The organism is Microbacterium sp. SORGH_AS_1204 (assembly GCF_030818935.1).
Classification (GTDB): Bacteria; Actinomycetota; Actinomycetes; order Actinomycetales; family Microbacteriaceae; genus Microbacterium.
The window spans coordinates 171629-227937 of record NZ_JAUTBD010000001.1; the positions used below are offsets into that span (position 1 = coordinate 171629).

At 71.0% G+C, this 56309-nt stretch carries 58 protein-coding genes (2 of these 58 running past the window's edge); 23 read left to right on the plus strand and 35 right to left on the minus strand.

All coding sequences use genetic code 11. From position 1 onward, the window contains the following. Together QE410_RS00715 and QE410_RS00720 are read right to left on the minus strand one after the other, a co-directional pair. Positions 1-184, minus strand: partial view of a response regulator transcription factor gene (locus tag QE410_RS00715; RefSeq protein WP_307326710.1) — the beginning only. The gene continues 482 nt to the left of window position 1, outside the view; the window shows 184 of its 666 coding nt (coding positions 1-184); its start codon is at positions 182-184; its stop codon lies beyond the left edge, outside the window. Next, on the minus strand, positions 177-1436 hold the full coding sequence (locus tag QE410_RS00720; protein WP_307326712.1) for a sensor histidine kinase: 1260 nt from the start codon (positions 1434-1436) through the stop codon (positions 177-179). The genes QE410_RS00715 and QE410_RS00720 overlap by 8 nt, the downstream gene beginning before the upstream one ends. A gap of 144 nt (positions 1437-1580) precedes the next feature. Between QE410_RS00720 and QE410_RS00725 the strand changes: the two genes are divergently transcribed. Beyond that, the gene (locus QE410_RS00725; protein WP_307326714.1) at positions 1581-2153 is read left to right on the plus strand and encodes an NADPH-dependent FMN reductase; all 573 of its coding nucleotides are present in this window, start codon (positions 1581-1583) and stop codon (positions 2151-2153) included. A 284-nt stretch (positions 2154-2437) separates the two neighbouring features. Here QE410_RS00725 and QE410_RS00730 read toward each other — a convergent pair whose 3' ends face one another. The 4 genes from QE410_RS00730 to QE410_RS00745 all read right to left on the minus strand — a co-directional run bounded on the left by QE410_RS00730 (position 2438) and on the right by QE410_RS00745 (position 6806). Then, positions 2438-3673 (minus strand): RNA polymerase sigma factor, encoded by a 1236-nt coding sequence (locus QE410_RS00730; RefSeq protein WP_307334281.1) that lies wholly within the window; start codon positions 3671-3673, stop codon positions 2438-2440. Positions 3674-3678: 5 nt separating this feature from the next. Further along, positions 3679-4104 carry a YciI family protein gene (locus QE410_RS00735; RefSeq protein ID WP_307326716.1) on the minus strand — a complete coding sequence of 142 codons (426 nt, stop codon included), beginning with the start codon at positions 4102-4104 and terminating at the stop codon, positions 3679-3681. A gap of 594 nt (positions 4105-4698) precedes the next feature. Then, positions 4699-5544, minus strand: coding sequence for an exodeoxyribonuclease III (locus QE410_RS00740; protein ID WP_307334284.1), 846 nt, complete (start codon positions 5542-5544; stop codon positions 4699-4701). A gap of 53 nt (positions 5545-5597) precedes the next feature. Then, positions 5598-6806 (minus strand): hypothetical protein, encoded by a 1209-nt coding sequence (locus QE410_RS00745; protein ID WP_307326719.1) that lies wholly within the window; start codon positions 6804-6806, stop codon positions 5598-5600. Between the two features lie 56 nt (positions 6807-6862). Here QE410_RS00745 and pyrE point away from each other — a divergent pair, with 56 nt between their 5' ends. Then, a complete protein-coding gene (gene pyrE, locus QE410_RS00750; protein WP_058231736.1) occupies positions 6863-7441 on the plus strand; it encodes an orotate phosphoribosyltransferase in 579 nt (192 codons plus the stop codon). A gap of 352 nt (positions 7442-7793) precedes the next feature. On the opposite strand, the gene QE410_RS00755 is transcribed toward pyrE, so the two are convergent. The 3 genes from QE410_RS00755 to QE410_RS00765 form a co-directional block, all read right to left on the minus strand. Further along, positions 7794-7943, minus strand: coding sequence for a hypothetical protein (locus QE410_RS00755; RefSeq protein WP_307326722.1), 150 nt, complete (start codon positions 7941-7943; stop codon positions 7794-7796). Between the two features lie 21 nt (positions 7944-7964). After that, complete coding sequence (locus QE410_RS00760) at positions 7965-8795, minus strand: HAD-IIA family hydrolase (protein ID WP_058231735.1); 831 nt, start codon at positions 8793-8795, stop codon at positions 7965-7967. 107 nt (positions 8796-8902) lie between these two features. Continuing rightward, positions 8903-9073, minus strand: a complete 171-nt coding sequence (locus QE410_RS00765) for a CsbD family protein (RefSeq protein ID WP_307326725.1) — start codon at positions 9071-9073, stop codon at positions 8903-8905. A 191-nt stretch (positions 9074-9264) separates the two neighbouring features. Here QE410_RS00765 and QE410_RS00770 point away from each other — a divergent pair, with 191 nt between their 5' ends. Then, positions 9265-10212 carry an SDR family NAD(P)-dependent oxidoreductase gene (locus QE410_RS00770; RefSeq protein ID WP_307326727.1) on the plus strand — a complete coding sequence of 316 codons (948 nt, stop codon included), beginning with the start codon at positions 9265-9267 and terminating at the stop codon, positions 10210-10212. A gap of 119 nt (positions 10213-10331) precedes the next feature. Here QE410_RS00770 and QE410_RS00775 read toward each other — a convergent pair whose 3' ends face one another. Next, positions 10332-10967, minus strand: a complete 636-nt coding sequence (locus QE410_RS00775) for a metal-dependent transcriptional regulator (protein ID WP_307326729.1) — start codon at positions 10965-10967, stop codon at positions 10332-10334. A 9-nt stretch (positions 10968-10976) separates the two neighbouring features. After that, the gene (locus tag QE410_RS00780; RefSeq protein WP_307326731.1) at positions 10977-12308 is read right to left on the minus strand and encodes an Nramp family divalent metal transporter; all 1332 of its coding nucleotides are present in this window, start codon (positions 12306-12308) and stop codon (positions 10977-10979) included. A gap of 186 nt (positions 12309-12494) precedes the next feature. On the opposite strand from QE410_RS00780, the gene QE410_RS00785 reads away from it, so the two are divergent. Beyond that, a complete protein-coding gene (locus QE410_RS00785) occupies positions 12495-13148 on the plus strand; it encodes a TrmH family RNA methyltransferase (protein WP_373459311.1) in 654 nt (217 codons plus the stop codon). 24 nt (positions 13149-13172) lie between these two features. On the opposite strand, the gene QE410_RS00790 is transcribed toward QE410_RS00785, so the two are convergent. After that, the gene (locus QE410_RS00790) at positions 13173-14501 is read right to left on the minus strand and encodes an MATE family efflux transporter (RefSeq protein WP_307326733.1); all 1329 of its coding nucleotides are present in this window, start codon (positions 14499-14501) and stop codon (positions 13173-13175) included. 93 nt (positions 14502-14594) lie between these two features. On the opposite strand from QE410_RS00790, the gene QE410_RS00795 reads away from it, so the two are divergent. From QE410_RS00795 to QE410_RS00810, 4 genes are all read left to right on the plus strand, one after another. Continuing rightward, positions 14595-16577 (plus strand): M13 family metallopeptidase, encoded by a 1983-nt coding sequence (locus QE410_RS00795; protein ID WP_307326736.1) that lies wholly within the window; start codon positions 14595-14597, stop codon positions 16575-16577. A gap of 48 nt (positions 16578-16625) precedes the next feature. Beyond that, complete coding sequence (locus tag QE410_RS00800; protein ID WP_307326738.1) at positions 16626-17588, plus strand: serine hydrolase; 963 nt, start codon at positions 16626-16628, stop codon at positions 17586-17588. 223 nt (positions 17589-17811) lie between these two features. Next, a complete protein-coding gene (locus QE410_RS00805) occupies positions 17812-18087 on the plus strand; it encodes a hypothetical protein (RefSeq protein WP_307326741.1) in 276 nt (91 codons plus the stop codon). 14 nt (positions 18088-18101) lie between these two features. Then, positions 18102-18995 carry an FHA domain-containing protein gene (locus QE410_RS00810; protein WP_307326742.1) on the plus strand — a complete coding sequence of 298 codons (894 nt, stop codon included), beginning with the start codon at positions 18102-18104 and terminating at the stop codon, positions 18993-18995. 267 nt (positions 18996-19262) lie between these two features. Here QE410_RS00810 and purU read toward each other — a convergent pair whose 3' ends face one another. Together purU and QE410_RS00820 are read right to left on the minus strand one after the other, a co-directional pair. Continuing rightward, a complete protein-coding gene (gene purU / locus QE410_RS00815) occupies positions 19263-20144 on the minus strand; it encodes a formyltetrahydrofolate deformylase (RefSeq protein ID WP_307326744.1) in 882 nt (293 codons plus the stop codon). A gap of 188 nt (positions 20145-20332) precedes the next feature. Further along, positions 20333-21487, minus strand: a complete 1155-nt coding sequence (locus QE410_RS00820; protein WP_307326746.1) for a zinc-binding alcohol dehydrogenase family protein — start codon at positions 21485-21487, stop codon at positions 20333-20335. 81 nt (positions 21488-21568) lie between these two features. Here QE410_RS00820 and QE410_RS00825 point away from each other — a divergent pair, with 81 nt between their 5' ends. Both QE410_RS00825 and QE410_RS00830 read left to right on the plus strand, forming a co-directional pair. Further along, positions 21569-22144, plus strand: a complete 576-nt coding sequence (locus QE410_RS00825; protein ID WP_307326748.1) for a TetR/AcrR family transcriptional regulator — start codon at positions 21569-21571, stop codon at positions 22142-22144. A gap of 271 nt (positions 22145-22415) precedes the next feature. Beyond that, positions 22416-23753 carry a nitrate/nitrite transporter gene (locus QE410_RS00830; protein ID WP_307326750.1) on the plus strand — a complete coding sequence of 446 codons (1338 nt, stop codon included), beginning with the start codon at positions 22416-22418 and terminating at the stop codon, positions 23751-23753. On the opposite strand, the gene QE410_RS00835 is transcribed toward QE410_RS00830, so the two are convergent. Further along, positions 23742-24518, minus strand: a complete 777-nt coding sequence (locus QE410_RS00835; RefSeq protein WP_307326751.1) for a GntR family transcriptional regulator — start codon at positions 24516-24518, stop codon at positions 23742-23744. The genes QE410_RS00830 and QE410_RS00835 overlap by 12 nt on opposite strands. A gap of 83 nt (positions 24519-24601) precedes the next feature. On the opposite strand from QE410_RS00835, the gene QE410_RS00840 reads away from it, so the two are divergent. The 5 genes from QE410_RS00840 to QE410_RS00860 all read left to right on the plus strand — a co-directional run bounded on the left by QE410_RS00840 (position 24602) and on the right by QE410_RS00860 (position 29284). Then, positions 24602-25561, plus strand: a complete 960-nt coding sequence (locus QE410_RS00840) for an ABC transporter substrate-binding protein (RefSeq protein ID WP_307326756.1) — start codon at positions 24602-24604, stop codon at positions 25559-25561. A gap of 64 nt (positions 25562-25625) precedes the next feature. Then, the gene (locus QE410_RS00845) at positions 25626-26594 is read left to right on the plus strand and encodes an iron ABC transporter permease (RefSeq protein ID WP_307326758.1); all 969 of its coding nucleotides are present in this window, start codon (positions 25626-25628) and stop codon (positions 26592-26594) included. Next, the gene (locus QE410_RS00850; RefSeq protein ID WP_307326760.1) at positions 26591-27649 is read left to right on the plus strand and encodes an iron chelate uptake ABC transporter family permease subunit; all 1059 of its coding nucleotides are present in this window, start codon (positions 26591-26593) and stop codon (positions 27647-27649) included. The genes QE410_RS00845 and QE410_RS00850 overlap by 4 nt, the downstream gene beginning before the upstream one ends. Beyond that, complete coding sequence (locus QE410_RS00855) at positions 27646-28428, plus strand: ABC transporter ATP-binding protein (protein ID WP_307326762.1); 783 nt, start codon at positions 27646-27648, stop codon at positions 28426-28428. Before QE410_RS00850 ends, QE410_RS00855 begins: the two co-directional genes overlap by 4 nt. Positions 28429-28597: 169 nt before the next feature. Next, entirely contained in the window at positions 28598-29284 is a 687-nt protein-coding gene (locus QE410_RS00860) for a GNAT family N-acetyltransferase (RefSeq protein WP_307326764.1), read from the plus strand. Positions 29285-29291: 7 nt separating this feature from the next. Here QE410_RS00860 and QE410_RS00865 read toward each other — a convergent pair whose 3' ends face one another. After that, entirely contained in the window at positions 29292-29501 is a 210-nt protein-coding gene (locus tag QE410_RS00865) for a multidrug transporter (RefSeq protein ID WP_307326766.1), read from the minus strand. 5 nt (positions 29502-29506) lie between these two features. Further along, entirely contained in the window at positions 29507-30319 is an 813-nt protein-coding gene (locus tag QE410_RS00870; RefSeq protein WP_307326768.1) for an SDR family oxidoreductase, read from the minus strand. Positions 30320-30605: 286 nt separating this feature from the next. On the opposite strand from QE410_RS00870, the gene QE410_RS00875 reads away from it, so the two are divergent. From QE410_RS00875 to QE410_RS00885, 3 genes are all read left to right on the plus strand, one after another. Further along, complete coding sequence (locus tag QE410_RS00875; protein ID WP_307326770.1) at positions 30606-30806, plus strand: hypothetical protein; 201 nt, start codon at positions 30606-30608, stop codon at positions 30804-30806. 128 nt (positions 30807-30934) lie between these two features. Further along, positions 30935-32068, plus strand: coding sequence for an o-succinylbenzoate synthase (gene menC, locus QE410_RS00880; protein WP_307326772.1), 1134 nt, complete (start codon positions 30935-30937; stop codon positions 32066-32068). A gap of 77 nt (positions 32069-32145) precedes the next feature. After that, positions 32146-33531 (plus strand): glycine--tRNA ligase, encoded by a 1386-nt coding sequence (locus QE410_RS00885; protein WP_307326774.1) that lies wholly within the window; start codon positions 32146-32148, stop codon positions 33529-33531. Positions 33532-33601: 70 nt separating this feature from the next. On the opposite strand, the gene QE410_RS00890 is transcribed toward QE410_RS00885, so the two are convergent. Beyond that, on the minus strand, positions 33602-34600 hold the full coding sequence (locus QE410_RS00890) for a LacI family DNA-binding transcriptional regulator (protein WP_307326776.1): 999 nt from the start codon (positions 34598-34600) through the stop codon (positions 33602-33604). Between the two features lie 106 nt (positions 34601-34706). Here QE410_RS00890 and QE410_RS00895 point away from each other — a divergent pair, with 106 nt between their 5' ends. Next, complete coding sequence (locus QE410_RS00895; RefSeq protein WP_307326778.1) at positions 34707-35741, plus strand: agmatine/peptidylarginine deiminase; 1035 nt, start codon at positions 34707-34709, stop codon at positions 35739-35741. Then, positions 35738-37438: an amidase gene (locus tag QE410_RS00900; RefSeq protein WP_307326780.1), complete on the plus strand. Its 1701-nt coding sequence runs from the start codon at positions 35738-35740 to the stop codon at positions 37436-37438. Before QE410_RS00895 ends, QE410_RS00900 begins: the two co-directional genes overlap by 4 nt. A gap of 152 nt (positions 37439-37590) precedes the next feature. Here the strand turns inward: QE410_RS00900 and QE410_RS00905 are convergent, their stop codons facing one another. The 8 genes from QE410_RS00905 to QE410_RS00940 form a co-directional block, all read right to left on the minus strand. Then, positions 37591-37953 carry a hypothetical protein gene (locus tag QE410_RS00905; protein ID WP_307326782.1) on the minus strand — a complete coding sequence of 121 codons (363 nt, stop codon included), beginning with the start codon at positions 37951-37953 and terminating at the stop codon, positions 37591-37593. Then, complete coding sequence (gene eccCa, locus QE410_RS00910; RefSeq protein ID WP_307326784.1) at positions 37940-42073, minus strand: type VII secretion protein EccCa; 4134 nt, start codon at positions 42071-42073, stop codon at positions 37940-37942. Before eccCa ends, QE410_RS00905 begins: the two co-directional genes overlap by 14 nt. Then, on the minus strand, positions 42070-42864 hold the full coding sequence (locus tag QE410_RS00915; RefSeq protein ID WP_307326786.1) for a hypothetical protein: 795 nt from the start codon (positions 42862-42864) through the stop codon (positions 42070-42072). The genes eccCa and QE410_RS00915 overlap by 4 nt, the downstream gene beginning before the upstream one ends. Then, positions 42861-44210, minus strand: coding sequence for an EsaB/YukD family protein (locus tag QE410_RS00920; protein WP_307326788.1), 1350 nt, complete (start codon positions 44208-44210; stop codon positions 42861-42863). The genes QE410_RS00915 and QE410_RS00920 overlap by 4 nt, the downstream gene beginning before the upstream one ends. Next, the gene (locus tag QE410_RS00925) at positions 44207-44464 is read right to left on the minus strand and encodes a hypothetical protein (RefSeq protein WP_307326790.1); all 258 of its coding nucleotides are present in this window, start codon (positions 44462-44464) and stop codon (positions 44207-44209) included. The genes QE410_RS00920 and QE410_RS00925 overlap by 4 nt, the downstream gene beginning before the upstream one ends. A gap of 55 nt (positions 44465-44519) precedes the next feature. Beyond that, the gene (locus QE410_RS00930; protein WP_307326792.1) at positions 44520-45593 is read right to left on the minus strand and encodes a DUF6177 family protein; all 1074 of its coding nucleotides are present in this window, start codon (positions 45591-45593) and stop codon (positions 44520-44522) included. Next, positions 45590-46366, minus strand: coding sequence for an FHA domain-containing protein (locus QE410_RS00935; protein ID WP_307326794.1), 777 nt, complete (start codon positions 46364-46366; stop codon positions 45590-45592). Before QE410_RS00935 ends, QE410_RS00930 begins: the two co-directional genes overlap by 4 nt. A gap of 103 nt (positions 46367-46469) precedes the next feature. Beyond that, the gene (locus QE410_RS00940; RefSeq protein ID WP_307326796.1) at positions 46470-46934 is read right to left on the minus strand and encodes a hypothetical protein; all 465 of its coding nucleotides are present in this window, start codon (positions 46932-46934) and stop codon (positions 46470-46472) included. A 107-nt stretch (positions 46935-47041) separates the two neighbouring features. Between QE410_RS00940 and QE410_RS00945 the strand changes: the two genes are divergently transcribed. Next, entirely contained in the window at positions 47042-47476 is a 435-nt protein-coding gene (locus tag QE410_RS00945) for a hypothetical protein (RefSeq protein ID WP_307326798.1), read from the plus strand. Here the strand turns inward: QE410_RS00945 and QE410_RS00950 are convergent. Continuing rightward, positions 47473-47754, minus strand: a complete 282-nt coding sequence (locus QE410_RS00950; protein ID WP_307326800.1) for a YrhB domain-containing protein — start codon at positions 47752-47754, stop codon at positions 47473-47475. The genes QE410_RS00945 and QE410_RS00950 overlap by 4 nt on opposite strands. 35 nt (positions 47755-47789) lie before the next feature. On the opposite strand from QE410_RS00950, the gene QE410_RS00955 reads away from it, so the two are divergent. After that, positions 47790-48041: a hypothetical protein gene (locus tag QE410_RS00955; RefSeq protein ID WP_307326802.1), complete on the plus strand. Its 252-nt coding sequence runs from the start codon at positions 47790-47792 to the stop codon at positions 48039-48041. A 33-nt stretch (positions 48042-48074) separates the two neighbouring features. On the opposite strand, the gene QE410_RS00960 is transcribed toward QE410_RS00955, so the two are convergent. The 8 genes from QE410_RS00960 to QE410_RS00995 form a co-directional block, all read right to left on the minus strand. Next, on the minus strand, positions 48075-48689 hold the full coding sequence (locus QE410_RS00960; protein WP_307326804.1) for a hypothetical protein: 615 nt from the start codon (positions 48687-48689) through the stop codon (positions 48075-48077). Continuing rightward, positions 48673-51954 (minus strand): hypothetical protein, encoded by a 3282-nt coding sequence (locus QE410_RS00965; RefSeq protein ID WP_307326806.1) that lies wholly within the window; start codon positions 51952-51954, stop codon positions 48673-48675. Before QE410_RS00965 ends, QE410_RS00960 begins: the two co-directional genes overlap by 17 nt. Continuing rightward, complete coding sequence (locus QE410_RS00970) at positions 51954-52298, minus strand: DUF6507 family protein (protein ID WP_307326808.1); 345 nt, start codon at positions 52296-52298, stop codon at positions 51954-51956. The genes QE410_RS00965 and QE410_RS00970 overlap by 1 nt, the downstream gene beginning before the upstream one ends. A gap of 104 nt (positions 52299-52402) precedes the next feature. After that, the gene (locus QE410_RS00975; RefSeq protein WP_058231677.1) at positions 52403-52714 is read right to left on the minus strand and encodes a pore-forming ESAT-6 family protein; all 312 of its coding nucleotides are present in this window, start codon (positions 52712-52714) and stop codon (positions 52403-52405) included. A gap of 14 nt (positions 52715-52728) precedes the next feature. Further along, the gene (locus tag QE410_RS00980; RefSeq protein WP_307326811.1) at positions 52729-53049 is read right to left on the minus strand and encodes a hypothetical protein; all 321 of its coding nucleotides are present in this window, start codon (positions 53047-53049) and stop codon (positions 52729-52731) included. A gap of 132 nt (positions 53050-53181) precedes the next feature. Further along, positions 53182-53754 carry an HhH-GPD-type base excision DNA repair protein gene (locus QE410_RS00985; RefSeq protein ID WP_307326814.1) on the minus strand — a complete coding sequence of 191 codons (573 nt, stop codon included), beginning with the start codon at positions 53752-53754 and terminating at the stop codon, positions 53182-53184. Positions 53755-53870: 116 nt separating this feature from the next. Further along, complete coding sequence (locus tag QE410_RS00990) at positions 53871-54152, minus strand: hypothetical protein (RefSeq protein ID WP_307326816.1); 282 nt, start codon at positions 54150-54152, stop codon at positions 53871-53873. Between the two features lie 548 nt (positions 54153-54700). After that, positions 54701-56038: a glutamyl-tRNA reductase gene (locus QE410_RS00995; RefSeq protein WP_307326818.1), complete on the minus strand. Its 1338-nt coding sequence runs from the start codon at positions 56036-56038 to the stop codon at positions 54701-54703. A gap of 100 nt (positions 56039-56138) precedes the next feature. Between QE410_RS00995 and hemE the strand changes: the two genes are divergently transcribed. Continuing rightward, positions 56139-56309 carry the beginning of a uroporphyrinogen decarboxylase gene (gene hemE / locus QE410_RS01000; protein ID WP_307326820.1) on the plus strand. The gene runs 930 nt beyond the window's last position, so the window shows 171 of its 1101 coding nt (coding positions 1-171); it begins with the start codon at positions 56139-56141; its stop codon lies off the right edge, out of view.

Below are 56309 nucleotides of genomic sequence, written 5' to 3' on the forward strand. Positions count from 1 at the left end.
TGTCGGGCATCTGCACGTCCATGCAGATGACGTCGGGTCGCAGCTCGACGGCGGCGGCGAGCGCCTGCGTGCCGGAGGCCGCCTCGCCGACCACGGTGATGTCGTCTTCGAGCGACAAGATCGTGCGGAACCCCGCCCGCATCATGGCGTGATCGTCGACCAGCAGCACGCGCAGCTCAGACACGGGTGACCTCCGCGGTGGTGACGGGCACGCGCACGCGCACCAGGAAACCGCCGCGGGCACGCGGCCCGATCTCGATCGTGCCGCCCGACACCGCGGCGCGCTCGCGCATGCCCAGCTGCCCGAGCCCCGGCGTCGACGAGCCACGACGGCCGGTGTTGGAGACCTCGAGCTCGACGGCATCCGGACCGAATCGCAGACGCACGTCGGCGGTCGCGTCGGGCCCGGCGTGGCGGCGGGCGTTGGTGAGGGCCTCCTGCGCGATGCGGTACAGGTTGACCTGCACGAGCGGTGGCGGGTCTCGGTCGGGTTCGCCGACGACGGTGAAAGTGGTGGGTAGGCCCGCAGCGGTCGCCTCGTCGCAGAGGGCGCGGATCGAGGTGAGCCCGTGCGTCGTCGGGGCGGTGTCGGGATCGCTGTCGGAGCCGGGCGACCGCAGCGTCTCGAGCAGGTGGCGGAGCTCGTTCAACGAGGTGCGGGCAGAGCCCTCGATACCGGTGAGCGTTTCGCGGGCCGCCGTGGGGTCGCGTTCGAGAAGCGACCGCGCCACACCGGCCTGCACGCCCATCAATGACACGTGGTGGGCGACCACGTCGTGGAGCTCGCGCGCGATCCGGACCCGGTCGAGGGCGACGGCTTGCGCCGCTGTCACCTCGCGCTCGGCCTCGAGCTCGGCGGTGCGCTCTTCGAGGGCCGCGCGCTCGCGCATCTGCTGGTGCGAGCGGTCGCCGAAGTAGTAGGCGCCACCGAAGAACAACGCGTTCACGCCGATCATCAGCAGCTGGTAGGCGACGAACGGCGAGAACGCGCCGGCACGTGAGAACGCGCCCTCGACCGCGGCGTCGACGGGCTGCGTGGCGTCTTGGAACATCACCACGAACAGCCACGCGAACATGCCGACGATGATCGCGATGCGCACGATCGTTGCGCGCCGACGGTTCTGCTCCCACGCGCCCACCGTGTACAGCGCGATGAACATCGCGATGTTGCCGGCGTAGAGCTCGGGGATGCGGAAGGTCACAGCGAGGAAGTACGCCACCGACACGATCACGGCCGTCACCGACGGCCATAGACGGCGGAACGCGATGGGCACGGCGAGGATCGCGACGTAGACGAGCGCGACGGCGAGGGAGCCCTGCTCGTCGCCGTACAGGCCCGAGATCGACGACAGCACGGCGCTCAGCATCCCGCCGAGGAACAGCACGAGCGCGAGCACCACGTCGCCGCGCTGCGGGGTGCGGGTGAGGCGTGGCATCCCTCCACGCTAGAGCGCACCTCCGACATCAGCATCCCCCGCAGGGCGGAGTCAAGAGGGGCCGGAATACAGGTTCGCCCCCCGATGCTTGCACCTGAATGAACCCGGGCGCTGTGCGCCCCCGTCGTCCCAGAGAGGATCATCGTGACCGAGTACACGATCGGCTACATCGTCGGAAGCATCTCCAGCACCTCGATCAACCGCCGCCTGGCGAAGGCGCTCGAGAAGGTCGCCCCCGAAGGCGTCACCCTGAAGGAGGTCCCCATCAAGGACCTCCCCTTCTACTCTCCCGACCACGACGGGAACTTCCCCCAGGTCGCCCAAGATTTCAAGAAGGCGATCGAGGATGCCGACGGCATGATCATCGTCACCCCCGAGTACAGCCGCTCCATTCCCGGTGTGCTGAAGAACGCCCTCGACTGGTCGGCCCGCCCCTACGGCGAGGCGTCGTTCAACGACAAGCCCACCGCCGTCGTCGGCACCTCGCAGGGCGGCATCGCCACCGCCGCCGGTCAGCAGCACCTGCGCTCGGTGCTGCTGCACTACAACGCCCTCGTCCTCGGCCAGCCCGAGGGCTACATCCAGTCGACCCCCGGCCTCTTCGAGGAGGACGGCACCGTGACCGACGAGGGCACGGCGGCGTTCCTGCGCTCGATCATCGAGGCGCTCGTGACGCTCATCGCGCGCACCGCGCCGGCGGAGGTTCCCGCGGCCTGAACGCCGCGTGCGGCGGGGCCGGGGTGCGCTTCGGCCCCGCCGCCGTGCCCGGCGCAGGTTTCCGGCCCGTCGAAGGGCTCGGGGAGCGTGACATCGACGGGTGCGGTCGCCCCCCGCGGTCCCTGAGCCCGTCGAAGGGACCGGGGGAGCCCGGGGCCGGTGGCTTCGACGGGCTCAGCCACCTGGGTTTCGCCGCTTTTTCGGCGGAGGTCCCTGAGCCTGTCGAAGGGACCGGGGGAGCCCGGGGCCGGTGGCTTCGACGGGTTCAGCCACCTGGGTTGCGGTCAGAGCTGCAGCGCCTCGGCCTTGCGCCGCAGCAACGCCGCTTCCCGCTCGTTGCGGGTCAGCTCCGCCGCGGCGAGCAGTTCGGAGCGCGCCTCTCGCGTGCGCCCGAGCCGCGACAGCAGCTCCCCGCGTACCGAGGGGATGAGGTGCGACCCCTTCAACACTCCTGCGTCCGCGAGCTGATCGACGATCGCGAGACCTTTCAGGGCACCGGATGCCATCGACACGGCGACCGCGCGATTGATCTCGACCACCGGGCTGGGGGCGACGCGCCCGAGCATCTCGTACAGCAGCACGATGCGGTCCCAGTCGGTGGCATCCACGCTCATCGCCTTCGCGTGACAGAGGGCGATCGCCGCCTGCAGCTGATAAGGGCCGCGTCCCCGGCCGAGCGCGTCCGCCCGATCGAGCAGCGCCGCACCGCGGGCGATCGTCGAGCGGTCCCACCGCCGACGGTCCTGGTCGGCGAGCAGGACGGCATCCCCGTTCGCGTCCACCCGGGCGGCGAAGCGCGACGCCTGCAGCTCCGTCAGGGCGGAGAGTCCGAGCGCCTCGGGCTCTCGAGGAAGCAGCCGGTGGAGGACGCGGCCGAGACGCACCGCCTCGCGCGCGAGCTCGGTGCGCAGCACCTCGACGCCGGTGCTCGCTGCGTACCCCTCGGTGAAGATGAGATAGATGACGCTCAGCACCGCGCTGAGGCGAGCGGGCCACTCCGACGGGTCGGGCACCGCGAAGGGCACGCGCGCCGCCGACAGCGCCTTCTTCGCACGCACGATCCGCTGCTGCATCGTCGGCACCGGCACGAGGAACAGGCGGGCGATCGCGTCGGTGTCGAGGCCGCCGACCACTTTCAGCGTCAACGCCACCTGCGCTTCGCGAGCGAGTAGGGGATGGCAGGCGGCGAACACCAGGCGCAGCACATCGTCGTCGATGGGTTGCCACTCGGCATCCGTGATGTCGTCCAGGCCTGCGCCGATCAGCCGGTACTTCTCGCTCAGGTTCTGCGAGCGGCGCCAGCCGTCGATCGCGCGGCGCTTCGCGACGGCCGTCAGCCAGGCTCCGGGATTGCTCGGGATGCCGTCGCCCGGCCACTGCGCCAACGCCTCGGCCACGGCATCCTGAGCCAGATCTTCCGCCGTCGCGAGATCGCCGACCACGCGCGCGAGCGTCGCGACGATCCGTGCGCCCTCGATGCGCCAGATCGCCGCGACGCGCCGCGCGACGTCGGTGGTCACGTGGGTCAACGGGAGGCCTGCTCCTCGCGCCAGCCCTCCTCCTTCTGGATGTACTCGTTATCGGCGAAGTCGGCGAAGTCGGTCTCGTCCGTCACGCGGCGCACCTCGAGCTTGTTGCCGGCGATCAGCGGCGCACGCCGTGCCCACTCGATGGCTTCTTCCTTCGTCGACACCTCGATGATCCAGAAGCCGTTGAACAGCTCGTGCGTCTCGCCGTAGGGACCGTCGGTGACGACCGGCGCTTCGCCGCCGAACTCGACGACGAAGTTCTTGCTCGTGTCTTCGGCCAGCCCCTCGCCGGCGACGAGAACGCCGGCGGTCATCATCGACTCGTTGTAGGCGCCCATCTCGTTGATGACCTGCTCGAACGGGATCTGCTTGTACGCCGCGTACACCTCGTCGGTGCCGCGCATGATCAGCATGAACTTCATCGTGGACTCTTCTCGTGTGTGCTCATCGGAGCGGTCGGAGGGGAGCGAATGCTTCCCCTTACTATCGCGTCGAACGGGCGGTGGCGGAATCGACAGGGCCCGGAAATTTTCTTGGGTGCCCCTGGGGTCGCGGATCCGGACATCGGCACCGGATTCACCCACTGGGGTGCCAGATTCGGGGGTCGGCGTCGGACGCAGCCCGCTGGGGTGCAGATCCGCAGGACTGGTGCCGGACGCAGCCCGCCGGGGTGCCGGATCCGGGGGTTGGTGCCGGACTCAGCTCGCCGGGGTGACAGATCCGAAGGTTGGTGCCGGACTCAGCCCGCCAGGGTGACAGATCCGGAGATGAACACCGGATCCGGACGGATGGGCGCATTCCGTCCGGATCCGCGACCCCGTTCCGGATCCGCGACCCCGTTCCGGACCCGCGACCCCGTTCCGGATCCGCGACGCCACTCCGGACGTTCGCACCGGATGCCGCTGGGCAGCGCTCACCCCGGTGGGATGCCCCGCGCGAGCACCGGATGCCAGGGGCGGTCAGCGCTCAGCTCGGCTGCGCGGGCGGTGCGACGAGCGGATGCCGTCTGGCGGCGCTCAGCCGAAGATCATCGGCAGGTCGTCGTCGTCATCCGCGCCCGACAGATCGAGGTCGGCCACGACCGGGACGTGGTCGCTGGGGACCTCGCCCTTGCGCTCGTTGCGGTGGATCTCTGCGCCGTGCACCGCGTCGGCGAACGCGCGGGACCCGAGGATGAAGTCGATGCGCAGCCCCTCGTTGCGCGGGAAGCGCAGCTGCTTGTAGTCCCAATACGTGTAGCCGGTGGGAATCAGCGGACGCACGACGTCGGTGAGTCCGGCCGACTCGAAGGCCGCGAAGGCGGCGCGCTCGGGCGGCGAGACGTGGGTGGTCGCACCCTCGACGACGGTGGGGTCGCCGTTGTCGTCGTCCGTCGGGGCGATGTTGAAGTCTCCGGTCAGCGCGAGGGGCAGGTCGGGGTTCTGCGCGAGCGTGTCGGCGGTGTACTGCCGGAGCCGGTCGAGCCAGTCGAGCTTGTAGACGTAGTGCGGGTCGTCGAGTCCGCGCCCGTTGGGCACGTACAGGCTCCACACGCGCACACCGTTCACCGTCGCGCCGATCGCGCGGGCCTCTTGCGGCAGATCGGGGCCTTCTTTGCCCTTCTCGAACCCGGGCATGCCGGGGAAGCCGATCTCGACGTCTTCGAGCGGCTCGCGGCTGGCGATCGCGACGCCGTTCCATTGATTCAGACCGTGCGCGGCGACGTGGTAGCCCGCTTCCTCGAAGGCGGCGTACGGGAACTGCTCCGTCTTGCACTTGATCTCCTGCATCGCCAGCACGTCGATGTGCTCACGCACGCAGAACTCGACGGTGCGGGTGACGCGGGCACGGATGGAGTTGACGTTCCAGGTGGCCAGGCGCATGGCATCCAGCCTACTTTCGTGCTCCGACATCGCCGTGCCCGTCGGGGCTTCCGTCACCATGCGGCGATGGCGAAGCCCACGGCGGTCGCGGCCAGCGCGGCGGACGCCGCAGCGTAGTCGATTCGGTTCCGGTGCGGTCTCAGGGGCGAAGCTGCAGCGACGAGGCACAGACCGGCCCATGACGCTGCCATCAATGCCACGGTGATCGCGGCGATGACGTGCGCGTGGTCGGGGAGCAGTAGGCAACCGACAGCACCGAGCGGTACGCCCACCAGCGGTGCGAACCACCAGCGCAGAGCAGGACCCGGATACTCGACGTCCGCAAACGGGCGCGGAGCCGTGGCGCCCACGCGCCGGAGCACGTCCGGGATGTCGCCGCGTATCGGCCGGCCCGACCAGGCGGCCGACAGAGTGAGGAGGCGTTCGACCGGGTCCTTGGCCGGCTTCCGCATGACGAGGGACGCGAAAGCATCGCGCTCCTCGGGAGTTGTGAGCCCGGGTTCGGGACAGCCCCATCGTCCGGCGTCGGTCGGACTCCTCCGCCGGCGTGCATCATCGACAAGAGCGCCGCGCACCGTCGGGGAGTCCGCGGTCTTCGCCAGGCTCTGGAGCATCGCACGTCCTTCTGCGGGACGTTGCTCGAGAAGTTGAAGTGCTCGTGAGACAGCGAATTCCGCATCCGCTGCCTTCTCGGCTTCCGAGGGAATCCTGCTGGCAACGGCCACGAGCAGTGCCCCGAAGCCTGCCACTGTGCCGGTGATGACGAACTCCACGGCCTCGTGCTCCGTAGGTTGACCGATCAGCGCCAGCCAAAGCACGTTCGCTCCGGTTGTCAACGACAGCACGACCATCGTCAACGCGATGAGCCCTCCCCCGCAGCCCGTGAGGAACAACGCCCCGTCACCTCGAGGAGCTCTCTCGACGAACGACGGCGCGACCAGGTCGAGAACCTCGGGCGGGAGGGGGGTCGCCTTCCACAGGGCCAGGTATCTCCGGACGAAGTCGCCCCCGTCCGCATGTTGGAGGAGAAAGAGCCGAAGCCGGGCGATCTCATGCGGCCGAGACCATCCAGGGAAGACGACGCCCCAGCGACCCGCCTGCGCGGGGTCTCCGAGCCGGCGATAGTGCTCGGCGAGCGCCAGGCGAAGTTCGGGATGTGCGTGGGCGCGCGCTTTTGCTTTCTCCCGCGCTGCGCGCACCTCGTCGGTGCGTTCATCGCCGGCGAGCTGCTGGACCAGCACATCGAGCTCTCGCTTCTTCATGTGGTGAGTATCCCGTGCAACCGTGCCCCACCAAGCCGCCCTCTAGACTCGACGCCGTGACCACCGCCTCCACTCCCGAGCTCGAAGCCGACCGTCAGGCCCTCATCGGCCTCATCAATGAGGAGGCGGTGTTCCACGGCGACTTCACCCTCTCGAGCGGCAAAAAGGCGACGTACTACGTCGACATGCGCAAGCTGACGCTCGATCACCGAGCCGCCCCCGCGATCGGCCGGCTCGTGCTCGACCTCGTGAAGGACCTCGACGGTGTCGTCGCCGTCGGCGGTCTGACCCTCGGAGCCGACCCGATCGCGAACGCCGTGATGCACGAGTCGGTGCACGCCGGAACGCCGCTCGACGCATTCGTGGTGCGCAAGGAGCCCAAGGATCACGGCCGCGGCCGCCAGATCGAGGGCGCCGATGTGAAGGGCAAGCGCGTCGTCGTCGTCGAAGACACCTCGACCACCGGCCAGTCGGCGCTCAAGGCCGTCGAAGCACTGCGCCGCGAGGGCGCGGAGGTCGTCGCCGTCGCCGTCATCGTCGATCGCAAGACCGGCGCACAGGCCGCGATCGAGGCGGAGGGCCTGCAGTGGCTGGCATCCATCGACCTCGACGACCTGGGTCTCGCGCCCCAGTAGTCCCCGGCCGGTCGCGCTCCAGCGGGACCGCCCTCGCGCGACGCGGCATCCGATCGCGCGTGCGGCTGTTCGCGTGACGTCACGAGAACAGGGGTGGGCGACGAGAACAGGGCGATCGGCCGCCGATCAGCCTGTTCCGGTGACGTTTCCTGTTCTGGTGACGCGGCAGCGGGCGCCATGAGTTGTCGCGCGAACCGCGTGCGACAGTCGGTGACGTCGCCCGTTCCGGTGACGAGCGCTCAGGATGCCGTCGCGTCGGCGCGTGGGCCGAACCAGCGTTCGCGGCCGCCCGCTCCGCCCCGCATCGCCGCACCCGGGGCGGGACAGCCCCGGCTCGACCCCGCCGTGGCTGTCAGCGGGAGTCGTCGTCGGGCCCCGGCCCGTCGAACGGGTCGCGCCCGCCACCGCCCCGGCGGGAGCGACGCCACTGCACGATGAACGCGACGAGCGTGCCGGCGGTGATGAAGAAGGCCGTGATCAGCCACAGGGTGCGGTCGTCCATGTCGTCCTCCGGGATGAGGTGTCAGAGGCCCGCTTCGAGGCCCTCTTCGCCGTCGGCGAGTTCGGTCTCGATCGGCTCGTCGCGCACGAGGTCGGCGACGGAGTCGAGGATCTCGTCGGGGCGGAAGGGGTAGCGTTCGATCTCGCGCTGGTCGCTGATGCCCGTGAGCACCAGCACGGTGTGCAGCCCCGCCTCGATACCAGCGACGATGTCGGTGTCCATGCGGTCGCCGATCATGCCGGTGTTCTCGCTGTGCGCACCGATCCGGTTGAGCGCGGAACGGAACATCATCGGGTTGGGCTTGCCGACGATGTACGGCTCCTTGCCGGTCGCCTTCGTGATGAGCGCGGCAATGGCCCCCGTCGCGGGGAGGACGCCCTCGGTCGAGGGGCCCGTGGCATCCGGGTTCGTGGCGATGAAGCGCGCGCCGCCGCGGATGAAACGGATGGCCTTCGTGATCGCCTCGAACGAGTAGTTGCGCGTCTCGCCGACGACCACGTAATCGGGAGTCGTCTCGGTCATGATGAAGCCGGCCTCGTGCAGGGCCGTGGTGAGCCCCGCCTCGCCGATCACGAACGCGGACCCACCGGGCATCTGCGACTTCAAGAAGTCGGCGGTGGCAAGAGCCGAGGTCCAGATCGACGCCTCGGGGACGTCGAGACCCGACGCTCTCAAGCGCGCGCTCAGATCACGCGGCGTGAAGATCGAGTTGTTCGTGAGCACCAGGAACGGCGTGCCCTCGGCCCGCCACTGCGCGAGCAGTTCGGACGCCCCCGAGATGGGTGTGTTCTCGTGCACGAGAACGCCATCCATGTCGGTGAGCCAGCATTCGATGTCGCCCCGGGTCCGCATGGGGCCAGCCTAGCCCCGGCCTCCGACATGGCATCCGGTTGCGACGGTGCGGACACGAGCGCGGGCGGGTCCGACCGTGGTCGAACCCGCCCGTCTGCGGTGTGGTCTTACTTGAAGCTGTCCTTGACGTTCTCGCCGGCCTTCTTGGCATCCGCCTTCGCCTGCTCGGCCTTGCCCTCGGCGGCGAGCTTGTCGTTGTCGGTGGCGTTGCCGATGGCTTCCTTCGCCTTGCCCACGATGTCCTGAGCGGCGTTCTTGATCTTGTCGTCCAGACCCATGATCTGACTCCTTCTCGAGTGTCGGCGTCGGCGGCGACCCATCTCGTCGCGACGGAGCGTGTGCTCACCAGGAAGACGCGGCGACGCGTGGATTCGTCACGAGATGGGCCGAAAAAAGTTCCCTCGGTGTCGATATGCCCGAATCGGAATGAAGCCGTGACGCCGGGGAGCGATCTCGTTAGGGTCGTAGGGTGGCGCGCACCGACTGGGATTCCCGGAACCTCCCCGACCTGACGGGCAAGACCTACCTCGTCACGGGCGCGACACGCGGTCTCGGCTATTTCGCCTGCCAGCAGCTCGCGGCCGCCGGCGCGCACGTGGTGCTCACCGGGCGCAACCCGAACAGGCTCGTCGACGCGAAGTCGGCGGTAAAGCGCTCGAACCCGGATGCCGCGATCGAGACGCTCCTGCTCGACACCAGCAACATGGGGTCGGTGCGTGCCGCAGCGGCCACCGTCCGCGCGCGCGGACGTCTCGACGGCCTATTGCTGAACGCGGGCGTCGTGCATCCGCCGAAGCAGCGCCAGGTCGTCGGCGGGCACGAGCTCGTCTTCGCCACGAACGTGCTCGGTCACTTCGCGCTCGCCGGGGAGCTGCTCAAGCCGCTCGCCGCCGCGCGCGGCCGCATGGTGTGGGTGGGCAGCATGTCGACCTCGATCTGGGCACACCTTCCCACCGACCCCGAGCTCGTGGAGGGCTACACCCCCTGGCGCGCGTACGTGCAGTCGAAGGCGGCCACGACGTCTCTCGCACTCGGGGCCGACAAGCGCCTGCGCGCGCACGGGGTGCCGGTGCAGAGCCTGGTGGCCCACCCCGGGTACTCGACGAGCGGGCGCACCCGCGGGGTTCGCGGCGTCAACGAGCCGAGCCGGCTCACGCGGTTCGTCGACAATCTTCAGGCGCCGATCACCCAGTCGAAGGAACAGGGCGCGTGGGCGTTGGTGCGCGCGTTGGTCGACCCCCGGGCCGACGGCGGTGCGATGTACGGTCCGGCTCTCATCGCACGCGGCGCACCGCGCGTGGCGACGCCGGCGCGGCGAACCCGCCGCAGCGAGCTCGGGGCAGACCTCTGGCGCGCCTGCGAGACCGCGACCCACGTGCGCTGGCCGTTCGATCGGGCTCGCCGCGCGGCATCCTGAGCGGGGGCTCCGCTCGATAGAGCGAGTCGCGGCCTCCTCTCCGTCGGCGGTGGTGCGGCGGTTCGCATACCTGGGGTGCCCGCCCGCCGCCCGGCCGTCTCGACGCCCCGGCACCGCCCTCAGGCCGTCAGCCAGACCGACTCGCCGGCGCCGGCCGGCAGGGCCACCTCCACGCCGTCGGCGCGCACGACCTCGTCGGACACCACCTCGAGCTCGTGACCGACGTCGATGCGGCGCTCGACGAGCGCGCGCAGCAGTTCGGGGTCGCGGTCGCTCACGCGAAGGACGCGCCCCGCGTGGCCTGCGGCGGCTCGCGAGAGCAGCACGAAGGGTTGGCGGTGCACGGTGCCGTCGGCATCCGGGATCGCATCGCCGTGCGGATCGAACCGGGGGCGCCCGAGGCGTTCGTCGATGCCCTCGAGGAGGCGATCGCTCAGCGCGTGTTCGAGCACCTCTGCCTCGTCGTGCACCTCGTCCCATGCGTACGCGTATTCGCGTACGAGCCAGGTCTCGATGAGCCGGTGCCGACGGATGACGCCGGCCGCGCGCCGCTCGCCCGCGGGAGTCAGCGACACCGGGCCGTACGGGCGATGCGTCACCAGCCCCTGTGCGGCGAGCTTCTTGACCATCTCGGTCACACTCGAGGGCGCCAGCCCCAGCACGCTCGCGAGCTGCGACGGCGTGATCGGGGTGTCCTGCCACTCGGTGTGGTGATAGATCGCCTTGAGATAGTCGTCGGCCACGGGCGATTTCACGCCGTCAGCCTATCCGCCGGTGAAGACGAGCCAGAGGAGGACGAGGTTGAGGGTGATGAGGAACACGGATGCCAGCACCCCGGCGACCGTCGTCGCGACGCGGTTGCGGTACGCGCCGAGCACCGTGGCCCGTGCCGTCAGCGCGACGAGGGGGACCAGCGCGAAGGGGATGCCGAATGACAGCACCACCTGGCTGAGCACCAGGGCGAGGGTCGGGTCGATGCCGAGCGCGAGGATCCCCAGCGCGGGGAGGAGGGTCACGAGCCGTCGTGCCAGCAGCGGAACCCGCACCCGCAGCAGCCCGTGCATGATCTCGGCGCCCGCGTAGGCGCCGACCGATGTCGAGGCGAGTCCGCTCGCGAGCAGTCCGACCGCGAAGAGCGTCGCGACGAGGGGACCGAGCCCGTCGCGCAGCGCCGCGTAGGCGCCCTCGAGGCTGTCGGTTCCGTCGACCCCGGCCAGATTGGCGGCGGCCAGCAGCAGGATCGCGAGGTTGACGGTGCCGGCGACGGCCAGGGCGATCGTGACGTCCCAGCGGGTCGCGCGCAGCAGGCGCGGGGTGGAGATGCCGCGGGCGTCCTCCAGCGACACGGCGGCGTCAGTGGTCGACGGGAGGCCGGCGGAGGCGGCATGCGGTGTCTCGCCGGAGGGAATGAGCGCCGACGGAGCGAACCGGTCGCGCGCGAGCGCCGAGTGCGCGTAGATGGCGTGCGGCATGATCGTCGCGCCGAGGATGGATGCCGCCAGCAGCACCGACTCCGTGCCCTCGAAGCGCGGGAGCAACCCGCCGATGACGCCGTCGGGCGCCGGGGGAGCGAAGAAGAGCCCGAACGAGAAGCCCACGGCGATGACGACGAGCAGGCCTATCAGCACCGTCTCGAAGGTTCGCGCCCCGCGCCGCGTCTGCACGAGCAGCAGGCCCATCGACACGACGCCGGTGATCGCCCCGCCCCACAGCAGGGGGATGCCGAAGAGCAGGTGCAGCGCCACGGCACCGCCGATGACCTCGGCGACGTCGGTGGCCATCGCGACCAGCTCGGCCTGCAGCCAGTAGGCGCGTCGCGCCCACGGGCGGCGGATCCGGCGGCCGAGCACCTGCGGCAGGCTCTCGCCCGTGACGATGCCGAGCTTCGCCGAGAGGTACTGGATGAGCCACGCCATGACGTTGCCGAGCACCACCACCCACACGAGCAGGTAGCCGAATGCGGCACCCGCCGTCATGTTGCTCGCGACGTTGCCGGGATCGAGGTAGGCGACACCGGCGACCATCGCCGGCCCCAGGAGCCACAGCGCGCGCCCGGGAGCGTGGCGGCGGTCGATGGCATCCACTGTTTTCGGCATGCCGAAAAGCTAGCAAGTTTTCGGGATGCCGAAAAGCGATGGGCGCGGGTTCGGCGATCGAGACTCCTGTGCAAAGGTTTTTCCTCCGCCTCCGCGACGACGGTCGCAGCGGGCCGACGGAAGTGACGAACAGACGTCTCCGCCCTGCGGCGGCGAGGGCGCGCGGCGCGCGGGTAGCCTGAGGCGGTGACGGATGCCGACGAGACCGCGCCGGGTGCCACGCCTGCAGCATCGCCGTCCGACGAACCGGCGCACGGCGTGGGCCCGTGGTCGGGGGAGTGGCCCGGCGACCCGCGGTACGACCGCGAGCTGCTCGCGGAGGGCGACCGCCGCAACGTGGTCGACGAGTACCGCTACTGGACGATGGACGCGATCATCGCCGACTTGGATGCCAAGCGGCATCCGTTCCACGTGGCGATCGAGAACTGGCAGCACGACCTGAACATCGGGTCGATCGTGCGCAGCGCCAACGCGTTCCTCGCCGCCGAGGTGCACATCGTCGGCAAGCGCCGCTGGAACCGCCGCGGTGCCATGGTGACCGACCGCTATCAGCACGTGCGCCACCACGAAGACGTCGCGGCCTTCACCGAGTGGGCTCGCACGGAGGGTCTGCCCGTGATCGCGGTGGACAACGTCGAGGGGTCGGTTCCGGTCGACCGGGCCGACCTGCCCGAGCGGTGCGTGCTGCTGTTCGGCCAGGAGGGGCCGGGGCTCTCGCCCGAGGCGATCGCCGCGGCGACCGGGGTGGTCGAGATCACGCAGTACGGCTCGACGCGCTCGATCAACGCCGCCTCGGCGGCCGCGGTGATCATGTACGAATGGTGCCGTCGCTGGGCGTGATCGCACGCGGCGGCACAGGCTGCCTCAGCCTCCCGCCGTCATCCATGCCTTGCCGCGCACGCGCAGACCGAGCGTGAGCGCCCGCGCGAGCATGTAGACCCCGAAGAACGCCGCGGCCAGCCAGGCGAGTCCCGCGGCGCCGCCGCCAGCGAAGACCGCGACGAGCACGAGAGCGGGAACGTACGGCACGAGGTTGAGCACACCCGCGAGCGCGAGGTAGCGCGCGTCGCCCGCGCCGATGAGCACGCCGTCGAGCACGAACACGAATGCCGCGAGCGGCTGCGCCACCGCGAGCACCAGCAGCGCGGGCTGGATGAGCGCGGCGATCTCGGCATCCCCCGTGAACACCAGTCCGAGCACGCCCGACGACGACGCCACGAGGGCGCCGACCGCCACGCCGAACCAGATGCCCCACGCGCTCGTGCGGCCGAGCACCCGCCCGACCGTCTCGGTGTCGCCGGCGCCCAGGGCACGTCCGATGAGCGCCTGTGCGGCGATCGCGAGGGCGTCGAGCGCAAAGGCTGCCGTCGAGAAGATGGTGAAGGCGATCTGCCACCCGGCGAGCTCGGCGGAGCCCAGGCCCGTGGCCACCGCCACCGTCGCCAGGAACGCCGCGCGCAGGCTCACCGTGCGCAGGAAGAGCCAGCCGCCCGAGCGCACGGTTCCGCCGAGACCCTCGCGCTGCGGGCGGACGGATGCCGCGTGCAGCCGTGCCAGTCGGCGCACGACCAGCACGTAGGCGCCCACCATCGCCCACTGCGCCGCGACCGTGCCGACCGCGGAGCCGGCGATGCCCCAGCCGAAGCCGTAGATGAACAGCGCGTTGAGCAGGGCGTTCGCGCCAAAGCCGAGACCGGCGATCCACAGGGGTGTCACGGTGTTCTGCATGCCCCGCAGCAGGCCGGTCGCCGCGAAGACGACGAGCATCGCGGGCAGGCCCCACATCGAGATCGTCAGGTAGGTGCGGGCGTTCTCGGCGACGTCGGGCGCCGCACCGAAGAGGTCGACCACGAGCGGCGACACGATGGCGCCGACGGCCGCGAGCACCGCGCCGAGCGCGAGCGCGAGCCACATGCCGTCGATGCCCACCGAGACCGCGCGCCCGGGCTCGCGCGCGCCGAACCGTCGCGCGACGGCCGGTGTCGTCGAGTAGGCCAGGAACACCATGAGTCCGACGATCGTGTGCAGCACCGCTCCGGCGATGCCGAGGCCCGCCAGGGGCGCGACGCCGAGGTGCCCCACCATCGCCGCGTCGACGATGAGGAAGAGGGGCTCGGCGATGAGCGCGCCGAGCGCCGGAACGGCCAACCGCAGGATGGAGCGGTTCAGCGTCGCCGGCGGTGTGGTCGTCACTCTTCGACCCTATGGCGGACCCCCGACATCGCCCGGGCCTCACCCGCCGAGTGTTCGGAGCGGGCACAGAGAAGCGGCCTCTATCCTGTCTGCATGACCGACATCCCCCGCTCCTCCGGTCTCGCGCTCGACGAGCTCAGCACCGAGATCCGCCCGCAGGACGACCTGTTCCGCCACGTGAACGGCAGCTGGCTGGAGCGCACCGAGATCCCCGACGACAAGGCCCGCTGGGGGTCGTTCCACCTCATCGCCGAGCAGGCCGAGGCCGACGTGCGCGCCATCGTGCAGGAGTCGCAAGACGCCGAGCCGGGCAGCGAAGCCCGCAAGATCGGCGACCTGTACGCCAGCTTCATGGACACCGAACGCATCGGGGCGCTCGGCGGCGAGCCCCTCGCGCCGCAGCTGGAGCGCGTCGACGGTGTCGACGGCATCCCCTCCTTCCTCCGGCTCGTCGGAGAACTCGAGCGCGACGGCATCAGCGGCCTCATCGCCCTCTTCGTCGAACCCGACCCGGGCGACCCCACGCGGTACGTGCCGGTGATCTACCAGGGCGGCATCTCGCTGCCCGACGAGAGCTACTACACGCTCGAGAACTTCGCCGAGACGCGCGAGGCCTACCGCGGCCACATCACGCGCATCCTCGAACTCGCCGGCGTCGCCGAGGCCGCGGCATCCGCCGATCGCATCTTCGCCCTCGAGACCGAGATCGCCTCGCACCACTGGTCGCGCGAAGACAGCCGCGACTCGGTCAAGACCTACAACCTCAAGACGTGGGTCGACACCGTCGCGCTCGCCGGTGTCGACCTCGAGCCGTGGCGCGCCGGCGTCGCGCCCGGGCACGAAGACGCCTTCGCCGAGGTCGTCGTCTACCAGCCGAGCTTCGTCGAGTCGCTCGGCGGCCTGCTCGTCGAGGAGCGTCTCGACGACTGGAAGGCATGGCTGCGCTTCAAGATCGTGCACGCGGCGGCGGCCTTCCTCTCCGACGACTTCGTCGCCGAGAACTTCGCGTTCTACGGCACGCAGCTCACCGGCGTCCCCGTCAACCGCGAGCGCTGGAAGCGCGGGGTCAGCCTCGTCGAGGCGGCGCTGGGCGAGGCGATCGGCAAGGTCTACGTCGAGCGGCACTTCACGCCGTCGGCGAAGGATGCCATGGACGGCCTCGTCGCGCACCTCATCGAGGCCTACCGCGGGTCGATCCAGAACCTCGACTGGATGACCGACGAGACGCGCGAGAGGGCCCTCGCCAAGCTCGACACCTTCGTGCCCAAGATTGGCTACCCGGTGCGGTGGAAGGACTACTCGGCCGTCGAGATCGACGCGGGCGACCTCGTCGGCAACGTCCGGCGCGCGCACGTGTGGGAGCACGACCGTCAGCTGTCGAAGGTGGGCCAGCCGATCGACCGCGACGAGTGGTACATGACGCCGCAGACGGTCAACGCGTACTACAACCCGCTCATGAACGAGATCGTGTTCCCCGCGGCGATCCTGCAGTACCCCTTCTTCGACGCCGATCGCGACGCCGCCGCCAACTACGGCGGGATCGGCGCGGTGATCGGCCACGAGATCGGGCACGGCTTCGATGACCAGGGCAGCCGCTTCGACGCCGACGGCTCGCTTCGCGACTGGTGGACGGATGCCGACCGCGCGGCGTTCGAGGAGCGCACCAAGGCCCTCATCGCCCAGTACGAGGCCCTCGTGCCCCAGGGGCTGGGCGACGAGCACCACGTCAACGGCAAGCTCACGATCGGCGAGAACATCGGCGACCTCGGCGGCCTCGGCATCGCGATCGCCGCGTACCGGCTCTTCCTCGCCGAGCAGGGCGAGACCGAGGCCGACGGTCCCGTGGTCGACGGGTACACCGGCATCCAGCGTCTGCTGCTGAGCTGGGCGCAGATCTGGCAGCAGAAGGGCCGGGATGCCGAGACCATCCGCCTGCTCACGATCGACCCGCACTCGCCCAACGAGTTCCGGTGCAACCAGATCGTGCGCAACATCGACGCGTTCTACACGGCCTTCGGTGTGACCGAGGGCGACGCGCTGTGGCTCGACGCCGACCAGCGCGTCACCATCTGGTGAGGTCGCGTTTGTTGTCTTCCTGACACGGAAGGAGCCACGCTCGTGGGCATGCCCCCGGTTCCCGAGCCCGCCGCGCCCGACCCCGTCGGCGGGCCGGTGGCGTCGTCTCGACGCGACGCCCCGGCCCTGCGTGGTGCCGGTCGCAAGGGACCGAAGCGTCTGCCCCGCCGCGCGGCTGCGGGGCGGCGCTCGTTCACGGCGACGCTGCGCGCCCTCGATGAGCTCGCGGCGTCGGGTGCGCAGGTGTCGGTGCGCATCGACGACCTCGACGGCGGGTCGGAGGTGCTCGCCGGCGACGATTTCCTCACGCTGCCGGTCGGCGGCCTCGGGGTCGTGCCGCTGCTCGTCGAGGTGGCGGCATCCTTCGAAGCGGGCCGCATCGATCCGCTCGAGATCATCGACCGCTCGACCGTGCACGGCGCAGCGCACGGGGGCGTGTGGCAGCATCTGAAGGCACCGGCCCTGCCCCTCGTCGACGTCGCGCTGCTGGCCGCCTCCTCGGGCGACGCGCTCGCCGCCAATGCGCTCCTGCGCCGGGTGGGGCTCGACGCCGTGCGCACGCGCATCGAACAGTTGGGCCTGCGCCGGACCGCGCTGCTCGATCGTTTCCGTGACGACCGCGGCCCCGACGACGCCCCGCACCTCGCCCTGTCGACCGCGCGCGAGATGGCCCAGGTGTTCGCGGGGCTCGTGAACTCCACGACCGTCTCGCCCGGGGTGAGCGCGCAGGTCGCGGAGTGGCTCAGCCTCAACCACGACCTCTCGCTCGTGGCATCCGCCACCGGCCTCGATCCGTTCGCGCACGAGAACGATCGGCACGGGCTGCTGTTCGTCAACAAGACCGGACGCGCGGCGGGCGTGCGAGCTGAGGCCGGTGTGCTCGGCGGGCCTCGTTCGGGGGTGGCCTACGCGCTCATCGTCAACTTCGACGACCTGACGATCGCGCACCGCCTGCGCGCGCACGACGCGTTCCGCGTTTTCGGTGTCGAACTGATGGAGTACGTGTACTGACGTCGCCTCCGTGTCCCCGGCGGCAACGGACCGTTGCGCGCCGGGGCACCACCGGACGGACGATCATCCGACCCCCAGCCAGGAGGTGCGCGGGCGCGAGCCGCGAACGGACGGGAATGTTCCTCCACGGTCGCAGGAAACGCAATCCCTCCTTGCGCGCGCGGCCCCGCTGGGACCCTGGTGGCCTCAACGCGCACTCGCACCATCGAAGGGACCAGAGGCCATGTCCGACTCCTCCACCACCAACGACCCGTTCGCCGACTCCCGCGGCCCCGAGGGGCACTCGATCACCGACTGGACCGATCTCGGCCGCGAGATGTGGTCGTACCTCACCGGTCGCGGTGCTGCCGTCAACTACTCCTTCGTCGACATGACCGTCGAGGTGCCGCGCGACATCGGCCCCGACGCTCCGCGCGCCACCTGGAAGCTCAACGGCACGCTGCGAGTCACCACGAGCGACGACACCGCGGCGGGGTCCGACCCGTACCGCGGCAACTGAGGGGCGGCGCCATCGTGGTGCGCCTCGATATCGACCTCGCCTTCTCGGAACACGAGCAGGACCAGGATGCCGACACCCCGCCGTTCGAGGGCACGATCACGGCGGCGGGCACCGAGGTGCGCATCGTGGTGAGCGACCCCTCCCGCCTGCCGGGGAACGGTCGGCGCACGCTCGCCGAGTTGTCCACGGTCGCCGACGCTCTGGCATCCCGAGGCATCTCCGTGAAGCTCGAGGGTCCGGACGGACCGATCCTGCAGCTCGGAGACGTGAAGAAGAGTGCCCTGCAGCGCGCGATCACCGGGTCGCGTCACATCCGGCTGGGGTCGGTGGGTGCCGTCGCACCGTTGCTGACCCGCCGCAACAAGGGCCAGGTGCTGACGTTCCCGATCCCGCCCGAGACGCCGTTTCCGCTCGTGCCGACCCTCAATCGAACGGTGCGTCGGCGTATCACGACGACCCACTACACGCCCGGTTCGGGGCGCCCGCGGCTGATCTTCGCGGTGGGGGATGCGACGTGGGACGGCTCGCGCCCGCGCGAGTTCGATCTGCTGCCGACCAAGACGGTCATCGGCTCCGGCGAGGAGGCCGACCTGCGTCTTCCGGGCCTGGCGTCGGTGCACGCCGAGATCCGGCACGAGGGTGACGACGAGTACGTCCTCTACGGCTTCGACGTCGTCGGCGGCGGCGGGGCGCGTGAACAGGGGCCGGGCCGCGGCGGGGGCGGGCGCATCCTGCGCACCGGTGCCCGCATCGAGCTCGGCGCCTGGCGGCTGGCGTACTTCCGCGCGGAGTTCGCCGATCACGGACGCCCGTACGGGGGCCGCGTCGGCGGCGAGTTGGCGCGTCAGCGCAAGCAGCCGCCGCGCGGCGGCACCGGTCCGCTCAGTCGCGCGAGCGACCCCGACTGACGCCGCCGGGCGCGTGCCGCCGGCCGCATCCGCGGGCTCGCTCGGGTGCGTGAGGGGCGGAGGGCGAGGGAGGGGCGGAGGGCGGATGCCGCTGTGGCGTCCTCCCTCCGTCCCCGCTCCTTCGCCCGTCACGTGGCCGCGGTTCGGTGGCAGCCCGGAGCGCCCCGCGGACCCTGCAGGTGCAGCTTCGGCCGGCGACTTCTCCCGCCGGTCAGGCAGGATGCGATGACGCTGCGGTCGCGCCACAGCTCCGCCTCCCGCCGTGCGTCAGAAGACGATGGTGTGGTTGCCGTCGCGCAGCACGCGGTCTTCGGCGTGCCACAGCACGGCGCGCGCGAGCACCTGGCGCTCGACGTCGGCGCCGCGGCGGGCGAGCTCGGCGGCCGAATCGGCGTGGGTCACACGCACGGTGTCCTGCTCGATGATCGGGCCCTCGTCGAGGTCGCTCGTGACGTAGTGCGAGGTGGCGCCGATGAGTTTGACGCCGCGCTCCTTGGCCTTCTTGTACGGCTCCGCGCCGATGAACGCCGGCAGGAACGAGTGGTGGATGTTGATGACCGGCACGCCGATCTTCTCGAGGAAGTCGGGCGAGAGGATCTGCATGTACCGCGCGAGCACGATGAAGTCGACGTTGCCGACCAGCAGCTCGAGGATGCGGGCCTCGGATGCCGACTTGTCGGGCCCCGGCGTCGACGGCACGTGGAAGAACGGCACGCCGAAGGAGCGCACGTCGTCGGCCGAGGTGGTGTGGTTGGACACGACCATCGGGATGCTGACGGGCAGGTCTCCGCGGCGGTGACGCCAGAGCAGGTCGAGCAGGCAGTGGTCCTGCTTCGACGACAGGATCGCCATGCGCTTCGGTGTGGACAGGTCGGTGAGGGTCCAGTCCAGCTCGAAGCCGTCGCCGAGGGTCTTCGCGAGGTCGGCCTCGATCTCGGGGAGGGCCGCGGGCAGGTCGGGGCGGTGGAACACCACGCGCTGGAAGTACGCCCCGCCGCGCAGCTGGTCGGAGTACTGGTCGAAGGCGACGACGTTGCCGCCCTGGCGCGCGATGAGGGCCGAGACCGCGGCGATGATTCCGGGGGTGTCCTTGCCGTGCACGATGAGGCAGGCGTGATCGGGCTGCAGGTGGGGGCTCGCGGAGACCATCGGACCATTCTGCCGTGCGTACGCGGCCTCGCCGACCACGGGTGCGGTCGGCGGCGCGCCATGGCTCGAGGCCCCTGGCGGAACCGTCGGCGTGGGGAGGAGTCGATGCCGCCGCCGGGCTCCGGGCGCCGGGGTGCGGATGCGGCCGCCGGCTTGAGGCGCGGGGGTGCGGGTGCCCCCGGCCGGGCTCAGGCGCCGACCGGGCGCACGCCGCCGCCCGCGATCAAGAGGCGCACCACGAGCTTCTGCGCGGAGACGCCCGCGCGCTGCCGGTCGAGTGCGCCCTGGATCGCGCCGAGGCCCTCGCCGACGACGACGGGCGCCGGTGCGGCGCGAAGCGCGCCCTCGGCGAGGGCGCGGGGCACGACCTCGCTCCAGAGGCGGGAGCCCATGTCGTCGTCGCGCAGGCTGCTGCCCCACACGAAGGCGGCACGGATGCCACGCCGTCGAGCCCGCAGAGTCGAACGGAGCGTGCCGAGACCGATGCGGGTGAACACCGGGATCATGGCGGGGAAGAGGCGTCGTCGCCCTACGAGGGTGTCGAGCGAGACCGGCGTGCTCGCCATGGCGAGCCGCGTTCCGCCTGTTCGCGTGAGCACGTCGATGCATGCGTCGGTGGAGCCGGCGCCGAGGGCCACGGCGCCCACCACCGGGCGTCCCGCGATGGCGGCGACGAGCTCGTCCACCGCCGAGGGGGAGCGGTGGTCGACCACGGCGCCCGCCCCCAGGCCGAGGACGGTGTCCGCATTCTTCGCGGATGCCGTGCTCACGACGTCGTATCCGGCGGCGCGCGCGAGCTGGATGGCGTTCATCCCCACGCTCGTGGACCCTCCCCAGACCACCACGACACCGGCCGGCCCCGGAGAGGCCGGGTCACCCGGCATCCGGAGTCCGAGCTGCCCGGGCTGGAACAGTGCGCACGCGGCCGTGGAGAGGGCGAGGGGGAAGACCGCCGCCTCCTCGTCGGCGAGGGTGTCGGGCGTGGGGGCCGCGAGGCGTTCCAGCAGGGTCGTGTACTGCTGGAAGGCGCCTTCACGAAGGGCATCGCGTCCGCGATCGGTGCCCGTCGCCAGGCCGAACACGCGCTGCCCCACCCGGAGACGTGTCACCTCGGCGCCGACGGCGACGACCTCGCCGGCGACATCGGAACCGAGCACCGCGGGGGTGCGCAGCCACCGGTAGGTGATGCGGCTCGTGCCCTGGATGACCCAGTCGATGGGGTTCACCGCCACGGCGCGAACGCGAACGAGCACCTCGTCGGCGGCGGGGGTGGGCGTGTCGACCGTGGTGACCGTGAGCGCAGCGCGGGGTGCGGCGAGCGTGGCGGCGGCGTGAGTGGGCATGAGGAGCCTTTCGCGTGATGACACGGGGTGCCCTCATCGTAGAGCGTGATGACACTAAGTGTCATCGCGTAGGATCGCGACATGGCCAGATGGGCACCGGACACGCGCGAGCGCCTGCGTGCCGCCGCGTTGGCCCTGTTCGTCGAGCGCGGCTTCGAGGCGACCACGGTGCCGGACATCGTCGAGCGAGCGGGGGTGACGCGACGCACGTTCTTCCGTCATTTCGGCGACAAGCGCGAGGTCTTCTTCAACGGAGACGAGATCCCCCGGCTCGCCACCGAGATGCTCGCCGCCGCACCCGCCGACATGGCGCCTTTCGCCGTCGCCTGGAACGGGTTGCAGACCCTCGCCGCCGAACGCTTCGAGCCCCGCCGCGCCGAGATCGTCGCCGCGCGGCGCCTCATCGAGGCCGAGCCCGCTCTGCGCGAGCGCGATCTGCAGAAGCAGGCCGATCTGCGGGCGGCACTGACGGAGGGCTACGTCGCTCGTGGCGCGGATGCCGCGCAGGCGCGCATCCTCGCCGGCGTCGCGGTCGAGCTGCTCCAGGTGGCGCTGGAGCAGTGGGCGGCGGACCCGACGGGCATACCGCTCGCGCGTCATCTCGATCGGGTTCGCGCCGGGATGGTGGCCGTCCTCCGCGCGGAGCGCGCTCTGTAGACCGGGCCGGCCGGGGCGTGCCGGGGCACGATTCGTGCACCGGGGCGGTCGCCGTACGCCCCGGTGCACATTTCGCGCCCCGTACCCGCCTGCGCCGCCCCCGGCTCTCCGGAGCGTGCCGGGTCACCATTCGTGCGCCGGGGCGGTCGCCGTACGCCCCGGCGCACATTTCGCGCCCGGCACCCGCCTGCGCCGGTACCCGCCTGCGCCGGGGGCCGGGCGCGCCCGCACGCCGACGCCGGTGTCGGAGGGCGGGGATAGCCTGGAACGCGTGACCAGTACCCTCCGCCTCGACCGGCCGGGCTGGCGCACCTGGACGCTGTGGGCCGTCGGCGTCCTCGCCTACGTCGTCTCGATCATCAACCGCACCTCGCTCTCGGCCGTCGGAGTGGATGCCGCGGTGCGCTTCGGGGCCGACGCCTCGGCGCTGTCGATGTTCGCCGTCATCCAGCTCTTCGTCTACGGCGCGATGCAGATCCCCGTCGGCCTGCTGCTCGACCGGTTCGGTGCGCGCCCGATGATCGCGATCGGCATGGTGCTGATGGCCGTCGGCCAGCTCGTGATGGCCTTCGCGGATGCCGTGGGGATCGGCATCCTGGCCCGCGTGCTGATCGGTGCGGGCGATGCCGCGATCTTCCCGAGCGTCCTGCGCGTGATCGCGACCTGGTTCCCCGCGCAGCGCGCGCCGGTGCTCGTGCAGTTGACGGGCATCATCGGTCAGCTGGGTCAGATCGTCGCGGTCGTGCCGCTGGCCGCCCTTCTGCACGCGACGAGCTGGAGCGTCGCCTTCGGCAGCGTCGCGGGTCTCGGTCTGCTCTTCGCGGTCCTGACGTTCCTCATCATCCGCAACCGTCCGCCCGAACGGCGGTCCGACCCCGTCGACACGTCCGTCGACACGCAGACCGGTGCGATCCGGGTGGTGCGCTCGGCGCCCGACCTTCGCAAAGGGTTCCGCGAGTCCTGGGCGCACCCCGGTACGCGGCTGGGGTTCTGGTCGCACTTCGCCACCCCGTTCGCGGGCACGGCGTTCATGCTGCTGTGGGGCTTCCCGTTCCTCACCGCGGGCGAGGGGCTCGCGCCGGCGACCGCGTCGCTCGTGATGACGTCGCTGGTGCTGTTCAGCATCCTGAGCGGTCCGGTGATCGGGGCGCTGTCGAGCCGGCATCCCACCCGGCGATCGCGATGGCTGGTGCTGCCCACGGTCGTGTTCCAGGCCGTCGTATGGATCGTCGTCATCGTGTGGCCCGGGCAGGCTCCGGTCTGGCTGCTGGTGGTGCTGATGTTCGCGCTGTCGACCGGGGGGCCGGCGTCGATGATCGCCTTCGACCACGCACGCACCTTCACCCCCAGTCACCGCCTCAGTACCGCGACGGGCATCGTCAACGGCGGCGGGTTCCTCGCGGCGCTGCTCGCGATCCTCTTCATCGGTATCGCGATGGACGTGCAGGGGGCGGGCAGCCCCGAAACCTATTCGCTCGACGCGTTCCGCCTCGCGTTCCTCACCCAGGTGCCGCTGTGGCTCGTCGGCGGGACCGCGATCGTCATCGAGCGCGGCCGCACGATTCGTCACGTGAGCCGGACCGACTCGCCCCCGCCGTCAGGGCGCTGACCCGTCAGGACTCGACCCCTGCTCGAGTCGTCCAAGTCTGCCGGCCCATGCGAGCGCGTCGTCGGATGCGTCGTGAGCGGACAGGTGGTCGCCGAGAAGGTAGGCGGCTGTGTGGTGTGCGCGCAGCTCCGCGAGCACGGCGTCGGGATGCCCCTCGGCAACCAGGTCGACGACGCGTCGATGTCGCGCCGCGCGATCGAGGAGAGACTCGGCTCCCGCCTGCGCCTGACGGTTCAGCCGCATGAGTATGGCCACCGGGAGGGCGATCGCGGCGTAGGCGGCGTTCAAGTGGTCATTGCCCGCCAGGTTCACCAATGCCGTGTGAAACTGCAGACCGTCATGGGGGGCGCGTGTCTCGTCGCCCGAGCGGGCGTGGCGTTCCATCGCGTCCATAGCCGTGCGCAGGCGCTCGAACCTCTCGCCGTTCGCCGGAACCCCCTGCTGCACCGCGAGGGCCTCGAGCTGTTCGCGCACCGTGGTCACCTGGAAGGCGTCCTGCAGGGTCAGCTGCACCACGCGGCTTCCCGCACGCGGCACGTGGACGATGGCGCGTCGACTCTCTAGCGCGCGGAGGGCTTCGCGGAGGGATTGCCGTCCGACGCCGATCTCCGCGGCGAGTGCATGCTCGGTCACATGTGCGCCCATGGCCAGCCGTCCGTCGATGATGCGGTCGCACAGTTCCGACGTCGCGATCGCGGTGACGCTCTCGGGGCCATCGATGAGGCCGCCCTCCCGACGCCCCCTTCCCCTTGTGATTCGCTGCATCGGACTCCTCCCGGGCACCACGCCCGACGCATAGGTTAGGATAGCCTTACCTAGTCGACCATGACGGATCAAGGATACCCCTCATGCCTGCGAAACGCTTCCCCGCCTCTCTTCTCGTCCTCTGCTCCGTCGCTGCTCTCACCATGACCGGGTGCGCGGCTGTCAGCGGCGGCGGTTCTGCGGCGAAGGAGGGCGACCGAACCGTCGAAAGCGTCCTCGGCCCGGTGACCGTGCCCGAGACGATCGAATCGGTGGTGGTCCTGGAGGGGCGCCGCGACCTCGACATCGTGCTGTCGCTGGGGCTGCCCCTCACCGGGTACCCGTACGAAGAGGCCGCTGCGCTGGACCTCGAGGCTCCTGTCGCGCCGGCCCTCGCGCGGGCGGTGGGCGCTTCGCCGATGTTCCTCGCCGAAGAGGTCAACCTGGAGGCGATCGCGGAGGCCGCGCCGACTCTGATCGTCAGCCGCATCGACGACGTCGAGCCCATCCTGGACGAGTTGCGGGCGATCGCCCCCGTGCTGGCGATCGGCGATCAAACCACGAGCTCGTGGCAGGACGACCTCCGTCTCGTGGCCGAGGCGACGGGGACGCAGACTCGCGCCGCGGAGCTCATCGCGCAGTACGACGCTCGCGTGGCGGAGGTGTCGGAGGCCTACGCCGACGTTCTCGCGTCCCAGACGTTCGCGCCCATCAACGTGACCTCCGATGGGAGTGATGTGCGCCCCAACCGACTGCTCTCGACCGTGCTCCAAGACCTCGGCGCCGCGCCGTCCGCCGCTTTCGCCGAAGCGATTCAGAGCGGCGAGGGCGTCGAATACTCACCCGAGCAGCTGGTGTCGAAGTGGAGCGATGCGACGGCCGTCGTGGCGTTGGTCAACGACGCCGCGTCCTGGCACGAGCTGCAGACCGATTCATTGTGGACGCAGCTGCCCGCGGTTGCCGGAGGCCACGTCGTGCGCTCCGACAAGCAGACCCATGAAGGTGCGGCACTGACCGCGCTTCACAGCATCGACGTCATCGAGTCGCTGCTCGCCACTTTCTGAGAGCGGAACCCTGAACCTGTCGTCGGGCGGCATGGCGCGCGCGGCGCTGCTCATAGGCGCGGCGTTGGCCGTCACTGTCGTGTGCCTCACCCTCGGTCTGATGGTGGGCTCGAGAGGGATCGCCCCGGTAGCGGTGTGGCAGGCGCTGCTGGGGACGGCGGACCCGGAAGCGCGTGCGATCGTGCAAGACCAGCGTCTGCCCCGCACGCTCATCGGGATCGTCGGGGGCGCTGCTCTGGCGGTCGCGGGTGTCGTCGTCCAGGGTCACACCCGTAATCCGCTCGCCGATCCGGGTCTGCTGGGAATCACGGCCGGCAGTTCCCTCGCTGTCGTGGTCGGTATCTCGGCTCTCGGTCTCACCACACCCGCTGGTTACCTCGGGGCGGCATTCGGCGGCGCTGCCCTGGGCACGATCGTCGTGGTCGTCATCGGGCTCGCAGCGAGCCGCCGTCGAGACGCGTCCCCCGCGTCGCTGGTGCTCGCCGGGACGGCCGTGTCCGCCCTGCTCGGCGCGATCACCGGGATCATCCTGCTGCTCGACTCCGCCGCGCTCGACCTGTTCCGCTTCTGGACGGTGGGCTCGTTGAGCGCAGGCCGGGATCTCGACGTGTTCCTGGCCGCACTCGTTCCCCTCGCGGTGGGCGGCGTCCTCGCCGGTGCGCACGCTCGCGCACTCGATGTGCTGGTGCTCGGCGACGACGTCGCGGCTGCTCTGGGGCGCCGCCTCCTTCCGACCCGGATCCTGGGATTGGTCGTCGTGACCCTCCTCGTCGGTGGGGCGACCGTGGCCATCGGAGCTCTCGGATTTGTCGGGCTTGTCGCCCCTCACCTCGCGCGAAGGGTTTTCGGCGAGAAGCACGAGGTACTCCTGCCCGCGAGTGCGATGCTCGGCTCACTCCTCGTCGTCTTCGCCGACGTCATCGGACGTGTCATCATCTCGCCCGCAGAACTCCCGGTCGGCGTCGTCCTCGCGGTCATCGGCGCTCCGGCGCTCCTCGTCATCATCGTCCGCACCCGGAAGACCTCCACATGAGCGCGTCCACCACTCTACGAGTCGGGATGTTCTCGCAGCAGGTTCGCCGACGAACCGTCGTCGTCTCCGCGCTTCTCCTCGTCGCGACCGTCCTGCTGGCCGGTGCCGGGCTGGCCCTGGGCGACTACACGCTCGCGCCCGGGGATGTCGTCGCCGCACTCCGAGGGGAAGGAAGTGCCCGCGACCACCTCGTCGTCAACGCCATACGTCTGCCGCGCGTGGCTCTCGGCATCGTCGTGGGGGTCTGTCTCGCCGTCGCCGGCGCGATCGTGCAGACGACGGCACGCAACGCCCTCGCGAGTCCCGACCTTCTCGGCGTCTCGGCGGGCGCGGGCGCCGGCGCGGTCGCCGCGATCGTCCTCAGCGGCACGAACGCCGCCGGCGCCGCGGCGCTGGAGGTCATCGGGACCCCGCTCGCCGCTCTCCTGGGCGGCGTCGTCGCGGCCGCCATCGTCGTACTCTTGCTCCGTGTCACGGGCACGACCGGTCTGTCGCCCCTGCTCGCCGGTGTCGGCGTTTCCGCGCTGTTCGGGGGACTGACGAGCTGGATGCTCACCGCTGCGAGCATCGACGACGCGGCCCGAGCGAACGCGTGGCTCGCGGGCTCGCTCGGCGGCAGAGGATGGTCGGAAGTCGCCGCCGTCACCGTCGCCGCCGTCACGGCCCTCGCCCCCCTGATCGTCCTCTCGTCGCGGCTCCCCGCACTGGAGCTCGGACCGTCCATCGCGACCTCGCTGGGCTACCGCGTGCCGCAGTCGGTGGGACTCCTCCTTCTCATCGCGGTCGTTCTCACCTCCGTCCCCGTCGCCGCGGCAGGTCCGATCGGCTTCATCGCTCTCGTCGCCCCCCATCTCGCACGTCTCGCCTGTCGCTCACCCCGGCCTCCGCTCGTGGCGAGCGGGATCGCGGGAGCCGCGCTTCTTCTCGCGAGCGATCTTGTCGCACGGTTCGCGCTGGCGCCTCTTCTCCTCCCCACCGGCGCGGTCACCGCCGTCATCGGCGCCCCGTTCCTCATCTGGCTGCTCGTTCGCTCGCGGAAAGACCCCACGCAATGACCTCTGTGTTCACCGTTCGCGATCTCGTCCTCCGATTCGGGGAACGCTCCGTGCTCAAGGGCATAGATCTGGAGATCCCCGCCGGCCGGGTGACGGCGATCATCGGTCCGAACGGGTGCGGCAAGTCGACCCTCCTTCGCAGTCTCAGCAGGCTCGGCCCGGCGGTCGACGGGCAGGTGCTCCTGGAGGGCACGCCGATCGCCGACATTCCGCATCGCGTCTTCGCTCGCCAGGTGGCCCTTCTCCCGCAGGCCCCGATGGCGCCGGAGCAGTTGACCGTCATCGATCTCGTCACGCGCGGGCGAGACCCGCACCGGCGCTGGTACGACCAGTGGTCACGCGCCGACGAGGACATCGTGCTCGATGCACTCGATCGCACCGGTCTTCGCGAACGGGCGAACCACCCGCTCTCCACTCTTTCCGGAGGGCAGCGGCAACGCGCCTGGATCGCGCTGGCGCTGGCGCAGAGCACACCCGTCCTCCTTCTGGACGAGCCCACCACGTATCTTGACATCGCGCACCAGCTCGAAGTCCTCGATACCGTTCGTCGGCTCCATCTCGAGGGGGTGACCGTCGTCATGGTGCTTCACGATCTCAGCCTCGCCGCTCGTTACGCCGACCACATCGTCGCCATGCGTGACGGCCGGATCGCCGCGACAGGAACGGTCGAGACCGTCATCACCGCGGATACGATCCGCAGCGTTTTCGACATCGAGTGCACGATCCTGGCCGATCCGAGGACCGGGCGCCCCGTGGTCCTGCCGCATTCGCCCACCTGAACGACAAGGGTGCCCCGCGACCGCGCCTGGTGCCGCGTTCGACCGGAGAAGGGGACCGTTCGTCCGCCGCCCCTGTGCGGCGGCCGATCAGCCGCCGGTCGACCGCTGCCAGAGGTCGGGATGACGGGACGAGTCCGGCCGTCGATGGCGGTGGTGCGACACTCGATGCGTGAACGACTTCGAGATCCGCACCCTCGACGACGTCGGCGGCATCCACGAGGCAGCCCGGGTGCTCGACGAGGTATGGGGCGAGCGCGGCACGATGCCGGCGAACATCCTGCGCGCCCTCGAACACGCGGGCAACTACGTCGTCGGGCTTTTCGACGGCGACAGGATGATCGGGGCATCAGCGGCGTTCTTCGGTCCGCCCGCCGAGCGGACGATGCACTCGCACATCACCGGCATCCTGCCCGGCCACCAGGATCGCGGCCTCGGCCGCCGGCTCAAGGAGCATCAGCGCGCGTGGGCGCTGGAACGCGGAGTCAGGCATGTCACCTGGACGTTCGACCCGCTGATGGCCCGCAACGCGCACTTCAACCTCGCGGTGCTGGGCGCGCGCGTGACCGAGTACCTCGCCGACCACTATGGAGCGATGGCGGATGCCGTGAACCGTGGCGACGAGTCCGATCGGATCCTCGTGTCGTGGGCAGTGGCCGAGCCGCCCGCCCCTGCTCCGGCAGACGCCGATGTCGTCGCGGTCGTTGCCGTCCCCGACGACATCGCGTCCCTTCGTCGCAGTGACCCGGCCGCCGCCGCCGACTGGCGTCGGCGCCTGCGCGACGACATCGCCGGGCACCTGGCATCCGGACGCCGGATCGGCAGCTTCGACCGCCGAGGTTATCTCGTCGTCGAGTGACGGACGGTCACTGCTCGGTGATCGGGGTGTCTTCTTCCGCCGCCGGGTCGCCCTGACCGGGACCTGGACGCACCGCCGCGTCATCGCGCACGTCGATGCGGGTCACGCCGTCGTGCTTGGTCACGTCGAACCGGGGCGCGGCGTCTTCTTCCGTCGCTTTCGGTGCGCTGGTGAGCTGGTCGTGGCGGTTCTCTTCGAAGCTCTTCTCGTCGCTCATCCCGCTCACTCCTCTCCCGCCGAACGCCAGGCGTCCGACTCCATGTGCGAGCCCGCCTGCGGGCCCATCTGCAGCATCCCGCCGTCGACGACCCAGCTCGCACCCGTGACATACGAGCCCGACGGCGAGGCGAGGAAGCGGATGACGTCGGCGATCTCCTGCGGCTTGCCGGGGCGGCCGAGTGGGATGCCGGGACGGTGGATGCGATCGGCATCTTCGGCCGACATGTCGTTGATGGGCGTGGCGATCTCGCCCGGAGCGACGGCGTTGGCCGTGATGCCGTACTGGCCCAGCTCGAGCGCCATCGTCTTGATGAGTCCACCGACGCCGTGCTTGGCGGCGACGTAGGGAGCGGAGCCTACGCGGGGCTGGTGCTCGTGCACGCTCGAGACGACGATGAGTCGCCCGCCGTGGCCGGCCGCCACCATGCGCTTCGCCGCGGTGTGCAGCGCGAGGAACGCGCCGTCGAGGTTGAGTGCGATGTCAGTGCGCCACGTGTCGAAGTCGAGGTCGAGGAAGCTGCCGCCGATGCCGCCGCCGGCGTTGTTGACGAACACGTCGAGGCCGCCGAGCTCATCGGCCATGGCGTTCACGGCATCCGGGACCTTATCGAACTCGGTCGCGTCGAACTGCGCGACGATCGCGCGTGCGCCGCGTGCGCGCACGGCCGCAGCGGTCTCTTCGGCGCCGTCTTTGTCGGAGTGGTAGGTGACGGCGACGTCGATGCCGGCCTCGGCGAGGGCGAGGGCGGTGGCAGCGCCGATGCCCGAATCGGAACCGGTGACGATCGCGTGGCGGGGGGTGAAGTCGTCGCTCATGCGCCCGACGCTACGCGCCGCGCCGCGCCTCGCCCCTCGGCCTTGCCACGGCCGGGTGCGGGCGTTACGGTCGCAGGTCGGGCGGGCGCCGGCCGAAGCCGCCGCACGCCAGGCGGGTGAGGGCGGGACGCCCCGCCGGGAGTCGGGTGATTGAGCGTCGCCCGCGGGCGAGATGTGCGACGTATACCCGCCGTGGCCACGGAGTGGCCGCTAATTTTAGCCTGTTCCGTTTCGAGCGGCTCAATGCCCGCCGCGCGGCCGGCTCGACGTCAGACCGGAGGACTCTGTGACCGAACGCAAGCGCACCCTGGTAGATGCCGCGCCCTTCATCGCTCTCGCCGTTGTCGCCCTGACGGTGAACCTCTCGCTCGTGGTGCTGACCGATATCGATGTCTTCACGAGGTGGGTCGCAACGGTCGTGTCCGGCGTTGTCGCAGCCGCGACGGCGTACGCCGTGGTCTCTCGACGGACCGGCCCTCCCGCCTGAAGTCCCGGAAGGGCGTCGAGGGTGGGCGCGGCGCACAACTCCTGCAGTCCTTTGCCTGAGCGCGCGCACTCGCCTGACCCGAGTAGAGCTGCAGGAGTTGTGTCGCCCCACCCCGATACCCTCCCCTCATGCCCCTGACCCGCCCCGCCTCTCCCGTGACCCTGGATGCCGTCGAGCTGCGCGTGCTGCAGATCCCGCTCGTGTCGCCCTTCACGACGTCGTTCGGCACCGAGACGGTGCGCGAGGTCATCGTCGTCGCGGCCGAGACCGGCGACGGTCGCGGCTGGGGCGAGGTCGTCACGATGGCCGCTCCGCTGTACTCCAGCGAGTACACCGAGAGCGCGTGGGACGTGCTCGCCCGCTACCTGGCCCCGGCGCTGCTGGAACGCCGAACCCTCTCGCCCGAGGAGGTGCCCGGCATCCTGCATCCCTTCGTCGGCCACCGCATGGCCAAGGCGGGCCTCGAGCTCGCGATCATCGACGCCGCCCTCCGCGCCGAGGGTCGCAGCTTCGCGCAGTACCTCGGCGCCGAGCGCGACCGAGTGCCCTCGGGTGTCTCGGTTGGCATCCAGCGTGACCCGCAGGCGCTCGTCGATGTCGTCGGCGGCTACCTCGACGAGGGCTACGTGCGCATCAAGATCAAGATCAAACCTGGGCGCGACGTCGACGACACCGCCGCCGTCCGCGCGGCCTTCCCGTCGATCCCGCTGCAGGTCGACGCGAACTCGGCCTACACGCTTCAGGATGCCGACACCCTCGTCGAGCTGGACCGCTTCGACCTGCTGCTCATCGAACAACCGCTGCAGGAAGACGACCTCGTCGATCACGCGACGCTTGCCGCGCGGCTGCGAACCCCCGTCTGTCTCGACGAGTCGATCGTGAGCGACAAGGCCGCGGCCGACGCGCTCGCGCTCGGCTCGGCCGCGATCCTGAACATCAAGGCGGGGCGGGTCGGCGGGTACCTCGAGGCCGTCGCGATCCACGACCGGGCGCTCGCCGCGGGGGTGCCGGTGTGGTGCGGCGGCATGCTCGAGACGGGGATCGGTCGCGCGGCCAACGCCGCGCTCGCCGCCCTTCCGGGCTTCACGCTCCCGGGCGACATCTCGGCATCCGCGCGCTTCTACGATCGCGACATCGTGACCGAACCGGCCGTGCTGGATGACGGGTACGTGCGGGTGCCGACCGGCCCGGGACTCGGCGTCGAGATCGACGAGACGGCGCTCGACGCGTTCACGGTGCGCCGAGAACGCCTCACGCGGTGAGCTCACGCCTCGCTCGATAAACTGGATGCCGCGCACTCGCGCCCGATCCCCATAATTTCCCGACCATTGGAGCCACCGTGGCCGAACAGTCCCGCCTCGATAAGGTCATCGCCCTCGCCCGCCACCGCGGGTTCGTGTTCCAGGCCGGTGAGATCTACGGCGGTTCGCGTTCGGCGTGGGACTACGGCCCGCTCGGTACGGAGCTGAAGGAGAACATCCGCCGCCAGTGGTGGCAGACGTTCGTCCGCGGTCGCGGCGACATGGTGGGGCTCGACTCCAGCGTCATCCTGCCCAAGCGCGTGTGGGAGGCCTCCGGCCACGTCGCGACGTTCGCCGACAAGGTCGTCGAGTCGACCATCACGCACAAGCGCTATCGCGCCGACCACCTGTGGGAGGCCTTCGTCGCCAAGCGCGGTCGCGAGCCCGAGAGCTGGGACGAGGTTCCCGACCCCGAGACCGGGCAGCGCGGCAACTGGACGGAGCCGCGATCGTTCTCGGGCCTGGTCAAGACGTACCTCGGCGTCGTCGACGACGAGTCGGGCCTGCACTTCCTGCGTCCCGAGACCGCCCAGGGCATCTTCGTGAACTTCTCCAACGTGCTCACGGCATCCCGTCGCAAGCCCCCGTTCGGCGTCGGCCAGGTGGGTAAGGCGTTCCGCAACGAGATCACGCCCGGCAACTTCATCTTCCGCACGCGCGAGTTCGAGCAGATGGAGATCGAGTACTTCACCCCGCCCGCCGAGGCGAACGAGTGGTTCGAGCACTGGGTCGAGGCGTGCTGGAACTGGTTCATCGACCTCGGTATCGACCCCGACAACATGAAGCGCTTCGACGTGCCCGAGGAAGACCGCGCGCACTACTCGGCCGGCACGATCGACGTCGAATATCGCTTCGGCTTCCCGGGCAAGGAGTGGGGCGAGCTCATGGGCGTCGCCAACCGCACCGACTACGACCTCAAGAGCCACTCCGAGGCGTCGGGCCAGTCGCTCACCTTCTTCGACCAGGCCTCGGGCGAGAAGTACACGCCGTACGTCATCGAGCCGTCGTTCGGTCTGACCCGCGCCATGATGGCGTTCCTCGTCGATGCGTACCGCGAAGAAGAGGTGCCCAACGCCAAGGGCGGCACCGACACCCGCACGGTGCTGAAGCTCGACCCGCGACTCGCGCCCGTCAAGGTCGCCGTTCTGCCGCTGTCGCGCAACGAGCGCCTGTCGCCGCTGGCCCGCGAGGTCGCCGACACCCTGCGTTCGGCCGGCTGGAACATCGACTTCGACGACGCCGGCGCCATCGGTCGCCGCTACCGTCGTCAGGACGAGATCGGCACCCCGTTCTGCGTCACCGTCGACTTCGACTCGCTCGACGACAACGCCGTGACCGTGCGCGACCGCGACACCATGGGCCAGGAGCGCATCGGCCTCGACGCCCTGCACGGGTACTTGGCGGAGCGTCTGCGCGGGGCCTGACCCGCTTCGCGAGAGACCGGATGCCGTGGCTCGAGGCCGTGGCATCCGGTCTCTCGTCGTGAACCCGCGGCTACGCCCCGGCCGTACTGTCGCGAACGACGAGCCGCGGGACGATGACGCGCTCGCGATCGGCCGGGCCGTCGGCCTCCGTCACCGCCGCCAGCAACTCGAGGCAGGCCGAGCCGAAGGCGCGGGCGTCGAGATCCAACGACGTCACGGCGGGGGATAGGAGCGCGTGCACCGGCTCGTCGACGTAGGCGGCGAGCAGCAGGTCGTCGCCGACGCGGCGTCCGGCGCGGTGCGCGGCGGCCAGCGCCGGGGCGGCCGACCCGCTGGGGGCGACGATGAGCGCGTCGACCTCTTCGGCGGAGAGGATGTCGGCGACCGCGGAGTCGACCTCGTCGGCGGTCGGCACGAACGAGATGGTGCGCGAGACGGCGATGCCCCCGTGCTCGGCTGTCCACTCCGCATATGCGCGGGTGAGGTCGCGGCTCCAGGCGGTGCCGTCGGGCGGGAGCACCGCGGCGACGCGCGTCGCACCCCGGTCGGTGAGGTGATCGAGCAGGCCGCGGAGCGCCGTGGCATGGTCGTAGACGACGCTCGCGCTCACCCGGTCCTCGCCGCCGAGCACGTGCTCGCCGCTGACCACCGGGCGGCCGGTGTCGAGAATGGCCCGGATGCCGGCGTCCTCGGCGGTCGCGTCGACGACGACGTACCCGTCGACGAACGCGGTCGGCGGGGTGGTGTCGTCGGCGGCGCGGTGGGGCAGCAGGATCACGGACAGACCGCGGGCGTCCGCGGCATCCACCACCCCGAAGGCGAAGTCGGTGTAGTACGGCAGCCGCGTCGACCCGGGCGGAAGCTGCAGGCCCACCGTGCCGTATCGGGCGGTACGCAGGCTCCGCGCGGGCGCGTTGACGACGTAGTTGAGCTCTTGAGCGGCGGCGAGTACGCGCTCCCGCGTCTCGGGCGACACTCCCGCCTTGTCGCGCAGCGCGAACGAGACCGCGGCGATCGAGACGCCCGCGGCGGCCGCCACGTCGTGCAGCGTCGGTTTGCGGGGGGTCACGCCCCGACGTTACCCGACGGGTGCGGCTCTTGCGCTAAATGCTACTTAAACGTTTAATGTTCCTGCAGGCGTCAGGCGTCTGCCCCACATCCGCAGAGGAGAGCCGATGACGTGGCGCATGCCGAGCGAGACCGCGCCTCAGACGCGCACCTGGATGGCGTTTCCCGCCGAGGGGCCGACCCTGGGTGAGACGGATGCCGAACGCGAGGCGGGCTACGCCGCGTGGACCGCGGTCGCCCACGCCGTCGCCGCGTTCGAGCCGGTGACGATGGTCGTGGATCCCTCCGAGCGCGCCCGGGCGCGGCGCATGCTCTCGGCCGACATCGACATCCTCGAGGCGCCGGTCGATGAATTCTGGATGCGCGACGTGGGCCCCACTTTCGTCGTCGACCCCGAGCGTCCCGGCATCCTGGGCGCCGTCGACTGGACCTTCAACGGCTGGGGCGACCACTGGTGGAGCCAGTGGCGCAAGTCGGCGCAGCTCGGTCGCTTCGTCGCCGAGGCGGCCGGCGCCGAGCTCGTGCCGTCGTCGCTGGTGAACGAGGGGGGTGGCATCCACGTCGACGGCGAGGGCACCGTGCTGCTCACCGAGACCGTGCAGCTCGACCCGCGCCGCAATCCCGATGCCGACCGCGCGAGCGTCGAGGCCGAGATGGCCCGCACGATCGGGGCGACCCACGCCGTGTGGCTCCCGCGCGGCCTCACCCGCGACTACGGCGACTTCGGCACGAGCGGGCACGTCGACATCGTCGCGGCCCTGCCGTCGCCGGGTGTCGTGCTGCTGCACGATCAGCGCGACGCGGCGCACCCCGACCACGTCGTCTCGGCCGAGCTGCGCGCGTTCTTCGCGGACCAGACGGATGCCGCCGGCCGCCCCTTCACCGTGCGCGACCTCCCGGCTCCCGACACCCTCCGCGACGCGGACGGCGACACCGACTGGAGCTACGTGAACCACCTGGTCGTGAACGGCGGGGTCATCGCGTGCGGCTTCGGCGAGCCCGTCGCGGATGCCCGGGCGCGCGGCATCCTGGAGGAGGTCTACCCGGGTCGCCGGGTCGTGACCGTCGATGCGCGCGAGCTGTTTGCCCGGGGTGGCGGCATCCACTGCATCACGCAGCAGCAGCCGGTGGTGCGCGCATGATCGAGGTCGCCGAGGCGTCCATCGCGGAGCTGGCCGCGGCCCTCGCGGCTGGCGAGACGACCGCCGTCGAGCTGGTGGACGCGCACCTCGCGCGGATCGCGGCGTACGACGGCCCCGAGACGCCGACGCGTCTGAACGCCGTGGTGGTGCTGAACCCCGACGCCCGCGCCGAGGCCGAGGAGTCCGACGCCCGCCGCGCCGCCGGGCGGGCGCGCGGGCCGCTCGACGGCATCCCGTACACCGCGAAAGACAGCTACTTCGTGCGCGGCCTCACCGCCGCCTCCGGAAGCCCGGCTTTCGCCGACCTCGTCGCCCGCACCGATGCCTTCACAATCGAGCGGCTGCGAGACGCCGGCGCGATCTGCCTCGGCAAGACGAACATGCCGCCGATGGCCAACGGCGGCATGCAGCGCGGCCTCTACGGCCGCGCCGAGAGCCCGTACAACGCCGACTACCTCACCTCGGCGTTCGCCTCGGGGTCGTCCAACGGCTCCGGCACGGCGACCGCGGCGTCGTTCGGCGTCTTCGGGCTGGGCGAGGAGACGTGGTCGAGCGGGCGGGCGCCGGCATCCTGCAACGCGCTCTGCGCGTACACCCCCTCGCGCGGCATCATCTCGGTGCGCGGCAACTGGCCGCTCGTGCCGACGATGGACGTCGTCGTGCCGCACACCCGCTCGATGGCCGATCTGCTCGCGGTGCTCGACGTCGTCGTCGCGGACGATCCCGAGACGCGGGGCGACTTCTGGCGGGCGCAGCCGTGGGTGCAGCTGCCGGCCGCGTCGGATGTGCGGCCGGAGTCGTACGCCGCGCTCGCGGCCGGCGCCTCGCTGAGCGGCAGGCGGATCGGCATCCCGCGCATGTTCCTCGGTACCGACCCGCTGGCCGGCACCGGTCCGCGCGGCGTGGGCGGCCCCACGGGCGAGCGCATCGCGCCGCGACCGTCGGTGCTCGCGCTGTGGGAGGCCGCGCGCGCCGACCTCGAGGCCGCGGGCGCGACCGTCGTCGAGACGGACTTCCCGCTGGTGAGCAACTACGAGGCCGACCGGCCCGGTGCACCGACGATCTCGACGCGCGGGCTCGTGTCGCCGGAGTTCCTGCGCCGCGAGATCGTCGATCTGTCGGCGTGGGCCTGGGACGACTTCCTGCGCGCGAACGGCGAGCCGGGGCTGGCCGCCGTCGACGGGGCCGCGATCTTCCCGCACCCCGAGGGGGCCCTGCCCGACCGCTACGCCGGCTTCGACGACGACATCGCGGAGTACCCGGCGCACGTCCGCGAGCATCCGGTCGCCGCGTTCACCGAGATTCCTGGGCTGGCCGAGGGCCTGCGCGGGCTGGAGGAAACCCGGCGGCGCGACCTCGAAGAGTGGATGGATGCCGAGGGCCTCGACGCCGTGGTCTTCCCCACGATGAGCGACGTGGCGCCCGCCGATGCAGACGTGAACCCCGCCTCGGCGGACATCGCGTGGCGCAACGGCGTGTGGGTCGCGACCGGTAACCTCGCGATCCGCCATTGCGGGGTGCCGACGGTGACGGTGCCGATGGGCACGCTCGACGACATCGGCATGCCGGTGGGCCTGACCTTCGCGGGTCGCGCCTACGACGACACCGCGCTGCTGCAACTTGCGGCCGCCTTCGAGGCGACGGGTGAGCGACGCACGGTGCCGCCGCGCACTCCGCCGCTGGGGGCGGCGGGGTGACGCGGGTTTGCGCAACGGAATCGGACCAGTGCAGCGGATTCGGACCGTGAGGGCCCGTGGATCCGATTCTGTGACCCCGGTCCGGTTTCGGTGCGGGGGAGAGGTCCGCGCGCGCGGCATCCTCCCTCGCGGGAGCGCCGACACCGCCCGTGTCAGCCCAGGTGCACGGCCGCGCCGCCTCGCGCGTCGGCCGCCGCCTCGATCAGCCGGACGCCGATCACGCCCTCCGGCTCCCAGGTCGTGAAGCAGTCGCAGGCCCACCGGGCGTCGGATGCCACCTCGACGGTGCCGTAGACGCGGGCGATTTCCGCCGGTGTGGGGACGAGCCGGGGGCGCAGCACCGTGAGCACCACCCGGTCGAGCATCACGACCTGGGCAGCGGCGCCGTCGTCGAGAGGGCGGACCTCGATCGGTGTGGCAGCGAGCTCCTCGGGCGTGAGCACAGCGGACACGGCCTCGGCCAACGCCTCGATGTCGATCGGCTCGCGCGTGAACGCGACGCTACTGCGGGGCACGGTTCCTCCTCCGTCTTGTCAGGGGCGGCTCCTCGCCATCCGCGTCGGCGGCGCGCGCCGGCGCGGTGACGTCCTCGACCTCCTGCGGTTCGACCCGCGCACGCCCGGCGGCGACCGATGACGCCGTGGCATCCCCCAGGCCCACTGCCGCCGGTGCATCCCCCGTCGACGCGAGCCGGTCCGCCGGTGCCTCCGTCTGCGCCTCCGCCTGCGCCTCCGGCGCCTCGCCGGTGACGAAGTTCGCCACCTGCACGAGCGTGGGGCGGTCGCCGCGGCGGGCGAGGCGGCCGCGTCCGGCGATCATCGGCTCGGCGTACAGCTTGGGCAGCAGCGCCCCCTCGGAGCGGTCGCCCGACATGATGAGGGTCGTGCCGCCGGTGTCGCGGATGCCCTGCAGCGCCAGATCGAACATCGCCCGCGACGCGCCGGCGACGGGGCGGCTCACCACGACGTTGAGGCGCAGGTCGCGCGCCGACGCCAGATACGGCAGCAGCGGGCGCAGCGGTTCGGTGCCGCCGGCGGCGAGGATGTCGAAGTCGTCGGCGACGACCAGGATCCGCGGCCCCGCGTCACGGTCGCTCTGCCGCTTCTCGAGCTCGACGGCGATCGACTCCGCCAGCAGCCGCGCCTGACGTCCCGAGGTGGCGTGTCCGCCGAGGTAGGCGTCGGGGATCTCGGATGCCAGGTCACCGCGCGCATCCATGAGGGCGACGACGAGCTCCTCGGGGGAGTGCCGGTCGATCGCGCCCTGCACGATGCCGCGCAGCAGCGTCGTCTTGCCGCAGCGACTGTCGCCGAGCACGAGCAGATGCGGGTCGCGCGTGACGACGTCGAGCGCGACCGGCTGCATGGTGTCTTGGCGGAGGCCGAGGGGGATGGCATCCGGTTCGTCGATCGCATCGGGCAGGTCGGCCGGGTCGAGCACCTCGGGCAGCAGGCGGATGGGGGCCGCGCCCTGGCCGCCCCAGCGGGCCGCGCTCTCGCGGGCGAGCTGTTCGAGGGCCTCGCCGGTGTCGCCGTCGTCGACCTCTTCGAGCAGGGGCAGAGCGATCTGGGCGAAGAGCTTCTGGTCGGTGAGCACGCGGCCCGGTTCGTCGGCGCGCAGGGTCGTGGACAGCTTGCGCGCGATCTGCGAGTCGGCGGGGTCGTTGAGCTTGAGCTCCAGCCGCGTGCCGATGAGTCCCTGCAGGTTCATGCGCAGCTCGTTCCACCGCGAGAGGGCGACGACGACGTGGATGCCGAAGCTGCCGCCGCGTTCGAGCAGCTGACCGAGGGGTGCCTCGAGGTCTTCGAAGTCCTGGCGGAGGGCACCGAGCCCGTCGACGAGCAGCACGACGTCGGCGCTCGGCAGCTCGGGCAGGCGCCCCGCGGCGTGCTGGCGGCGCATGTCGGCGAGGGAGTCGAGCCCGTGGTCGCGGAAGACGCGCTCGCGCACGGCGAGCATGCCGGTGAGCTCTTCGAGCAGACGTGTGAGGCGCTCTCGGTTGCCGCGGGTGGCGACACCGCCGACGTGCGGGAACGGCTCGATGCGGGCGAGTCCGCCGCCGGTGAGGTCCATGCCGTAGATGCTGACCTGGCGCGGCGAGTGGGTGAAGGCCAGCGATGCGGCAAGGGTGCGCAGGAACATCGAGCGGCCCGACTGCGGGGCGCCCGTGATCGAGACGTGACCGCCCGAGCGGGTCAGATCGAGCAACCAGGGACCTTGGGCCTGGGTCGACGGGTCGTCGAGCAGTCCCATCGGCGCGAGCAGGGTTCCGGCGCCGTCGGCCTGCGGCAGCACTCCGCCGAGGGTGAGCACGGGCGGCAGCGGCGGCAGCCACACCGGGCGGGTGCGGGTGATCCCGCGCGCGAGCTGCGAGGTCGCCGCCTGCACGAGCGTGCGCCCGGTGGTCGGGGTCTCGGGTTCGGTGCTGTCGAGGTGCTCCTCGTCGGGCGTCTCCTCGGGCAGGTCGTACGCGGGAAGCGGCAGCACGGGCGGCGCGTCGTCGTGGCGCGGGCCCGACTCGACGGGGTCGGGCACGGGACCCGAGACGTACCCGGCACGGAAGCGCGTGTAGACCGACGTGTCGACCTTGAGGTATCCGAAGCCGGGGATTGCGGGCAGGTGGAACGCGTCGGGGGTGTCGAGCACGACCGCCGACTCCGACTCCGAGAACGTGCGCAGGCCGATGCGATACGACAGGTAGGTGTCGAGACCGCGCAGGCGTCCGGCTTCGATGCGCTGGCTCGACAGCAGCAGGTGCACGCCGATCGAGCGGCCGATGCGCCCGATCGTCAGCAGCAGCTCGACGAAGTCGGGTTCGGCGGTGAGCAGTTCGCCGAACTCGTCGATGACGAGGAACAGATGCGGCAGGGCGGGCAGCTCCGGGCGGTCGCGCCGCATCTGCCGGTAGTGACCGATGGATGCCGCGTTGCCGGCATCCTTCAACAGGCGCTGCCGGCGTACGACCTCGCCCTGGATGCTCGCGCGGGCCCGCTCGGTGAGCTGAGGGTCGTCGGCGAGGTTGTCGATGATGCCGGCGACGTGGGGCAGCCGGGCGAAGGGGGCGAAAGCCGCGCCGCCCTTGTAGTCGACGAGGATCATGCTGAGGTCGTCGGGGGCGTGCGTCAGAGCGAGACCGAGGATGAGCGTGCGCAGCAGCTCGCTCTTGCCCGAGCCGGTGGCACCGATGCAGATGCCGTGCGGGCCCATTCCCAGCTGCGCCGACTCCTTCAGGTCGAGCAGCACCGGTGCGCCGCGGTCGTCGACCCCGATGGGCACGCGCAAGAACTCGGCGGCGCTGCGGGTGCGCCACGCGGCCGTCGTGTCGATGCCGTCGACGTCGGCGACGCCGAGAAGTTGCGTGACGTCGGGGGCGAGCGCGGTGCCGGTGTCTTCCGCCGACGTGCGGCGCAGGCGCAGGCCCGCCAGGGGGCGCGCGACGATCTCGAGCGCGGCGGGAGTGAACGCGTCGATTCGGATTCCGCTGACCGCGGCCTCGCCCGAGCCCGGTGTCTCGACGGTGGCGACGCCGCCCTCGACGGTGACGCGCACGGCGACGGTCGTCGGCTCCTTGAGTCGGTCGTCGACGAGGTGCACGACCGTCACGCCGAGCGCGGCGAGGTCGAGCGCGGCATCCAGCCGGGGAACGGCGGATGCCGCTTCGCCGGCCTCGTCGACGAAGATCACCAGACGACCGGGCTTCGTCCGCCGGCCCGCGCGTCGGGAGGCGGCCGCCGTGGCGACGCGGTCGCGCAGTTCGTCGCGCAGCAGAGACAGCAGCTCGGGGAGGCTCGGCGCGATGCGACGCGCGGCGACGGCACCGGTGGGCGGCGTCTCGCCCGCGACGTGCGGCAGCAGGTCGAACCCCCGCCAGTCGCTCCGCTGGCCGGGGGCGATGGCGGCGGCGACGTGCACGTCGTCGGGGGAGTGGAACGCGGCGATCTGCGCGGCGAGGGCGCGGGCCACGCGGAGCGTGTCGCTGCGGGCACCGACGAGCGACACCTGCCCGCCCCGCTCGAGGTCGACCGTCGCCGGCATCCCCTGCGAGACACCGGCCAGGCGCACCATGCGTTCGGCGGACTCGCGCATGACCGGGTCGAAGGGCTGCACCGGGTTCTGCTCGGGAGGTAGGGCGACGTCGACGGCGCGCAGGTCGCCGGTGCCGATGCGCACGCGTAGGAAGTCGGCGTCGCCGGGGCGACGCTCCCATCGCCGGGCGGGGTCGGCCGCGATCTCGACGAGCGTGCCGGGCGCGGGGTGGAGGGCCAGCGCCGCGCTGCGCTGCGCGTCGGCGGTGCGGCGCACGTCTTCGCGCGTCTCTTCGAGGTAGTCGAGGTAGCGCTCGCGCTGCACGCGGCGTTGGCGCGCGGCGTTGCCGCGCTGGGTGAGCGCCATGCCGACACCGCCGACGAGGGCGACCACGAGGATCACCGCACCGACCACGACCATGATCGGGTTGTTGCGCAGCAGCACGATCATCGTGATCGACGACAGGCTGCCGACGATCGGCAGCAGTGACTGCAGGGGGAAGCCGGTGCTGCCCTCGCCGATGGGCGGAGGCGGGGCGAGGATGACGTCGCCGGCCGGTTCGACGGGCTCGCTGATGCGTGCCGGGCGGTGCACGATGCGGACGGTCATGCGGCCCTCCCGGTGGCTCCCACGACAGCGGCGGCCAGGCGCACGACCGCGAGATGCGTCGTCGAGCGGCGTGCGCGGCCGCCGGCCGCGAGACCCGCATCGAACGGGATCGGCATGACGTCGTGGTCGGCGCCGACGGCGAAGGCCCGCGCCACCCCGTCGCCGTCGCGGGCGTGATCGACCAGCGCGAGCACGACCGACGGCGCTTCGGGCAGGCCGCGCACGGCGTCGACGACCGAGCGGGCGTGCTCCGCCTGGGCGCGGCGGTTGTCGCTGACGAGGCAGACGACATCGCACAGCGCCGCGCACGCGGCGAGGTCGACGACGGGATGCCGCGCCCCGAAGTCGGTGACGGCGACATCGAAGAACCGCGCGATGGGAGCCGCCTCGCCCAGCCACGCGCCGACGGCGTCGTCGGTGTCGCGCGGGCGGAGCACAACGATCCCGTCGCGCTCGTCGAGTCCGCTCAGCGCCTCGGTGGTGGTGCGCGCGGCAGCGCGCGTCTCGTCGGGGGCGACCGGCCGCGCACCGAGACGCTCGGCGAGACCCGCGGCCCCGGACGACACGTCGACCGCGAGCACCGGCTCGCTGCGTCTCGCCGCGATCGCCCGGGTGAGCTGGTGGGCGACGGTGCTGGTGCCGGCGCCGGACGTCAACGACACCACCCCGACGCGGCGCGTCGTCGACAGACCCCCGCGGATCGCGGCATCCCACTCCGTCAGGCGCACGCGGCCGTTCGCTCCGCTGCCGAACACCGCGGTCGACACCGCGCGCAGGTCGAGCACGCTCACGAGCGGCCGCCGAACATGCCGAGCAGGTCGGCGTAGACGCCCAGGGCCCCCACGAGCAGCGGCACGAGCGACACCACCGCCAGAGTCTCCACGACGTTGCCGAGCCCGCGCAGCCGCGCCCGCACGTGCGGGCGGGGACGCACCAGCACCATCGTCGCGATCAGCGCGGCCAGCACGACGGCCGCACCCGCGCCGATCCAGCCGAGTCCGCCCGACAGCAGCACGGACAGCCCGGCCGCGGCGATCGCACCCGCCGCGGTCCACAGCAGCCAGCCCTGCCACCGCAGGGGGAACGCGCGGGTGCGCAGGGCCGCGACGAGGAAGAACGCCAGTGCCAGCAGCTCGGTCCAGACGGTTCCCGAGAACGCCAGCACGACCCCGGCGACCCCCAGAACGGATGCCACGGCCCCCACGCTCCACGTGAGCGCCGCGTACGCCTCGTCGATGGCGGCGAACGCACGGGGCCGCGCGGGCGGGGCGCCGTCGGCGGCGCGCTGGTCGAGGTCGGTCAGTCCCGCAGCCGACAGGGCGATCCAGGGCAGCGGGCCGGTGGCGAATGCGGCGATGACGCCGGCGACGGCCGCGGCGGACACGGCATCCACCCCGCCGAGGACGAGTCCGAGCAGCAGTGACGCCAGCACGGCACCGAGGGCTCCCCCGGAGGCGGCGCCGCGACGGCGGTGTGCGACCCCTGCGCCGAGGAGGGCGACGGTGAAGCCCGTGGCGAGCGCCGAGGCGAAGCCGCCGACGACGGGGGCTGCGCCGACGAAGCCATGGGCGGTGAGGGCGGCCGTGGTCGCCGTTCCCACCGGGAGGGCCAGGCCCGCCGCCGCGGCCGACACGCACGTCGACAGGCGACGCAATCCGCCGAGGCCGAGGCCCGTGGCGACGGCCGCGAGCACGACCGAGGCGGCCAGCAGGGCGAACGCAGCCCCCGTCGGCGACGACCACGGCGAGAGCCAGCCGGCGACGGCGAACGCGGTGGCGATGCCCGCTCCGCCCGCGACGGTGCGCGCCCGCTCGTCCCACCGGTCGGGACGCGCGTCGTGCGCGTCGGCGGCGGCGTCTGTCACGTCGATCACGACGGGAGGCGGCGGCGCGGCATCCAACCGTACGAGGCGCACCAGGGTTCCGTCGGCGAGGTCGAGTTGCTGCGGCGTCAGCGCGATGTCGACCTGTTCACCGTCGGGGGCGATGACGGCGAGCGGACGCTCGACGGTTCCGGCGGTCTCTCCGAGCAGGTCGAGCAGGCGCGGCAGGGCGGCACCGACAGGCTCGCCGCTCGGCACCACGACCTCGGCGCGACGCTCGGAACCTGCGACGGTCAAGCGGGTGTAGATGCTCACGGGGTGACGGCTCCGGTCGGGGTCTGGATCGAGGTGCTCGTCTGCGCGCGCTCGGTGAGCAGCTGCGAGACGAACGACACGCCCACACAGGCGGCGCACGCGATCGCGGCCACGACGATCGAGCCCATCAGGCGCTTCATGTGGTCGTTGACGGTGCGACGCTCGCCGATGTGACCGTGGATCAGGGCGGCGCCGAGGCGCATGCGCTGGATCTTGGCCTGCTCGATGAGCACCGTGTCGCGCTGGTCGGGCATCAGCGGGCTCCTTCCTGTGTGGGCACGCGAAGGCCGACGCCGACGATCGCGGGCATCAGCGGGCTCCCCGCGGCGGGACGAGCTGCGAGCGCACATGCGGGGCGACGTCGAGCAGGTCGGCCAGGCGCGCCGGATCCAGCGTCGCGAGCACGTCGTTCAGACTGGTCCACCCGCCGCCGTCGACGGAGCCGAGCGGAAGCAGGACGCCCGGAAGCCTCGGGCTGCCGACGATCGTGCCGCCCACGTCGCCGATCCATCGCTTCGCATCGATGCCCAGGGCCCGCACGCCCGCCGGGCCGATCAGCAGCGCGAGCGGCTCGGGGTGAGGTGCCGCCGTCGCGCGTCGCGCGAGGTCGGGGGCGCCGATCGCGGCGAAGGCCACGCCGATGAGCGGGAGCCCCACGGTCGCCGCCCGGGCGAGGAGCTCCCGCGCCTCAGCGGTCGCCGCCGTGCCGGCGTCGCGTCCCACGCCCGGAACCGCCGCCCACACCCGCGTGGTCTCTTCGAGCCCCTCGCTCGTGCGGGCGGCCTGCACGGTCGCGACGACCGCGCGCTCGCCGCCGCCGACGGCGACCCAGTGACTGTCGAGCGGGATCCGGCGTCGGGAGCGCTCGGTGAGATCGTCGCGGTTCCACGGCGCGAGCAGCGGCTCGACGGCGCCCCACGCGGCGGGTTCGGCGTCGGTGAACAGAGCGATCGCCGCCTCGGCGACCCCGCCCAGGCGCACCGGACGGGTCACCCGGTGGCGCGTCGACACCGTCGCGACGACCTGCAGAGCGGATGCCAGCTGAGCCCGCACGAAGAAGGGGTGCACGCTCTCGGGCGTCGGGGCAGCGGCGGTGAGCGCCTCGGCCGGAGCGGAAAGTCGCACACCGGTGCGGGCGTCGTAGAAGCCGTCGTCGCGCGTGCGCACGACCCAGTGCCCCTGCACCGCCGACAGCACCTGGGCGAGCGGCTGAGTCATGCGCGAATGCTCGCCCGAGACGACGATCGGGCGCAGCCCCTGGCTGGCGGTCTTGTGCAGCCAGTCGCTCATCGCCGTGGTGAGCGCGATCACGGGGACGCGCGTCTCGGTACCGGCCCAGCCGGGGCCGGCGGCGTCGAGAAGGGGGTGGTCGACGGTGGTCATGCGGCATCCCGAACGGTCAGGGTGCGGTCACCGATCTCGAGGACGACACCGGTGGGCACGGGGGTGCGTTGGTGGGGGAGGAGGGGGGTTGCGGCACCATCGCCGCGGACGAACACCCCGTTCGTCGAGCCCAGGTCGATCACCCAGACCTGCCGGCCGTCCCACTCGAGGCGCACGTGCGACTTCGACAGCGTGCGCGACATGTCGGCCCAGCGGTACACCTCGGCGGGCGCGTCGGCCGGCGCCGAGGGCGCACGCCCCAGGATCAGCGCGGTGTCGAGCGTGAGGCGCTCACCGGAGTCGAGCAGCAGCGTCGGCACCACGCCGCGACGACCGCGACCGGGCGTGCTGCCGCTGGGCGTGGCATCCGGAAACGCGAACGCGGCGATCGCCGGAGCGAAGGGGTCGCGCCCGCGCCGCAGGTCGAACATGGCGAGCTTGCCGGATGCCAGGGCCCAGAGGGCCGCGCTGCCCGCGGCGACCCCGGTCTCACGGTGGACGATCCTCGCGTCGACCGTCGATGCGCCGAGGGTTCGCCCGGTGCGGCCGAGCAGCCACACGGCGCCGGCGAGGAGCCCGACCCCGACGACGATGAGGAACCATCCCGCTGCCGGCGGTCCGGTCGCGATGAGGACGATCCCGGCGGTCAGAAGAGCCACGGGCATGACCACGTCGAGGGCTACGGCGCCGACGACCTTGCCCGGGCGGGCACGCTCGGAGGAGACGAAGGGGTCCACGTCAGCAAGGCGTGGGGTCTCCTGCACGTTCGTCATCGGCGCCTCCTCAGCCTTCCACCCTATGCGGGTCATGGCGCCGATGCCGAGCCGGTGCACCCATTGCGTGGATAACTCGTCGCGCGGAAGAATGAGCCGCTCATCAGCACGTATCCTGCCCGTCGTCGGCGGAGGCGGGGATGAGCGTCGTCACGGTCTGGCGGTAGCCGTCGAGGGCGTCGAGCGCGACGACGAACGAGACTCCGCCATTGCCGCCGCGATCGTCGTGTACCTCCGCGCCGGGCAGCGTGATGAGCGTGCTCCACTCCGGGCTGCTGTAGGTGTACAGAACGGCGAGGTGTCCGCCCTGGGAACGGGGGAGGGGAGCGTAGGCGTGGACCATGTTGTGGGTCCAGGTCGAGACGAGCGGGATCCAGTGGTCCTCGTAGAGCGCCTCCGAGTCGACCCTCTCGGCGCGCAGAATGGCGTCGAAAGGCACCCTGCGGTATCCGATGCCCTCGTGGTCGTAGAGGAACACCTCGGACGGCGATTTGCCCACCTCGATGCGCCGCGTCGGTACGAACCATCCTTCGACCGTCTGCACCCACGTTCCGGTGCTGCGGATCACGTCACCCACGTCACTCGTCCCCAACCTCGCCCGGGCGGTCGACGGGCATGTTCCGCGTGCTTCGGACCGGGTGGGGCGGAGGGACGTGTCGCGGCGAAGATGGATGTGTGGATGACGACGAGATCCTGGAGATGTGGGCACATCGAGCGGGCTTTCCGAGCCGTCTCGCGGCGAGTGACGTTGCACGGGGATGGTGGAACCCGGAGACCGCTTTCGCGGTCCGTCGCGCTGCTGACTCCACCTGGCAGGTCGACATCGAGAACCGCGGCGCGCGAACGATCGAGGCGGTCTTCGCGAGGGAGGCCGACGCGGATCGATTTCTTCTCATGCGGTTCGGGGTGCTGTGGCGTCTCGAACGGGGATTCGACGACTGCTTCCCACTCTCCCCCGCCGAGGGCGTTGATCTGGAGGCGAGCGGCTCGGGGTACGCCGTTCGCGCGGGAACGGGGAGCGCGGAGATTCTGTCCGAACGACAGGCCACCCGTTTCAGCCACGTCGCGGGCGAGTCCCTCGCCGCCGTCAGTGCGCGCCTCATGACCTAGGTCCTGCGCCTCAAGCGGTCCATCTGCTTGTCGACGGGCTCAGCGCTCGACAACGTGAACACGGCGCCGCCATCCTTCGCAACGACGTACGGCCCGTTGCCCGTAAGCGCGTGAAAGACGTCTCCGTGAGCGGCGAACGCCTCCGACTGATAGCCCAGAACCCACCACGAGCCGTAGTCGAGCGTCTCACCGACCAGGACGCAACGGGGCATGCCGTGCTCCTCGGCCCTACGGAGCGTTTCGCGAACGATCTCACGCGCACCAGCCTCGTCGATCATCTTCAACCTCGCTTCGTGATGGTGGGAAGCGATCTGTGAGTCATCGCGGCGTGTACGCGACTCCTCTTCACATCCCCGCGGGATTCTTCTCGCGCGAATGCTCGGAAGACATCGCCGAGCACGGCGAACGCATCGGACTGATAGCCCTGCACCCACCACGAGCCGTCGTGGAGCGACTCCCCCACGAGCACGCATCACACCCCGCCGTCGTCTTCGGAGTGTCGGAGGGCCTGACGCGCGAGCTCGCGGGCTGCGTCCGCGTCGATCATCTCGACCTCGATTCGTGACGGTCCGATCAGTCCGGACAAGAGGCGATTCGCTTATCGGGGCGCCGCCGTCGACCTGAAGGGAACGTACTCTCGTGCGCGCACCATCTCCTCGAACTCTGCCGCCTCCGTGGCCGTTACCTCTTCGAGGTCGGATTCCAGGGAGAACGCGAAGAAGGTGTGGATCTGTCGACGAGTGTCGGGTCGCCACTCGTCGACATCCTTGAGGACCTCGTCGACGATCACTCCGTCTCTCGTCCGTCGTCTGTAGAGCGCGATCGGAATGGGAGTCGCGCCCTCACCGCCATATCTCACGAAATAGCGAGGGGCGTCCTGGCCGGATTCGATCCCCAACCATCGGAGGCGGAAGAACCAGCGAGAAGCGAGAGCATCGATCGCAGCGGACGACAGGGCTGGTCGTGATGCTGCCAGTCGTCTCTTGTAGGCGGTGGCACCTCCGTCGGAATGAGTGCCGAGATCCGAGATCGTCAGATCGTCGGACGCCGCGACCGCATCGTGGACACGGGCGAGCAGAGCGTTCGCGTCGACCGAGTTGGTCCTCGCGAGGTCGGCGACCGCACTCTCGTCCGAGAGGGGCATCTTCGCTGCAGGCCAGCCCAGGAATGCCATCACTGCCGCGGACAGGAGCGAGTCATCGTTCGTAGACATGGAGTGGCCTTCCCGTGTGCGCATCGATGACGGTGATCCTCGTCACTGCTTCATTTTCGATCAGGCGGGGCAATTCGTACATGTTCCAGACGGAACCCGGCCGGACGTCGCCGACGTATGCGAACACGTGTCCGCGCGCGTTCTCCGCGATGGCGGAGGACACCGCACGCCATGTCTCCGTCGTCGACGGCAACGACCAGTCGGACGGCATGGCATCCGCCAAGTCCTGACGCTCGAGCATCTGCTCGAGCGTGGACCGCTCGTGGGACGACGCTACGACACGAGCGCCGTCCATGGATGACACGAAGTCTTCGCCGACAGCGACTCGGCCCGACCAGAAGACTGCCGAGTCCGAGGCCGAGGACGGCTGGAACTTCTGGATGATCGAGTCGTCGACGAGTGAATCGTCCAACGGGGTTCGTGAGACGTCGGATGGGAAAGCCTCAGACGGCACGTGAGCGGCGACGTCGACGAACCCGGTGCCCGGTGTGATGTTCGGCCAGCTGACGGCGTCGGCCCCGGTCGGGCGCGGTACTGCGGCGAAGCGCTCGTTCATCGCGGACTCGAGCTGGGTGCGCGTGGCGTCGTCGGTGCCGGGAAGCCGGGCGGCCTCGTACTCCACGTGTGAGTCCATCTTCGCGGCGAAGCTGGCGTCGGTGTGGAACTGCACCTCGATCTTCCGGTTTCCTACCGGATCGAACCACGTGCTGTTGATGCCCTGGTACCCGTCCGCGCCCCACGAGTTCTTGAGCTTTCCGTAGGGAACGAGACCTTCGGACTGTAGGTCGTCGAGCATGCGGGGCACGGCCGAGCCATAGCTGCCGTCCGGAACGACGACCGTGTAGCGGACGCTGTCCTTGACCGACCCGAGGACCTTCTCCATCGGCACGCCGGGAGCCGTGTCCGCGAGCTCAGTTGCCACCTTGCGATAAAGCGACTCGTCGCCCTTGAGTCGGTACTCCAGCCCCTCCAACCTGGCCTCGGGGAACGCGGAACGCAGACCCTCCATGATGCCCGTCAGCCGCGGCTCGGCTGCCCGGGATCCGCTGAGGTAGTCGTCGATGAACGCCTTCTGGTCGGAGGTGAGCGTGAGGCTGGGATCTTCCGAACTCCGCCACGCGGCATCGATCCCATCCTGAGACGGCACGGTGCCATCGGCGTGGCCGCTCCGGCTGAGATCGCCATCCTCCGACGTCACGGCTCCATCCGTGTCGGTGTCATCCCCGTGGTGCACATCGTGCGACTCGCCCGCGTGGTGGGCGTTCGTCGCACCTTCGTCGCCGCGACCCGCGTTCGGGTCGTTGTCGCCGCGGCCTGCATCCGCGCCGTCGTCGCCGCGGCCTGCGTCTGCGTCGTTGTCGCCGCGTCCGCCGGTCGCGTCGTCACCGCCTCGGCCTGCGCCGCCGTTCGCGGCGTCCGAACCGCCGTGACCGCCGGTGTGGTCGCTCCCGCCGCCTGTTCCCGTCGAGGGCTCGCGCACGACTGTCGACTCACCCGCGCCACCGGTCTCGGTGCGGACGGGGGCGTCCTCGACGATCGAATTCACCGCACCCGAGCCGGCCTCGCCACGGACGCCACCGGCGGTGACGAGCTCGGGCTCGCGCACGGGCGCCGGGATGGTGGCATCCACTCCGCCGTCGGTGCCGACGGGAACGTCGGTGCGGACCGGCACGTCGGTGTGGACCGGCACGTCGGTGCGGGCCGGTACGTCGCCGCCGCGGACACCGTCGAACGAACCGGCGGGCATCTCGATGCGGCCCGAGGGGATCTCGGCGGTCGGCGGGAACTCGAAGACCGGCACGCCGTCGTCGATGCGCGCCGTGACGGTGCTCAGGTCGACCCCGGCATCGTCGAGCGCGTTCAGCGCCGAGGTCGCGTCGTCGGTGACGAACGGCATGTCGGGCGTGTTGAGGTGAAAGCCGTCGGCGGCGTCGGAACCGAAGCGGCCGATGAGACCGTCGAGGCTGTGCAGTCCCGCTCCGCCCAGACGCATGGCGCCGTTCATCGCGAGCGCGGCAGGGTCGACGAAGTCGACGACCTTGGCCATCTTCGACACGACGGATGCCGCGGTCGACGCCGTCTTCACCCCGGCCACGGCCGCACCGCCCACGGGAATCAGGGCGGTGCCGACGTTGAAGACCGATTCGCCGAGCGCGGTGCCGGGGTCGTCCTGCCATTTGTCCCAGGCGATGAGCGCTTTGCCGGTATTGATCGCCGCTTCGTCGGCCTTCGCTTTGAAGTCGCGCACCTCCTGCGGCAGGAAACCGTCCATACCCATCGACTGCATGAGCGCGTCGGACTGGAAGATCGGAGCGAGGATGCCGGTGTTCGCCGCGCCCGCGAACAGCAGCATGCCGAGATTGCCCCAGGCAGCTCCGTACGCGTCGGTCGAGAAGAAGTCGCCCGTCGCCGGGTTGTAGCCGAGCACGAGCGTTCCGAGTCCTTCGACCGTGCCCCAGATGCCGCCGACGACGATTCCCTCCCAGAGGAAGTCCTTGAAGACGAATTTGGCGGTCGCCTCGCCGCACCCCTCGGTGCGCTCGACTTCGGCGCCCCACGGCATGTCGGTGCCCTCGGGGATTTCAGCGATGCCGTAGCCCAGCGCGTCGTTCTCGGACTCGGCCGCGTGCAGTGGGGCTGCGCCGTACAGGGCGCGGATGCGATTCGCGCAGGCGCGCTCGGCCTCCCACAGCTTGACCTGCTGCGCGTTCACCGCGGCGAGCAGCTCGTTGTTGCGGTCGACGTGCTCCTGCGACTCGTGCCACTCCTTCGTGACGGTGCGGTATTTGTCGGGCTCGGCGGGCGCCGATGTCGTCGTCGAGCCGCCCCACGATCCCTGGTACGTCGGCATGGCGGTCGCGCCGCCGTAGGGCGACTGCGCGGCCGTCCACGCCGGGTTGATCTCGCGGACCTGCACGCCACCCGCGATGGAATCGGTGAAGGCCTTTGCCTCGATGCGCAGCGAGTCGAGCTCGGCCTTGATGGGGCGCACGTCGGCGGCGAACGCGATGAGCGCGGCCGACACCTCGGACAGGTTGTCGCCGACCTGGGTCGCCTGCGAACTGACGGGGGCCATGAGGCCGAGCAGTGTGGGGGATTCCGGTGCCTCGTATACGCCGGCCATGCCCTGCCATGTGAGGTTCACGTTCGAGCCGTGCTCGGACACCTGACCCGAGATGGCGCCGATCGTGAGGGCGTTCTCTTCGATCGCATCCGGCTGGATGGCGGCGCCGGGAATCTTCTCGTGATCGATGGGGGTCGGCATCACATCACTCCGTGGGGGAGGTCGGGCGGGTAGACAGCGGCGACCGCGGCTGCCTGCGCGTTGGCGGCCATGTCCATGTCGCCGGTGACGTACGCCTCTGTCGCGGTGACGACGCCGTTCGCGGCGGCACCGATGCGCGTGCTCATGCCCTGGATGCGCGGGCCCTCCTCCTGCTGGAAATACGCCTGCACCGCCTCGGAGATCGCACCCGACTGCGTGGCCGTCACCGCGCCCTCGAGCGCGGGCGTCAACGAGTTCAGGGCCGCGCCGAGCGCCTCGGCGTCGACATTGACCTCCTGCAGCACGGCTACGACTCCCGACGGCTGAATGCGCCACCCTGTCATCGCGCGGTCCCCTTCGCTTGATTTCTGCACCCGCGTCGCTCACCCCGGACGCGGCGCACCTGTGATGCCGGGCGCACGAGGCGCCCGGCATCACGCGGAATAGGTCAACCGATCGACTCCACCGCCGCGCGAGCCTTGCTCAGCGCGGTCTGGGCCGACTCGTCGTTGCGCTCGAGCGACGAACGCAGCGTCTGGATGATGCCGCGCACCTCGGCGGCGGCGTTCTTCCAGCGCAGCTCCTTGCCGCGGTAGTCCTCGGACACCCCGTCGGCGGAGTAATCGGCCATCGCGGCCTGCACATCGCGGTCACGCTGGTCGATCAGCGTCTCCAGGAGCGACGCGACGCGGTTGAAGTTGTCTTGGGCGTTCTGCGACGCCGCGATCGAGTAGTCGCGACGATCTCCCTGGTTCACCATGGGTCAGTCCTCTCTCAACGGGCGCCGAAACGCGCGGCGTCGAACGATGATCCGGCTTCGAGGCTGGTGGTCTGATCCACCATCGACGACTCGCCCTCTTGGAACGAGCGGTCCATGCCCGAGATGCCGCCGAGAACGCCGTCCAGTGCGAGCTTCAGCTCGGACGAGATCGCGTCGGTACGCGACTTGAACCGGTCGAACGCGGCTCGACCCGCGCCCTGAAACTGTCCCTCGAGCGGCTCGGCCGCCTCGAACAGCTGGCGCACCAGCAGAGACAATTCATCACTCGACCCCGAGGTGGCCTTTGTCAGCACACCCAGAGTGTCGGAACCCATTGCGAACTTCACGAGAGCCCACCCTTCGATCGCGAATACCGTGCAACGAACTCGAAAACTTTAACCAGGGCTCACGGGCGAAGAAAGCCAGATGAGAGAACTCTCCTTTTTCTCCCGCCGGGGGAGGAGGGGTCAATCAACCGCCTTCGCGGCGGCCTTCGCGGCCCTCTTGTGCTCGCGCACCTTACTCAGGGACTCCGGGCTGACGATGTCGGCGACGGAACGGAACGAGCCGTCCTCGCCGTACGGGGCCGAGGCCTCGCGCCACCCGGCGCCGGTGAATCCGCGCTGCTTCCCGAGGAGCGCGAGGAAGATCTTCGCCTTCTGCTCGCCGAAGCCCGGCAGGGCTTTCAGACGCTTCAGGACGGTTGCGCCGTCGGGATCATCGCGGGTCCAGATGTTCGCGGCATCCCCTCCCCAGTCCTGTTCGACCGCTGCGCACAGGGACTGCACGCGCTTGGCCATGGAGCCCGGGAAGCGGTGTACCGCGGGCGACTGCGCGAACGCGGCGGAGAAGTCATCGGGGTCGACGTGCGCGATCGTCGCGGCATCCATCGCTCCGGTGCGCTCCTGGATCTTCAGGGGCCCGGCGAACGCCGTCTCCATCGCGACCTGCTGGTCGAGCAGCATGCCGATCAGCAGGGCGAGCGGGTTGCTCGACAGCAACTCGTCGGCGGCGGGGTCGTCGGTGATGCGCAGGCTCATGCCTCTATTGTCGTCCCAGGGCTCCGGGGGAGCGCTGCGCGTGCGGCCGGGAGCGCGTCCTTCTGCGAAGTGCCGTCTCGTCGAGCGGGCAGCGCCGAACGGTCGGCGGGGCACCGTCAGTCGCGCTCGGCGATCCACTTCGCGGCGAAGGGCACGGCATCCATCGTCGCGATGTCGCGGGTGATCTCGTTCAGCTGGTCGGTGAAGGCGTCGACGTCGCCCGGAGGCAGCCGTTTCACCAGCGATCCATCTGTTCGGCGGATCACGACCTCGCTCACCGAGGGCGCGTCGCGGCCGGCGTCGAGAAGGCCCATCACGACGGTGGCCACCCAGCGCAGACCGTTTCGAGCACGGTCTTCGCCCGCGACGGTGTACACCTCGGATGCCGGAGTGGTCATGGCACCCATCCTGCCCGAGCCGCCCGCCACCTCGCGGACGAGAGGTGATTCGGGGAGGGGAGGGCGGATGCCGCGTCGGCGGTCCTCCCGCTCGCGCGTTTTCCTCCGCTTCCTCAGCTCCCCCGGCTTGCAACTGGGCCGGACGCGGGAGGTGAGCCGGCGAGGCGAAGTGATTCGCGGAAGGGATAGGGGACGCTTGCGACACAGCCCGAGCCCGGGTCGCCTCGCCGCACCGACAGTGCGCCGGTGCTGGATGGAGGACCGGGGGCGAAGGGAGGGCGGATGCCGCGAGCTCGGTCCTCCGCTCGTCCCAAGTCCTCCGCTCGGCACGGGCCACGTCGCGCCGCGGCACGTCAGGGAGCGGCACTCGCGGCACGTCGCGGCGGCGGCGACAGCCCCAGGCCCGGACGAGCGCGTCGCGGCCGGTGATGGAGGGAGGAGTTGGGGCGAAGGGAGGGGGATGCCGCGAGATCGGTCCTCCGCTGGTCCCTGGTCCTCCGCTCGTCACCGTACGGGCGGCGGCACCGCCCCGTGAGGAACCGGGAGCCTCAGCCGGCGTCGGCGATGGCGCGCTGGTCGAGCGCGGCGGGAGCGGCCGCGGGGTCGGTGACCTCGATGCCGAACAGGGCCGACAGCGCGTCGATGTACTCGTCGGCGCGGCCCGTTTCGGCGAGCTCGTGCGCCCGCGTCGTCGGGGTGTGCAGCAGTACTCCGACCAGGTGGCGCAGGGCCTGCTCGGTCTGGCCGCCCTCGTCACCGCGGGCGCGCACGCGCGCCACCTCGGCGTCGAGCACCCCGAAGACGTGGGCGCGCAGGGCGACCACGGCGGGCGTGATGTTCTTGCGCTCGCCGACCGAGGTGAAGCGGCGGGCGGCGTCGCGCACGAGATCGCGCGCCGCATCCGTCGCCTGCAGCTCTTCGAGCGGGGCGTGGAGGCGGATGGTCTCGAGGTCGAGCAGGTCGACGCCCGCGACGGTGGCGACGTCGGGGTCGACGTTGCGGGGCAGGCCCAGGTCGATCACGAGGCGGCGCGCCGTGTGGTCGACCGGGCACGCGCCCGACGTGACCGCCGTCTCGTACGCCCCGCGGCCCGCGGTGAACGTCGCGGCGCTCAGCACGTAGTGCTCGGCGGTGGTGCATGTGATCACGAGGTCGGCGTGGGCGACGGCGGAGGGGAAGGTCTCGGCCGAGACCGCGCGGAGGCCGTGCTTGAGCGCGAACTTCGCGGCGCGGCCCGACGGGGAGTGCACCGAGATGTCTTCGGCGCCCTGATCGCGCAGGGCGGCGACCGTGGCGGCGGCGTAGGCGCCGGTGCCCACCAGCAGCACGCGCTGCGTCGACCAATCGGCGATGCGGCTGTCGGCGAGCTCGAGGCCCAGGCGCACGAGCGAGCGGCCGGCGCGACCAATGGCCGTGGAGTTCTTCACGCCGCGCTGCGCCTCGGAGGCCCGCTGGAACAGCCGCTCCAGCTCGGCCGAGGTGGTACCGAGCTTGCGCGACTCGGTCAGTGCGCGACGCACCTGCCCCGCGATCTCGCCCTCACCCACGACGACGGACTCCAAACCGGATGCCACCGAGAACAGGTGTTCGGCGACCTCGTTGCCGCCGAGGACGGTGTAGCCGCCCTCGAGTTCGCTGGCGGGAACGCCGGTGGCGGCCTCGATCGCGGCGAGCGTCGCCTCGATGCCGAGGGCGACGGCGGCGGTGACCGGCTCGTCCATGTCGACGTAGGCCTCGAAGCGGTTGCACGTCGCGACGACGACGGCTCCCTGCACGCACTCGTCGTGCGCGGCGATGAGCGGGGCGACGGGGGTGCTGGGTACGCTCAACCGCTCCAGGAGCTCGAAGGGCGCGGTCTTGTGACTCGCGCTGACGCACAACAACACATTCATATTCTACGCCCGGCTTTCGCGAGGTATTCCGGGCGGCCTTTCGACGTCAAGGCATCCCCTCTGCTCATCGGAAGCGAATGGGAGGATGGATGTCATGGCCTCCCTCGACGCTCCCCTTCTTCGTGCCCTCCGGGGCGACCGCCCCGAGCGGCAGCCGGTGTGGTTCATGCGGCAGGCGGGGCGCTCGCTGCCGGAGTACCGGGAGCTCCGCGTGGGCACGCGCATGCTCGACGCCTGCCTGACCCCCGACCTCGCGGCCGAGATC

Bases quoted from the DNA above. Each gene is read 5' to 3' on its own strand.
- QE410_RS00740 (WP_307334284.1), bottom strand. From the start codon at position 5,544: ATGCGCCTGGCCACCTGGAACGTCAACTCCATCCGTGCCCGCGTCACC.
- QE410_RS00990 (WP_307326816.1), bottom strand. From the start codon at position 54,152: ATGACCACTCCGGCATCCGAGGTGTACACCGTCGCGGGCGAAGACCGT.
- QE410_RS00820 (WP_307326746.1), bottom strand. From the start codon at position 21,487: ATGCCCACTCACGCCGCCGCCACGCTCGCCGCACCCCGCGCTGCGCTC.
- QE410_RS00970 (WP_307326808.1), bottom strand. From the start codon at position 52,298: ATGACAGGGTGGCGCATTCAGCCGTCGGGAGTCGTAGCCGTGCTGCAG.
- eccCa (WP_307326784.1), bottom strand. From the start codon at position 42,073: ATGACCGTCCGCATCGTGCACCGCCCGGCACGCATCAGCGAGCCCGTC.
- QE410_RS00745 (WP_307326719.1), bottom strand. From the start codon at position 6,806: ATGAAGAAGCGAGAGCTCGATGTGCTGGTCCAGCAGCTCGCCGGCGAT.
- QE410_RS00755 (WP_307326722.1), bottom strand. From the start codon at position 7,943: ATGGACGACCGCACCCTGTGGCTGATCACGGCCTTCTTCATCACCGCC.
- QE410_RS00895 (WP_307326778.1), top strand. From the start codon at position 34,707: ATGACGTGGCGCATGCCGAGCGAGACCGCGCCTCAGACGCGCACCTGG.
- QE410_RS00960 (WP_307326804.1), bottom strand. From the start codon at position 48,689: ATGTCTACGAACGATGACTCGCTCCTGTCCGCGGCAGTGATGGCATTC.
- QE410_RS00865 (WP_307326766.1), bottom strand. From the start codon at position 29,501: ATGAGCGACGAGAAGAGCTTCGAAGAGAACCGCCACGACCAGCTCACC.
- QE410_RS00855 (WP_307326762.1), top strand. From the start codon at position 27,646: ATGACCTCTGTGTTCACCGTTCGCGATCTCGTCCTCCGATTCGGGGAA.
- QE410_RS00925 (WP_307326790.1), bottom strand. From the start codon at position 44,464: ATGCCCGACCAGCGCGACACGGTGCTCATCGAGCAGGCCAAGATCCAG.
- purU (WP_307326744.1), bottom strand. From the start codon at position 20,144: ATGGTCTCCGCGAGCCCCCACCTGCAGCCCGATCACGCCTGCCTCATC.
- QE410_RS00795 (WP_307326736.1), top strand. From the start codon at position 14,595: ATGACCGACATCCCCCGCTCCTCCGGTCTCGCGCTCGACGAGCTCAGC.
- QE410_RS00965 (WP_307326806.1), bottom strand. From the start codon at position 51,954: ATGCCGACCCCCATCGATCACGAGAAGATTCCCGGCGCCGCCATCCAG.
- QE410_RS00825 (WP_307326748.1), top strand. From the start codon at position 21,569: ATGGCCAGATGGGCACCGGACACGCGCGAGCGCCTGCGTGCCGCCGCG.
- QE410_RS00975 (WP_058231677.1), bottom strand. From the start codon at position 52,714: ATGGTGAACCAGGGAGATCGTCGCGACTACTCGATCGCGGCGTCGCAG.
- QE410_RS00780 (WP_307326731.1), bottom strand. From the start codon at position 12,308: ATGCCGAAAACAGTGGATGCCATCGACCGCCGCCACGCTCCCGGGCGC.
- QE410_RS00900 (WP_307326780.1), top strand. From the start codon at position 35,738: ATGATCGAGGTCGCCGAGGCGTCCATCGCGGAGCTGGCCGCGGCCCTC.
- QE410_RS00805 (WP_307326741.1), top strand. From the start codon at position 17,812: ATGTCCGACTCCTCCACCACCAACGACCCGTTCGCCGACTCCCGCGGC.
- QE410_RS00720 (WP_307326712.1), bottom strand. From the start codon at position 1,436: ATGCCACGCCTCACCCGCACCCCGCAGCGCGGCGACGTGGTGCTCGCG.
- QE410_RS00980 (WP_307326811.1), bottom strand. From the start codon at position 53,049: ATGGGTTCCGACACTCTGGGTGTGCTGACAAAGGCCACCTCGGGGTCG.
- QE410_RS00935 (WP_307326794.1), bottom strand. From the start codon at position 46,366: ATGACGAACGTGCAGGAGACCCCACGCCTTGCTGACGTGGACCCCTTC.
- QE410_RS00870 (WP_307326768.1), bottom strand. From the start codon at position 30,319: ATGAGCGACGACTTCACCCCCCGCCACGCGATCGTCACCGGTTCCGAT.
- QE410_RS00760 (WP_058231735.1), bottom strand. From the start codon at position 8,795: ATGCGGACCCGGGGCGACATCGAATGCTGGCTCACCGACATGGATGGC.
- QE410_RS00930 (WP_307326792.1), bottom strand. From the start codon at position 45,593: ATGACCACCGTCGACCACCCCCTTCTCGACGCCGCCGGCCCCGGCTGG.
- QE410_RS00985 (WP_307326814.1), bottom strand. From the start codon at position 53,754: ATGAGCCTGCGCATCACCGACGACCCCGCCGCCGACGAGTTGCTGTCG.
- QE410_RS00850 (WP_307326760.1), top strand. From the start codon at position 26,591: ATGAGCGCGTCCACCACTCTACGAGTCGGGATGTTCTCGCAGCAGGTT.
- QE410_RS00950 (WP_307326800.1), bottom strand. From the start codon at position 47,754: ATGATCGACGAGGCTGGTGCGCGTGAGATCGTTCGCGAAACGCTCCGT.
- menC (WP_307326772.1), top strand. From the start codon at position 30,935: ATGCCCCTGACCCGCCCCGCCTCTCCCGTGACCCTGGATGCCGTCGAG.
- QE410_RS00735 (WP_307326716.1), bottom strand. From the start codon at position 4,104: ATGAAGTTCATGCTGATCATGCGCGGCACCGACGAGGTGTACGCGGCG.
- QE410_RS00765 (WP_307326725.1), bottom strand. From the start codon at position 9,073: ATGGGTCTGGACGACAAGATCAAGAACGCCGCTCAGGACATCGTGGGC.
- QE410_RS00800 (WP_307326738.1), top strand. From the start codon at position 16,626: ATGCCCCCGGTTCCCGAGCCCGCCGCGCCCGACCCCGTCGGCGGGCCG.
- QE410_RS00835 (WP_307326751.1), bottom strand. From the start codon at position 24,518: ATGCAGCGAATCACAAGGGGAAGGGGGCGTCGGGAGGGCGGCCTCATC.
- QE410_RS00840 (WP_307326756.1), top strand. From the start codon at position 24,602: ATGCCTGCGAAACGCTTCCCCGCCTCTCTTCTCGTCCTCTGCTCCGTC.